We start from the raw sequence: 46,507 nt of genomic DNA on the forward strand, positions 1-46,507 counted from the left end.
TTCATCGTGGACTTCAGTTCGAGCATCTCGCCCTGGGCGTCGACGGTGATCTCGCGCGACAGGTCGCCGTCGGCGACGGCGGTCGCGACCGAGGAGATGTTGCGCACCTGCGCGGTCAGGTTCGACGCCATGAGGTTGACGTTGTCGGTCAGGTCCTTCCAGATGCCCGAGACACCCTGGACGTTCGCCTGGCCTCCGAGCTTGCCCTGGCTGCCGACCTCGCGGGCCACCCTCGTGACCTCGTCGGCGAAGCTGGACAGCTGGTCGACCATCGTGTTGACGGTGTTCTTGACATCGGCGACCTCGCCGGAGGCGCGGACGGTGATCTTCTGGTTCAGGTCGCCGGCGGCTACGGCGCTGGTGACCTTCGCGATGTTGCGGACCTGGTCGGTGAGGTTCGTCGCCAGCTGGTTCACGTTCTCGGTCAGATCGCGCCAGGTGCCGGAGACGCCGAACACCTGCGCCTGGCCGCCGAGGCGGCCCTCGGTGCCGACCTCGCGGGCCACGCGCGTGACCTCGGCCGAGAAGTTCGACAGCTGGTCGACCATGGTGTTGACGACGCTCTTGAGCTCGAGGATCTCGCCTTGGGCCGGCACGGAGATCTTCTTGGTCAGGTCGCCGGTGGCGACGGCGGTGGCGACGGAGGCGATGTCGCGGACCTGGTCGGTCAGGGACGAGGCCATCGAGTTGACGTTGTCGGTCAAGTCCTTCCAGGTGCCCGAGACGTCCGGCACGTTGGCCTGGCCGCCGAGGCGGCCCTCGGTGCCGACCTCGCGGGCCACGCGCGTGACCTCGCCGGCGAAGATCTGGAGGGTCTCGGTCAGGGAGTTGATCGTGTCGGCCAGCTCGGCGACCTCGCCGGAGGCGTTGACGGTGATCTTCTGCTTCAGGTCACCGGCGGCAATCGCTTGCGTCACGGTTGAGATCGAGCGGACCTGGTCGGTCAGGTTCGAGGCCATGGTGTTCACCGCGTCGGTGAGGCTGCGCCAGGTGCCCGAGACGCCCTTGACGTCGGCCTGGCCGCCGAGCTTGCCGTCGGTGCCGACCTCCTGGGAGACGCGCGTGACCTCGGCGGCGAAGCTGCGCAGCAGGCCCACCATCTGGTTCACGGTCTCGCCGAGGCGCCGGAACTCGCCGCGCAGCTGCTTGCCCTCGAACTCGAGCGCGGCCTCCTGCGTCAGGTCGCCCGCGGCAACCGCTTCCAGAACGCGGCCCAGCTCGGTGGTGGGCCGCACCAGCTCTTCGACGAGCCGGTTGACGCTGGCTGCGCCGTCCCTCCAGCCGCCGTCGAGGTGCTCGATGTCGAGCCGGTGGTTCCACGAGCCCTCCTGGCCGACCACGCGGGCGATGAGCGCCAGGTCGCGGATCTGGCGGTCGGCCTGCTCGACCACGGCGTTGAAGCGGTCGACGACCTCTCCGGCCAGGCCCTCGCCGCGCGGCAACCGCACCGAGAAGTCACCTCGCTCGATCGCGCCCAGGGCGTCGGCCAGGGTGCGGAGCAGGTCGGATTCGTCCGTCGGGTTCGCGGGGGCTGTTCGGGAAGCGGTGTCCGTCATGGCGTTCTTCCTCAGCTGCGGGTACAGGCTCGCCTTACAGGTTGTCACACTGAGGCGGTAAACGTGAAGGCAGGTTACGCAGAGCATTGTGTTCAGTCACCGCAGGTAGCGACCATAAAACTGAAGAATGTCCGCAACCGGTGGCCTATGTGGGGCGTGTGGGCTCTGTTGGCAAGGCCGCGAGGGAGAGTCCAGTCATTGGACCTCGCGCCATCGCCCGAGAACCGGCACGAAACCCGAAACAGGAGCTCTATGTCCCCCCGCATCAGGTCCGGCCTCCGCATCGCGGGCGCCGGAGTCGCCGCAGCGGCCCTCACTCTCGCGGCGGCAGCCCCCGCCCTCGCCCAGGACACAGCTGTTGACGCACACTTCTCGCTGTCCGTCAACTCCGTCTGGGGCCACGAGCCGGCCGTCTATGAAGACGGTCAGTACGGCGTCTTCAGCCCGATCCTCGACGAGGAAACGGTAACCAAGGACACCGAGCCGTTCACCGTCACCACCGTGTTCGACTTCTCAGCCGCCGAAGGCCAGCTCGAAATCGAACTCGTCGACGACGAGCGGTGCGAGACCGCGGACTCAGTTGTCACCTGCATCGACGAGAACATCGACCACGACGCCATGTGGAGACTCGACCTCGGCGATTACTACTTCCGGGTCTCCGTCGGCGAGGACGGCGACCCCGGCGACGAGGTCCCCTACCGGGCCAGCGTCGCGATCGACGGCGAGATCGTCGACGAGGTCGAGGACTTCATCAAGATCAGCGACGAGTACGGCACCTGGGAATACGATCCCAGCATGGACCACTCGACCGATCACGAGCCGGGAGACTACGACCTGGCCGTCCCGGACTATGACATCCAGGGCGCATCGGGCGAGACCGTGACTGTCTCCCTCGACACCACCAACCTCGGCCCGCTCGACGCCCAGGCCCCGATACACGTCGGCGCCGGTGAAGGCTCCTACGGCGTCCGGGTGCAGCTGCCCACCGGCACCGAACCCGCCTGGGACGAGACCGACTCGTTCTCCGAGGACGGCGTCTACTGCTCGCTGGCCTCGTCGTTCCCTCTCATCGACCGGGACTTCCCCCGCGACACCGGCATCACCAACCGCCAGATCAACTGCTGGTTCGACTCCGTCGCCGTCGACGAGCAAGTCAACCTGCAGTTCCCGGTCACGATCGTCGCCGCCGAGCCTGCCGCCGACGGCATCATCGCGCTGACCGAATCCATGGAGCTCGACGCCGACTACAGCAACAACGTCGCGGTCCTCAGCCTCAACAGCGCACAGACCGACCCCGGCGACGACACTCCCACCGACCAAGCCGGCAGCGAGAAGCTGCCGAAGACCGGCGGCAGCTCGATCGTCATGGTCTCGGCCGCCGCGGCCGCGATCGCGGCCGGCGCCGTGGTCTTCTTCGTGCTGCGCCGCCGCAAGCTCGCCCAGAACTGGGAGTAAGCCCTTACGCCGCAAGGCAACAGATAAACACCAGTCACAGCGACGGCCGCCCCGGACTCCACCGCCGGGGCGGCCGTCCCTCATTCACCCCGCCGGTACCGGACACGAAGGCGACGCCGTCATAGACTGGGCCCCGTGACGTACCCCGAGAGGGCCACCCGCAGGCTCCGACTGCCTGCCGACGACCGATCCCCCGCCACCGCCCGCGCCGCCGTCAGAACGGTCCTGGCCGAGGCCGGGCTCGGCGAGCTGCTCGACGAGACCCTGCTGCTCACCACCGAGCTCGCCACCAACGGCGTCGTCCACGCCGGAACCGACATCAACCTCACCGTCGCCGCCGACTCCATCGGCGTGCGCGTCACCGTCACCGACTACCGCTCCGGCGGGATCGAACCGGCCGACATGAACGCCATGCCCGAGGTCACCGCCGAAGGCGGGCGCGGCCTGCTCCTGGTCGACCGCTTCGCCTCCTCGTGGGGCACCACCCACGACGCCACCGGCAAGTCGATCTGGTTCCGCATCGACCGCGACCCCGCGGCGCCCCCGCCCGAGCGGCCCGCCCGCGGCATCGACGTCCCCGACGGCCCCGTCACCGACCTCGGCCAGCTCGCCGCGCTCCTGACAGTCTCCCCCGCGCTCCAGTCGCGCCTGCCGGTCGAGCAGCTCGTCGCCGAGCTCCTCGCCCGGCTCCACGACGCCACCGCCGCCGCCGGCGGCGCCCTCGAATACGACCCCGGAGACGGCTCCGGCGCCTCGATCCTCGCGAAGTTCGGCGACACCGCCGCGCCCGCGGTCACCGTCGAGATGCCGCTGACCGCTCCCGCCTGCGGGAAGCTTCAACTCGCCGGCGACGCCGGCCCGTCCTGGCGCCCCCTCGCCCAGCTCACCGCAGAACGCGTCGCGCTGGCCCTCCAGATCGACCGGATGCGCACCGACGAGCAGCGCCGCTCCGGCTGGCTCACGTACCTCGCCGAGGCCGGGGAGCTGCTGGCCCACTCCCTCGAAGAGCACCTCACCGTCGCCCTCATCCCCCAGCTCATCGTCCCTCAGCTCGGCCGTTGGGCCGCCGTCCATTTGCGCGGCGACGGCGGGACGCTGCGCCTGGCGGCGCTCAGCCACGCGGAGGAGCGCGAACTCGAGTTGTGGCGGTCGCACCTCGGCACCGCCTCGGCCGCCCTCGAGGCGTCCCTGGCCACCGACGGGTGGACCGGCATGGAGCTGCCGATGCCGCGAGGCATCGACGGCGTCGCACTCCCGCTGTCGGCGAGGGGCACGACCATCGGGGTCCTCTCGGTGGGCCGCCCGGCCCAACGCCGGCACTCGACCGAGGAGCGCGCCGTCGTCGCCGACCTCGCGAAGCGCTCGGCGCTCGCGCTCGACAACGCCCGCATCCACGCCGAGCGGGCCGCGGTCGCGCACGAGCTCCAGTCCGCGCTCATGCCCGGGACGCTCCCGGAGGTCTCCGGGGTCTCCTTCGCCGCCGAGTACCTGCCGGCCGAGGCGTTCGGCACCGAGGTCGGCGGCGACTTCTACGACGCGACCGAGCTGCCCGACGAGCGGCTGTGGGTCGCGATCGGCGACGTGTGCGGCAAGGGCGCCCAGGCCGCGGCCGTCACCGGCGTCGTCCGCGACGTGCTGCGGGTCATGGCCCGCGACGGCCGTCCCATGCCGCGCGCCCTGGAGCTGCTGAACTCGACGCTGCTGGACCAGCCCGGCGACTACCGGTACGCCACGATCGCCTCGGCTCTGCTCGACCGCGACGGCGACGCGATCGCCGCGACCCTGTGTCTGTCCGGGCACGACCGCCCGCTGCTGCTGCGCGCCGACGGCGAGGTGGAGTGGGTCGGCCGGGAGGGCACCGCCGTCGGGCTGTTCCCGCACGTGAAGGTGAACCCGCGGCAGGTGCGCCTCGAAGTCGGCGATGCGCTGGTGTTCTTCACGGACGGGGTGACCGAGCGGCGGGACGTGTCGGTCATGTTCGGCCACGACCGCGTCGTCAAGGCCGTCCGGGACGTGGCGGGGAAATCGGCCCGTTCGATCGCCACCGCGCTGCTGGAAGCGGTCCAGACGTTCTCACCGGACTCGCCGAGGGACGACATCGCGATCCTCGTCGTCCGCTGCGACGGAATGTGAGAACGGGCCGCGCCGATGGCGCGGCCCGTTCGGTCGATCCGGGTTAGTCGCCGAAGTCCGAGACGCGCGTCGCGCCGTAGTAGACGTTGCCGTGGTCGATCCTGACGACCTTGACGACGCTGCGGGAGTTCGGCGCGTGGACGATGTAGCCGTTGCCGATGGCCATGCCGACGTGGCTCAGGCTGTTGTAGAACACCAGGTCGCCGGGCCTGATCTCGTCGCGGGAGATCTTCGCGGTCATGTTGTACTGCGCGGCGGCGTTGTGCGGCAGGGAGATCCCGACCTGCGCGTAGGCGTCGAGCATGAGGCCGGAGCAGTCGTACTGGTTCGGCCCGGCCGCGCCCCACACGTACTGGTCGCCGATCTGGTCGAGCGCGTGCATCACGACGTCGGCCCGGTCGCCGTCCATGTACGGCAGCTGGTAGTTCTGGACCGCGTCACCCGAGACTGTTCGCCACTCGGCTTCGAGGTCGTCCATTCGGGCCTCGATCTCGGTCTTCTTGTCCTCCAGCTCGGCCTTGTCGGTCTCCAGGTCCTCCTGGAGCTCGGTGAGCAGGTCGAGCTGCGTGGTGTACTCCTCGGTGGCCGTGTTCAGCTCGGCCATGAGGTCGAAGTCGTACATGTTCGCGGAGTTGAGCCGGTCGAGGCGTTCCACGAACGCCTGGGGGGAGCCCGATTCGAGGAGGAGCGCCGTGTCGCCGATACCTTGGTCCACATAGGTCTCGGTGATGAAGCCGGCGAGGCGCTCCTGCAGGTCGTCGAGATCGGCCGCGGACTCTTCGAGCCCGGCCTCGACCTCGTCGATCATCTCCTCGTTGTCGGCGATCTCGACCGCGAGGGCGTTGTACTCCTCGATCGTGGTGTTGAGATCGTCGTCCACGCTCTGGATCTCGTCCTCGACCGCCTCGCGGTCGCGCTGGGCCCAGGCGGGGGTCGAGGCGACCGCCGATACGAGAAGGCCGCCGACCAGAGCGGCGGACGTCCATTTGCGTCGGAGGTGCGGATGCTTCACGAGGAGGGCGCTCCTTCGGGGTGTCTGAAGTCTGGGGACGGACCGAAGATGAGCCTAGCGCGCGTGACGGGGCGTGGGAAGGGCCCGGGCATGACAAATTCGCAGCGTGACGCCCATTCCACGGATGGTGCGGCGCTCCGGTGAGTTGCCTGGGAGTTCCGGTACGATGTGCGTCATGGTCTTCACGATGTGTCGCTGTCGCCGGTGTCCCGGCACCCGCTGAGCCCCCGGCTCTCCGTTCGCGCACCCGTTCCGACACATCGAAAGCCGATCTCCATGCCTGATCTGACGCTCACCGTCCTGGAGGCCGACCGCCTCCGCTCCCTCGCCTCGTTCTACGCCGGGCACCTCGCGCTGCGCCCCCGGTTCTCCAAGTCGAGCCGCTGGGCCCGACGCGTCCTGGCCGGCCCCGGCCACGAGGCGTGGCTGCTGGGCTGGCTGCCCGGGCAGGGAACCGAGCTGCACGACCACGGCGGCCTCGACCGCCCCGCCGCCGCAGCCGTCACCGTCGTCTCGGGCCGATTGGGCGAGTACACGGTGCGGCCTGGCGCCTTCCCTCGACTGGAGCGGGCCGAGCTGGCGCCGGGCGAGGTGTCGACGGTCGACGACCGGACCGTCCACGCCATGCGCAACGACTCCGACGCGCCCGCGGTGAGCCTGCACGTCTATTCGCCGGGCCTGGACGCGATGCGCACCTACCTGTTCGACGAGACCGGGCTGGCGCCGTCGGCCGTCAAGCGCGCCGGCGAGGACTGGTAGCCGACAGGACCGCCCCGACCGCCTGGGGCAGGGCCGCGGCGACGTCCGAGGCGGTGACGGTTCGCCGTCCCCTCGATGCGATCCCGGCGGCCCGACCGTGCAGGAACGCCGCGGCGACGGCGGCGCTGACGGCGTCCATGCCGGAGGCCAGCAGCGAGGTCAGGAAGCCACCGAGGACGTCCCCGGAACCGGCGGTGGCCAGCGCGGGCCGCCCGGACGGGTTGGCCCAGACGGCGCCGTCGGGACCGGCGATGACGGTGTGGTGCCCCTTGAGCAGGACGGTGCAGTTGAGTCGCTTGGCGAGTGCGGCCGCCGCGGCGGCGCGGTCGTCGCCGGGCGGCGAACCGTAGAGGCGCTCGAATTCACGGTCGTGCGGAGTGAGGACGACGGGGGCCTCGCGTCCGGACAGGACCGACGGGTGTTCGCCGATGAGCGTCAGGGCGTCCGCGTCCATGACGGCCGGGACCGAGCAGGCGAGGACGGCGCGCAGTTCGGCCAGGGCCCGTTCGTCGGTGCCGATGCCGGGGCCGACGAGCCAGGCCTCGACGCGCCCGGCCTCCTCGACGGTCTCGGTGGAGACGACTTCGGCGTACCTGCGGCGCACGTGGTCGGCGGCGGCGCCGGCGTAGCGGACGTAGCCGGCGGGGCCGGCGAGGGCGCCGGAGGCGGCGAGGACGGCGGCGCCGGGGTAGCGGTCGGATCCGGCGGCGACGCCGACGACGCCCCGGGTGTACTTGTCGTCCTCGGGCCCTGGGGTGTGCCACCAGGAGCGGATGTCGGTCTCGGCGGCGACGGTGACGACCGGGTGCGGGTCGAGATAGGGCGTGAGCCCGATGTCGACGAATTCGAGGCGGCCGGTGCGCAGGGCGGCCTCGCCGAGGACGTGGCAGGGTTTGCGGGCTCCGAAGGTGACGGTGACATCGGCGGTGACGGCCCCTGCCGGGACGGCGCCGGTGTCGACCTCGACGCCGGAGGGGACGTCGACGGCGATGACGGTGCCGGCGCTGATGCGGCCGAGGAGGTCGGCGGCGCGGTCGGGCAGGCCGGGGCGGCCGCCGATGCCGAGGATGCCGTCGAGGAGGAGGTCGCAGTCTTCGGGCGGGTCTTCGGTGAGGCGCCCGCCGGCGCGGTTGAGCGCGGCGGCGGCGAAGGGGTGGACGCGCGTGCCCATGACGGGGACGGCGAAGACGCGGGCGCCGCGCTCGGCGAGGCGGGCGGCGGCGAACAGGGCGTCACCGCCGTTGTCGCCGGGCCCGGCGAGGACGGTCACGGTGGAGCCGTAGACGTTCCCGGGGTCCTGCTTGAGGATCCGGGCGGCCGCTGAGGCGAGCCCCGCGGCGGCGCGCTGCATGAGCGTGCCCGGTGGGAGCTTCGGCATGAGTTCGGCTTCCGCGCGGCGAACCGCCGCCGATGACCAAGCTGCGTCCATGGGACTGCCCCTCTCACACCGTTTCGGCGATCACCACCGCTGTCGCGATACCGCCATCATGCGACAGCGACACATGCCAGCGCGAGACGCCACGCTGAGCGGCGGCTTCCGCCACCGATCCGGTGACGGAGAGCGAGGGGCTGCCGTCGGGGGCGGAGAGGATTTCGCAGTCGGCCCAATGCATTCCGTTTGGGGCGCCGAGGGCTTTGGCGACCGCTTCCTTGGCGGCGAAGCGGGCGGCGAGGGATTCGGTGCGGCGCGGGATCCCGTCGGGGGTCGAGCGTTCGGCGTCGGTGAAGAGCTTGTCGGCCACGGTCGGGGTGCGCTCCAGCACCCGCTCGAAGCGCTCCACTGCCACTACGTCTATGCCCACCGCGACGATCACCAATCAAGAGTGCCACGGGATCAGGCGGGATGCCCCTTTTCGCGGCAGTTCATCCTCGCGGGTGAGGCCGTCGGCGCCGCAGGGATGTCACGGATCGGAGTGCGCGCCCGGCCGAGACGCTGCCGCGGGGCCTCGCTCACGGGCGCCGGTGATTCGCCGCTGGGGAGAGCCATGGGCGCACTATGACGCGGCGCGTCCCAGAGCCTCTGACAGCGCGCGGGTGAATTCGCGGGCGCTGTCGGTGTAGAAGAGGATCATCGAGCCGTCCTTCTTGTGGAGGATCGCCGATTCCAGGCCCTTTCGGGGATGGTGGAACATCTTCTGGTAGTGGAGGCGATTCGATTCGGCTCCGAGCTCCTTCGCCTGCTCCCGCAGGTCGGCAAGCTGCTCGACCTGGTCGGGACGGAGTCGCTCCATTTCCCTGCGAATCCGGTTGGAGACGTTGGACAACTCAAGGTCGCGTACGGCCAAGGACTTCTCGCTCTCATCGGGCCAGTGTGCCGCGCGCCGCTCCGCCTCGGTCCAGTCGGCCTCGACCCGGGCCTGGGCCACCGAGGCGGGGTCCAGTTCGGACAGCGGTGTCCTGATGCGGTAGTACATGACCTCGGTGTCGGTGATGCGGATGCGATACCGGAAGCCGACCAGGAACCGGGCCGGAACCAGGATGACCAGCAGGATCGCACCGTGGAGGTAGGCCAGTGACAGCCACTCCTCGCCGGTGGAGGGCGTCCGGCCCTGTGCCAGTCGGACCAGGGCCAGGATGCAGAGGTAGACGATGGCGAAGGCTAGGACGAGCTTCGGCGGGGTCTTCTCCTTGTATCGATACATTCACTCGAGGTTAATGCATCATTGCGAACTTCTCCTCTGCCAGCGCGCCAACGCTTTTCGACCGGCACCCGGACCGACCGGCTGCACCGTCTTCACACCGACGGGCCCCGACCGCCTGAGCGGTGTGGGCCCGCGGAGTCCGTCGTCCGGTTAGCAGACGGCCGGTTCGACCCAGGAGCATTCCATCTGGATCTGGTCTTCGTCGGCCACTTCGGCCGGGATCTGCGGCTCTTCGATTCGTTCGAGGTTGCTGAACGTGGCGATCTCGGATTCGCTCGAGTCCGCGCCGTTGCCGGCGATCGTCGCCGCGATCTGGTCCTCGATGTCCTTGACCGTCCAGTACAGGAAGTCGTTGGTCATGATGCTGAAGGCGAGCTCGCGGCCGTCGGCGTCGGTCGCGAAGCCGGACAGGGCCGAGACGCTGGTGAGCGAGCCGGTCTTGGCGTGGACGTTCCCGGCGGCGGGAGTGCCGCACATGCGGCTGGCCAGGGTGCCGTCCTCGCAAGCGATCGGCAGCGCGTCGTACCAGGTGTCGAACCAGGTCGCGTCCTTGGCGCCGACGAGGAGGTCGGTGATCATCGCGGGCGAGATCAGGTTCTGCCGGGACAGGCCCGAGCCGTCGTCGAAGCGGATCGGGCCGGTGTCCACACCGTACTTCTCGATCGCGGCGTACAGCGCGGCCTTGCCGCTGCTGAAGGTGCCCTCGCCGCTCGCCTCATAGCCCATGGTCTTGAGCAGGGCTTCGGCGTGGGAGCTGTTGGAGGGCTTGAGGAGGCCGGCCATCAGCTCCGACAGGGGCTTCGATTCGCGGCTCGCCAGGACCTGCTCGCCCTGCGGCGTGGTCTCGCCGGTCCGGACATCGCCGGCGACGGTGATGCCGTTGTCGGCCAGCGCGTCCTCGAACACCGAGGCGGCGAGCCCGGCCGGGTCGATGACCGCGCGGGTGCCGTAGGTGCCGTTCGAGTCCTCGGCGACGGTGCCGGTGACGCGGACGGTGTTGCCGCCCTTGTCGCGGTTGATGGACACGGAGGTGCCGGATCCGGCCGCGCCGGTGACGGCGTCGTTGACCACGGTCACGTAGTCGTTGGCGGGAGTCATGGAGATGGAGGCCGGGTCGCCTTCGCCTGCACCGGGGTCGACGAAGACGCGGACGGTGCCGGCGTTGAGGTCGTCGCCGGAGGCGATGGTCAATGCCGAGACCTCGGAGGCGTACAGGTACTGCAGGTCGCCCCATTCCCACTTGCCGAGGCGCTCGTCGTCGAAGGCCGTGTCGTCGGCCACGAGGTCGCCGTCGATACGGCTGACGCCGTTGTCGGCCAGTTCGGCGGCGAGGGCGTCGTAGTCGGCTTCGAGCATGGTCGGGTCGCCGGAGCCGCGCACGTAGAGGTCGCCGTCGACGACGCCGTCCTCGGGCCGGTCGCCGATGACGTCGGTGGTGTAGGTGTAGTCCGCGCCGAGTGTCTCCAGGGCTGCCGCGGCGGTGGCGATCTTGTTGTTGGAGCCGGCGTTGGCCCGCTTGTCGCCGTTGTGGTCGTAGAGGATGTCGCCGGTGTCGGCGTCGGCGACGACGACGCCGACCTGGGAGTCGGTGAGCCGGGCGTCGGCGAGGATCGCGTCGATGGCTTCGGCCAGCGCCTCGTCGCCGGTCTCCTGCGCTTGCGCGACTACGGTTCCGGCGATGCCGAGTGCGGTCGCGGCGCCTGCTGCGACCAGGCCGGTGATCAAGGTTCGTTTTCTCACGACGTGAGTGTATATGTCGTGACCTGTCGGCGGGTGCCACAGAACGAAGGTGCGCCGCCCACTCGGACGACGCACCTTGCGCTGCTTGACGAACGTAGGGGCAACTATTCCACAGTGACCGACTTGGCGAGGTTCCGAGGCTGATCGATGTCCTTGCCCAGGGCCGTGGCCAGTTCTGCGGCGAACTCCTGGAGCGGGACGGCGGTCAGCAGGGGCGCGAGCAGCGTCGGGGAGGCCGGGGTCTCGATCACGTGGTCGGCGTGGACGCGGGTGATGTCGTCGCCGGCCTCGCACACCGCGATGACTCTGGCGCCGCGGGCCTTCACCTCTTGGATGTTGGAGATGATCTTGTCGTGCAGCAGGGACCGGCCCCGCGGGCTGGGCACGATCGCGATCACGGGAGTGCCGTCCTCGATCAGGGAGATCGGGCCGTGCTTGAGCTCGCCGGCGGCGAAGCCCTCGGCGTGGATGTAGGCGAGTTCCTTGAGTTTCAGGGCGCCTTCGAGGGCGACCGGGTATCCGACGTGTCGGCCGATGAACAGCACGCGGCCGAACGGCGCCGAGTCGCGGGCCATGGCGCGGACCGGTTCGAGGTTCTCCAGGAGCGCGGCGATCTTGTCGGGGGTGGCGACGAGCTCGTCGAGGACGGCCGAGACCTCGTCGGCGTACATGATGCCGCGGGTCTGGGCGAGGTGGAGGCCGACGAGGTAGCAGGCGGCCAGCTGGGTCAGGAACGCCTTGGTCGAGGCGACGGCGACCTCGATGCCCGCGCGGGTGTACAGCACCGCGTCGGATTCGCGCGGGATGGTGGAGCCGACGGTGTTCGAGATGGACAGGACGCGGGCCTTCTGGTCCTTGGCGTGGCGCACTGCCATGAGCGTGTCCATGGTCTCGCCGGACTGGGAGATCGCGACGACGAGTGTGGAGCGGTCGAGGACGGGGTCGCGGTAGCGGAACTCCGAGGAGAGCTCGACTTCGCAGGGGATGCGCGTCCAGTGCTCGATGGCGTACTTGGTGACCAGCCCGGCGTGGTAGGAGGTGCCGCAGGCGATGATGAAGACCTTGTCGACGTCGCGGAAGTCCTGGTCGGACATGCGAACCTCGTCGAGGACGATCTGCCCGGACTCGTCGATGCGCCCGCGCAGCGTGTCGGCGACCGCCTGCGGCTGCTCGTTGATCTCCTTGCGCATGAACGTGTCGTAGCCGCCCTTCTCGGCGGCGGCGATGTCCCAGTCGACCGAGTAGGGCTTGCCTTCGGAGGGGTTCCCGGCGAAGTCGCGGACGGCGATGCCCGAGCGGTCGATGGTGACGATCTGGTCCTGTCCGAGCTCGACGGCCTCGGTCGTGTAGGCGATGAACGCGGCGACGTCCGAGGCGAGGAAGTACTCGCCTTCGCCGACTCCCACGACGAGCGGGGAGTTGCGGCGGGCGCCGACGACCGTGTCGGGGTCGTCGGCGGCGACTGCCAGGAGCGTGAACGCGCCTTCGAGGCGTGCGCACACGCGGGTCATGGCCTCGGTGAGGTCGCCGTCCTCGCCGTATTCGCGGCCGAGGAGCTGGGCTGCGACCTCGGTGTCGGTCTCGGAGAGGAACTCGATGCCTTCGGCCTCCAGCTCGCCTCGCAGCTGCCCGAAGTTCTCGATGATGCCGTTGTGGATGAGTGCTATCCGGCCGTCGGCCGAGATGTGCGGGTGGGCGTTGCGGTCGGAGGGGACGCCGTGGGTCGCCCAGCGCGTGTGCCCTATGCCGCAGTCGGACTCGGGCAGTCCGGCCTCGCCGAGCGCCGCTTCGAGGTTGGCGAGTTTCCCGGCCTTCTTGGCCAGGCCGAGCTCTTTTCCGGCCACCAGCGCGATGCCGGCGGAGTCATAGCCCCGGTATTCGAGCCGACGCAGCCCGTCGAGCACGACGTCGACGGCCTGGCGGTGCCCTACGTATCCCACGATTCCACACATGCGGAGAACCCTACAGCAGTTTCGCGCAAGACCCGTGCGTGGAGTAACGGTATTCGATCACACAAGTTGATCGTTTTCGTGGCACCGGACACGTTCATCCTTAGGAGACCAGTGCGATGCCTCGAGTTCCGTCGTCGTTCACGTAGCTGATCGCAACGCCGCCCGCGACCGCCGTCAACTGCGCGTCGTGGCACCACGCCTCGGGCAGGCCCTCCTCGGCCACGTCCAGGCGCTCGGCCTCGCCGTCCTCGATCTCGTAGAGCCGGCAGTCCGGGATGGTCGGGTCGAGCGAGAAGTCCGAGGTCAGCAGCGCCCGGTTGTCCGGCAGGACCGTAGCCCAGCCTCGCGCGACCTCCGCTTCCAGCGGCGTGTAGCCGAGCTTGATGGCCTTGTGGTAGAGCTGCTCACCGGTGTGCAGGTCGTAGGTCATGACGCCGAGCCACGAGCCCTGCCGGTGGGTCGCCGCGTAGCACTCGACGAGCTGGACCGTGCGCCGGCCGCCGTCACCGACGCTGGGCTTCGCCGGTGAGCTCCCGGCCTCCCCGAGGGCCTCGACGTGCGCGGTCGGGTTCGACAGGTACAGCGTCCCGCCGCACGCCGAGGTGTGCGTGGAGCCGAACACCTGGTCCCGTTTGCGCCACAGCAGCTCCCCGTCGGCGGTGTCGAAGGCGAGGAGCTTGTGCTCGAAGCGCCGGGCCGAGTAGGGGCCGTCGGAGACGCGCACCTCGGTGCGGCTGTCGATGACGACGGCGTCCTCGGTGACCAGGAAACTCTCCGGGGCCACCCGGGCGCGACGGTCGACCTCGCGCTGCCAGACCAGGGCGCCGTCGTCGAGGTCGAACGCGAGGACGTAGTCGCGGGCTACCGCCCGGTCCGGCGCCGGGACGCAGTCGGCGAGCATGACCAGGCGGGCGCCGGTCATCTGGGCGGCCGCCCCCTTGCAGCCGTTCGGCATGGTCGTCCCCCACAGTCTCGCGCCCGAGAAGTCGTAGGCGGTGAAGACCTCGCCGCGGTCGCCGACGTACAGCAACCGGTCATCCGACATGGCCATGAGCAGGCCCGGAGCGCCGCCGAAGCGGACGGTCGCGACCTCCTCGCCGGTCCGCGTGCGCAGGATCCGCGTCTGGTAGTCGTCGGGGTTGTCGGCTCTGGGACCGGAGAGCCCGACGAGATCCTGGGCATGGGACAGGACCGGGGCCTGCGAGGAACGCCAGTTCCAGCGGCGGTGGTACCAGGCGGCGGCGCCGGTGGCCGGGTCGAGGAGCGTGACCGCCTGCGGGGTCGGCTCGGCCGGGTGGTCGACGCGGAGCATCCCGTACGGGGTCTCGACGAACCGCTCGACGCCGGCCAGTTCGGTGAGTTCGTCGAACGCGGGTCCGGCACCGGCGCCCTGGACGTCGCCGACGCGCACGTCCTGGTTCGCCAGCTCGGCCCACCGCTGCATCGCGGGCGCCATCGCGGCGGCGGCCATGAAGACGATGGCGGTGCTGAGCGCGGCGATCTTTCGCCGCAGGTCTTTGGGGACGGCGACCCGACCTGCCGAGTAGCCCTCGACGACGAACTCGGAGATCGCGAGGAGCCCGCCGCCGATGACGCCGAAGACGTAGGACAGCGCCGCGACGCCGGCGCGGTGGGTGATGAACGCGGTCGGTCCCGCCTCCGGCATCGCCGAGTAGAGCGTCCACCCCGCGGCGGCGGCGAAGACGACGGTCACCAGCGCGGCGATGATGACGCGCGGACCCGAGCGGGCGGCGGTGGAGGTGAGGACGACGGCCACGAGCAGGACCGAGGCGACGGTCCCGATGATCATGTAGAGCCCCGATGACCCGGTGCTGGCCTCGGTGCCGAAGGAGGCCCACACCAGCAGCGCGGCCCAGGCGATGAGCGAGGCCTGTCCGGCCGTGCGCAGGAGGACGCGGGCCACCGGGCGCCTCATCGGAGGCCTGTCGGATCGCGGATCGGCGCGGTGCCGGCCGGGGGAAGAGGTGCTCGCGGACATGCACTCTTTCTACCCGGACCAGGGGCGCCGAAGACCGCCTTTCGGCTATTCGGCCAGCGGTTTTCCGCCCCTATGCCGGTCCGAGAGGCACCGTCGACACAGGCGTGTAGTTCGGCTGGTCGCCGGCGGGTTTGCTCGCGAAGTCCGATTTGTACAGCACGACCTGGCGCGCGATCCACGAGGGGCCGTAGTAGCGGCGCAGGGTCAGCAGGTCCTGGGCGGCCTGCTGGTTGGTGACGCGGTCGCCGGGGCGCGCTAGGGTGACGTGCGGGCGGTACTGCTTCTGGTCGACCGGCAGGTCGGCGGCCGCGAGTCCGGCGCGGATGCGGTGGACGAGCTCCACAAGCGGCGCGACGTCGCCGTCGAGACCGGCGTAGACGACCGAGTACCGGCCCCGGCCGAAGCGTCCGCCGCCGGAGACGCACAACCGCAGCGGATCACTCGCCGCGCAAGCGGCGGCGAGGATCTCGGAGGCGTCGGCGAGCCGGTCGACCGGGACTTCGCCGAGGTAGGCGAGCGTCAGGTGCCAGTTCTCGGAGCGCACGAGGCGGTTCGACTGGGCGGGGCGGCGGTTCGCGGCGCTGGGGCGCGAGCCTCGGCCGTTCGAGGCGCTGGCCCGGCGGGCGATGTTGAGGTCGGATACCACTTCGGCGAGGTCGGACACGGCGTTGTCCGGGAGCGGCAGCGCGGTGAAGAGGCGCTGCGTCCGCGTCTCGGTCTCGGCGACTGCGGCGGCGACTGTGGCACTCACTGGATTCCCTCCAGGGGCTCGCTCGGGGGTACTTGACGCGCGGCGGTATCGATGGGTTTGTCGAGCCGACGCGGCAGGGTTTGTCGCGATGTGATTAATCCTCGCAGCACCGCCGACTGTTAATTCAGTGAAATCCCACCAGACGAGACGGTAATTTCAGGGAAGTAACAGGTGGGTCGGAAATAGTCGCGCGTGGCGGGCGGTTCGCGGCGATTTGCGTGGGACCCGCGAGGACGGCCACTGGGAGGTCCCTACGGCATGGCCTTGCCCGGGAGCGCTTCGAGCCGACGGCGCAGGCGGACGTGCCTGGCGGCATACGCGAAGGCGACGGCGACGACGGACACCCCGCCGCCGAGCCACAGGCCCGCGCGGGCCCCCGCGACCTCGCACACCCAGCCGACGATCGGCGCGAACACGGCGGTCGAACCGAGGAACACCAGCAGGTACAGGGACAAGACCCTGCCGCGGAAGTCGCCGCGCACACCCATCTGGACGCGCTGGTTCGCGGCCTGCGCGAAGTAGACCATGGCGAAGCCGGTCGGCACGAGCAGGACCATGGCCGAGGCGAAGGTGGGGCCGAAGCCGGTGGCGGCGGTGAGGACGCCCAGGGCGAGCCCTGCGCCGAGCACGGTGTAGACGCCAGGGCGGTCGCTGCGGCGCCCGGAGACCAGTGCGCCGACGAGCGCGCCGACGGCGAGGGAGGTGAGCAGGAGCCCGAAGGTGTCCGCGCCGGTCGCGAACTCGGTCTTGGCCAGCATCGACAGCGTCACCGGGAAGTTGAAGGCGAAGCCGCCGACGAACAGCGTGACGACCAGGACGCCGAGCAGGTCGGGGCGGCCGGCCACGAAGCGCAGGGCCTCGCGTATGCCGCCGCTGGTGCCGGCCGAGCGCTGGACCGGGTTCGACAGGCGGCGGCGCAGCAGGATCGTGCACGCCGCGGCCGGGCCGAGGAACGCGGTCGCGTTGATCGCCAGGACGGTGCCGGTGGAGGTCGCGGCGATGAGCAGCCCGGCGACCGCCGGGCCCGCGATGCGGCTGGTGTTGAAGATGGCCGAGCCGAGGGAGATGGCGTTGGGAAGCGCCTCGGGGTCGACGATCTCGGAGTAGAACGCCTGGCGGGCCGGGCCCTCGACCACCGAGACCGAACCGAAGACGAACACCGCGAGGTAGACCATCCAGACCTCGACGAGGCCGGACAGGGCGGTGACGGCGAGCGCGCCGGAGACGGCGGCGCTGGCGATGGAGCAGAGCAGGAGGATGAGGCGCTTGTCGACGGCGTCGGCGATCTTGCCGCCCTGGAGACTGAAGAGCAGGTACGGGCCGAACTGGATGGCGAGGGACAGGCCGAGGGCGGAGCCGGAGTCGCCGGTGAGTTCGAGGACGAGCCAGCTGATCGCGGTGGTCTGGAGCCAGAAACCGAGGGTGCCGGCCAGCTGCCCGGTGGCGAAGACCCGGTAGGCCGGGTAGGTGAGAGCACGGAACGTCTGGTGCAGCTGGCGAGCGATGACTGGGGACATGGCAGTGATCCATGCTAGCCACTTACCGGCCGGCTAGCCGGCGATTATGACGAACTTCTCCCTCGCGAGCAGACGAAACGGCCGACCCCGCAGGGCCGGCCCGGCCGCGATCTGCGGACTACTTCTTCCCGGCTCCGCCGAAGAGCACGTCGTCCCAACCCGGGAGCTGGTTGCGCGGCTTCGAACCGGCCGCGGCCAGCGGGGGCGACTGCAGGTCGTCCTCGGCCGACGAGCGCTTGCCCGGACGCAGCACCGCCAGCGACGGCACCTCCGGCGTCTCGCGCTGCTCCGACACCGTCGTCCCCGGCAGGCCCAGCTGCGCCGCGTGCTGCTTCTGCCGGCCCGACGGCTCGTCGAGCGGGCGCTCGAGCACCTCCCGCAGACGGTCGCGCCGCAGCGGGTCCGGGCCGTCCCGGTCCTCCTCGCTCAGCCCGTGCATCGGGTCCCGCGAGGGCCGCGCCGGCTCACCGGGCCTGATGCCCAGATCCGAGGGCATGTCCATCGGATCCGGCACCTGCTTCGGAGCCGGGGTCGACAGGAACTGCGCCATCTCGTCATCGGGCGTCACGGCCTGCCGGGCCCGGTCGAGCTTCCAACGAGCCCGCGCCGTCGTCTTGCCCGACGACCACGAGGCGTGCACCATCCACGAACCGTCCTCGGTACGCCAGGCGTCCCACGAGACGGCCTCCGGGTCGACCCCGTGCGCGCCCAACTTCATGTCAACCACATTGGACATACGATCGCCGCGCTCCGAAGTGGCCAGCCGCGCCCGGCGGGCCGCCTGCGCGAGCATCGCCCGCTCCTGCAGCACCGGACCGGCGTAGCGAAGCACCCGGTCGACGGCGACCTGCGCCGAGGCCGCGATGTCCTCGGCGCTCTCACCGGAGCGGATGCGGGTCTGGATGTCGCGCGGCGACAGGTTGAGGTGAGTGGCGCCCCGCGGCGGGGCGCTGCGCTGGCCTGCACCGGACTGCTTCGCGGCGGACGGGCTCTCGCCCTTGGCCTTCAGCGAGTCGCCGCCGTCGGGCACGTCGACGGCCGCCGAGACCCGCTCGTCGAGCGGCAGCGCCAGCAGGCGCCCCAGCTCGTCCGCGAGCACCAAGGCGTGACCGTCCTCTGAGAGGGCTACGAACCGTACCGGCCTCATGCCTTTCACCCCTGGTGTTCTTCGTCAGCGCCGCATTGCCAGCTCATCCGAGCGTACGCCCAACCCTACCGGCGAACCACAACCACCGGGGGACGATATTCACGACTTCGCCAGCTCGGGTCGGCATTACGGATTGTCGCGGAGTCTGTCGCAGAGTACATTGGCGGACGTGTCGACCGACGGAACCTCTCCATCTTCGCCTGTCCCGTCGTCGGCGTCGCGTGATGCGTTCAAGCGGGTCAAGCGCTCGCCAGAGCTTCCGGCGCCCGACGCGGTTCAGCTGCGCATGACGCCGATCGCCGCGGGTGGGACTCTGCTGTGGACGATCGCGCTCGTGTCGGCCCAATTGTTCCGCGACGAACTGGCCGATTCCGGGCGAGAATGGTGGATCGCCTGCGCGTTCAGCGGCGTCGTCCTCGGGATCCTCGGCACGGCCGTCATGGCGGTCATGGACCGCCGTCACTTCTCGCGCCGCGGACGGGACCCACGGGATTCGTCGGAGCCCTCGTCGTCGTAGCGCGAGCCGCTCAGAGCTCTTCGGAGCCCTCGTCGTCGTAGATGGTCTCGGATTGGGCCACGCCCTGCGGGGTGGTGTCGACGTACTCGCTGATCTGCGAGTGGGCGCCGCAGCCGTGATCGGCCGAGACGACCCGGCCGTCCTCGGAGGAGAACACGTTCGCGCAGGCGCCGAACGCGACCCGCATGGCCCCGGCCAACGGCATGTAGAAGCCGCAGGTCCCGCACCGCGCGGGGGCGGGGGCGGCCTCGCTGATCGGCGCGTTCGGGCCGCGGTCGCCGTCGTACCAGCGCTGCGCGGCCTCGGCGCGCCCGTCGCGGTTGAGGACCCGCTCGCGGCCGACGCCCAGTTCGAGGGTGATGTCCTCGACGGCGTCGTCCTCGGAGTAGATGTACGCGGGCATGAGGCGGTCGTCGTCCTCGGCGGTGGGCAGGACCTCGCCGGTGCCGACCTCGCCGGCCTCCAGCCGGTCGGACCACGGCACCCACGTCGGCGGGCGCAGTGCTTCGGGACCGGGCAGCAGCGCGGTCTCCGAGACGGTGGCGACCTTGGCGCGCGGGGCGCGGCTGACCACGACGGCCCAGCGCCAGCCGCGGTAGCCGGCCAGCGTGCAGTCGAAGTAGTGGGTGACGACCCGGTCGGCCTCGGCTTCCACGCTCAGGTACTCGCCGACGCCGTCACCGGCCTCCTCGGCGGCGTCGCGGGCGAGCTCTACGGCGTCAGCGCAGATCTTGTCGAGGCGCGGCTTGCGGGTCCGGGACTTGGCTGCTGCGGTGGCGGTTGAGCTCTCAGGCACGTCTCCAAGGATAGGGCAACGTCGGCGGGACCTCACCGGACGGTGCTCCAAGTGCGATGCGCTACCCGGTACGTTTGATGCCATGCGAATACTCGTCGTGTGCGCGGTGAGCGAGGAGGCGGAGGCCATCGAGGCCGGCCGGTCGCTCCGCCACGAGCTGGACGTCCTAGTGAGCGGCGTCGGACCCGCCGCCGCGGCGGCGGCCACCGCCCGCGCCCTCGCCGAGAACGGCACGATGGGGCGCGCCTACGACGTGGTCGTCAACGCCGGCATCTGCGGGGCCTTCAAGGGTCGCGCGGAGGTCGGCGACGTGCTCATCGGCACCGACTCGGTCGCCGCCGAGCTCGGTGTGGCGCTCCCGCGGCGGTTCCAGCCGATCGACGAGATCGGCTTCGGCACCAACCGGATCGGCTGCAACACCGTGCTGACCGTCGCCATGGAGGGCGTGCGGGGCGAGATCCTGACGCTCGCGTCCATCACCGGTTCGGCCGCTCTGGCCGAGAATCTCGCCGGTCGCCACCCCGAGGCCGTCGGCGAGGCCATGGAGGGCTTCGGGGTGGCGACCGCCGCCCAGCAGGCCGGGCTGCCGTTCGCCGAGATCCGCGCGGTCTCCAACTACGTCGGCGACCGCGACGTCGCGAAATGGGATTGGTCGGGGGCGCTCAAGTCGCTGACCGGCGCGATCCGGGAGCTGTGAGCCGGTGACCGCGATCCGCCTGGCGCACTCCCCGTGCCCGAACGACACCTTCATCCACCACGCGTGGACGGCCGGGCTGCTCGACGCCGCACCCGAGGTGGAGCTCACGTTCGCCGACATCGACATCACCAACACCGCTTGCGCGCGCGGCGATTTCGATGTCGCGAAGGTCTCCTATGCGGCGCTGCCGTACCTCGGCGACCAATGGCGGCTGCTTCCGGCCGGCGGCGCGCTCGGGCGCGGCTGCGGGCCGCTCGTGCTCACGGCCGGGCGGTCCGGCCTCAACGGCGCGACGATCGCCGTGCCGTCGGACCGGTCCACGGCGTTCCTGCTGTTCAACCTGTGGATGGACTCGCTCGGCGGCAGGGACGTCCGGATCGAGGTCGTGCCTTTCGACCAGATCATGCCGGCCGTCCGCTCCGGACGGTTCGACGCCGGGCTGGTCATCCACGAGGCGCGCTTCACCTACCGCGAGTACGGCCTGGAGCGCCTGGTGGACCTCGGCGAGTGGTGGGAGGGGAGCGTCGGTCTCCCGATCCCGCTTGGCGCGATCGTCGCCAAGTCGCACTTGGACGGCGAGGCGATCACCGAGACCATCCGGGCCTCACTCGACCATGCGTGGACGCACCCCGAGGACAGCCGCGACTACATCGCCGAACACGCCCAAGAGATGTCGCCCGAGGTGTGCCGCAAGCACATCGAGCTGTACGTCAACGAGTTCTCGCGGGATCTGGGCGAGGAGGGCCGCGCCGCGGTGGAGCGACTGCTCGGCGGCGCGGCGGCGCTGGGCCTCGTCCCCGAAACCCGGATCGCGCCCCCATGGGACGGACACCCGGACAGCTGATTCCTCCGGCCGCGGCCACGCTAGGCTTGACGGACCTGTCAGTACAACCCAGACGAGAATTTCGAGGTTGAACGGTGCCCAGTGGCCGAGTGAAGTGGTTCGACGCCGAAAAGGGATTCGGCTTCGTCTCCCGCGACGACGGCGGGAAGGACGTGTTCGTCCACCGTGACGCGCTGCCCGAGGGCGTCGAGGAGCTCGCCAAGGGCCAGAAGGTCGAGTACAGCATCATCGACACCCGCCGGGGCGTGCAGGCGATGGGCGTCCACCTGGTCGCCACCCCGCAGGCGGGCCCCGCTGCGGCCGTCGCCGAGAAGCCCAAGCGCTCCCCCGAGGAGCTCAACAGCCTCCTGCAGGACATGATCGGCGTCCTCGAACAGCAGGTCATGCCGCCGCTGTCGCGCGGTAAGCGCCCCGACCGCAAGACCGGCGCGAAGATCGCCGAGATGCTCCGCGCCGTCGCCGACGATCTGGGTTAGCTTGCGAACCGGCGAGCGGCGCCTCCCGCAGTAGGCTTCATCGCGTGACCTCCCAAGCTGATCGTTTGAACGCGCTGCTCGACCGGCTTTCCACGCTTCGGTCGCTGCTGGTCGCCTTCTCCGGCGGCGCCGACTCCGCGTTCCTGCTGGCCGCCGCAGTCCGCACGCTCGGCCCCGAACACGTCGAGGCGGCCACCGCCGTCTCGCCGTCCCTGCCGTCGAGCGAACTCGACCTCGCCCGCGGCTTCGCGGCCGGCCTCGGCGTCGCCCATCACGCCCCCGCCACCGATGAGCTGTCCCGCCAGGGCTACCGGCAGAACGCCGGCGACCGCTGCTTCTTCTGCAAGACCGAGCTCATGAGCGTCCTCGGCCCGCTCGCCGAACGGCTCGGCATCGCGGCCGTAGCCACCGGCACCAACGCCGACGACGTCGTCGCCGGATTCCGGCCCGGCATCCGCGCGGCCTCCGCGGCCGGGGCGATCACACCGCTGGCCGACGCCGGTCTCACCAAGGACCAGATCCGCGCCGTCTCCAGGGAATGGGGCCTGCCGACCTGGGACAAGCCGGCCGCGGCGTGCCTGTCGAGCCGCATCGCCTACGGCGTCGAGGTGACCGCCGAGGGCCTCGACCGAGTGGCGGCCGCCGAGGCGGCGCTGCGCAGCGCGCTCGAGGCGGCGGGCATTCCGGTGCGGAACCTGCGGGTCCGGGATCTGGGCGGCGACACCGCGAAGGTCGAGGTCGACTCCGAGCTGCTGGAGGAGGTGGCCGCGCACGGCGAGGTGCTCGCGGCGGTGGAGGGCTTCGCTCGAGTCCGGCTCGACGAGCATGGGTTCCGGTCGGGCGCGATGAACGAGCTGCTGCCGAACCCCGAGCGGTACCGGTGAACTGGAGTCGATAAGCACCCGGTGAGACGGGCCAGCGGTGATCGTCAGTGGAGGATGAGTCCGAAGCGACCGCCTCACCGGGTCCATAACCCCTCGGGAACCCCTCATTCCCCGAGGACTTCACCGTCCGACATCAGCCTGAGCCTGCCCTGAAGCGTTCCTGTCAATTCCCTGACACTACCGTGTTCGCGGCATAACGGTCAGTGTGAACCTGTTCACCTGTTCGAGGGACGAAACATCCCTAATTGACAGTCGCTACTCTGATCCGGACCGCCCCCTCCCGACCTGTGGCGGCCGCGTCGCTCCCGACCGGTCTCGGAGTCCGTGTAGAACAGTCCTGTGGAACTGTCGGGCTGCTCGAACGCGTACGAGCCGGGATGCTCCAGCGGATGCGGCGTCCCGCTCGAAGCCGCCTGCAATCCGGGTGGGCCGTGCAATGCCTGTTCGAACTCCTGCGGCGGCACCTCCGACCCCGGACCGTGGGCGGCGGCGCTCGCGGGCGCCCTCGGGTTCGCGCGCCTGGGGCCAGAGCGGCTGATGCGGGCGAGCACGAGCCATCGGCGGCTGCCGCGCCTGATCGGGCTGCGCGCCATCGCCGCCTACCGGCGTCTGCTCGCGCCGCGGGTCTCGGTGCGGTGCAGGTACGTGCCGTCCTGCTCGGGGTACGGCTACCGCGCCGTTGCGCGGTACGGGCTGTGGACGGGCGGGCGGCTCGCCGCCGCGCGGGTGCTCCGCTGCCGGCCCGGAGTGACGCCGGGCACGCAAGATCCGGTCCCGAGAGCATGGCCGAACCGCGAGGCGGACCGCTAAAATCCACGCCATGACTGATGCGAAGCCGGCCGAGAGTCCGGGCCAGAAGGACGTCCAGACCCGCAGCCGCCCGGTGAAGCCGGGCCACCTGGAGATCGGCGAATTCACCTCCGGGCACATCGGCGCCACGGCGCCGTTCGGCAACACGGGCTTCCCACTGCCGGTGAAGGACATTCACTACGAGCACGACGAGCCGGCGCCGCCGCGCATCCTCGAGGACGAGCGGCACTAGCGCGCCGCGCCTGCACCGCATTGCAGGCGATCGCGGTCTTCGTCGGTTGACGCCGAGACCCTTGACAGACCGGGAATACTGAGGGGAACTTCGTGATCCCTGGAACCGGGGCGGACGTTCGCGTCCGTCCCGGTTTGTCGCATGGAGTCGTGATCCGGGGCGGTCCCGGCTTCGGTGCCCGGGGCAAAACCCGGATACGATTCGCGTATGACATACCCCCCGCAGGGCCAGCCGGGCGACCCTTACCAGCAGCCGCCTCCCGGCGGTTACGCGCCGGGGCAGGCGGGCCCCGAGTACGGCGTGCAGCCGCCCCAGTACGCGCAGCCGGACACGAGCCAGTCGGGCTACCCCCCACAGCCCGGCTACCCGCCTCAGCCGGGTTATGCGCCGCAGCCGGGCTACCCCGACCAGTTCGGGCAGTACGGCCCACCGCCGGTCCCGCAGCCCGCAAAGGGCGGCGGTGGAACCGCGATCCTCATCGTCGTCGTCCTCATCCTCATGATCGGCGGCGGCGTCGCCGGGTACCTCCTGCTCGGCGACGACCAGGACGCCACCACGACCGCCGGTGACGACACCACCGCCGAGTCGAACGAGGACACCACCGAGCAGGCGCCCTCCGAAGACGACGAGGGCGGGGACGCCCCCGCGCCGGACGGCGAGCACCTGACGGTTTCGTCGCTCGGGGCGCTGACGCCGCTGCCGGGCGATCCGTGGGTCTACGCGGGCGGACCGGGCACGGCCACCGACCTACAGCAGGACGCGGAGGTCTACTCGATCCAGCACACGGACGAATGGATCTCGTTCTTCAGCGTCGGCCTGTTCAGCTCGCCCGACGTCGCCTACGACCCGTCGGACATGGTCGGCAGCGCCGAGGCGGCGATATCGTCGTGGACCGACGAGGACACGGGCGCGTTCGGCGGCGCCGAAGACCTGAGCGTCTCCGACATCGAGTTCACCGAGACCGAGGTCGACGGCCGCCCCGCTGTCCTCGCCGAGGCGCGCGCCTCATGGGAATCGATCGACAGCACCTCGGACGCGTACGAGGACATCGCGATCCTGGTCGTCGACGTCGACGGCGTCAACGCCTTCCTCGGCATCGCCAGCGTCCCCGAGTCGGGCACCGACGCGCGGCAGCAGGCCTTGGACGCGCTGCTGGCCACGAAGTTCGAGGGCGAGTCGGCCTAGAAACCCGTCAGCGCCGCGACGAGCGTCGCGGCGCTGGAGTCCGGGTCCGGCGTATTGCTGTCGAAGCATTTCGGCCCGGCGGCGACCGAGGTCGCCACCGGGCCGGTGGGGCCCGAACGTGTCCTAGAAGGCCTCGTCGGGGAGGTCCATCGCGGTCAGGTCCGCCGCCTCGACGATCTTGCGGTCGGCGGTCAGTCGCGGCAGGACCTCGCGGGAGAAGAACTTCGCCGCGGCGACCTTGCCCCGGTAGAAGTCGTCGTCGGCGCCCCCGTCGAGCTTGGCCTGCGCGATCTCGGCCTGGCGCAGCAGCAGCCACGCGACCATGAGGTCGCCGACCGCCAGCAGCAGGCGCCGCGAGTGCAGCCCGGTCTTGTACAGCTCCCGCGGCTGCCCCTCCGCGGGGCCCATGAGGGCCGGCTGGAATGCCTCGATGATGCCCTGGACGTCGCCGAGCGCGCGCAGGACGCGGGAGCGGGCCTCGGCCAGGTCCTCGTGCCCGTCCTCGATGGACTGCATGATCTCGGAGGCGACGGCCATGAGCGCCTCGCCGTTGTCCTTGACGATCTTGCGGAAGAGGAAGTCGAGGCTCTGGATGGCGGTGGTGCCCTCGTAGAGCGTGTCGATCTTCGCGTCCCGCAGGTACTGCTCCAGCGGGTAGTCCTGGAGGTAGCCCGAGCCGCCGAACGTCTGGAGGGACTCGGAGGCGAGCAGCTCGTACGCCCGCTCGGAGCCGCAGCCCTTGACCAGCGGCAGCAGCAGGTCGTTGACGCGCTTGGCGGTCTCGGCGGCCTCCTCGTCGCCGTCGAGCGTGGCCAGGCGCTCCTTGTCCTGCCAGGACCCGGTGTAGGTGACCAGGGCGCGCAGGCCCTCGGCGTAGCTCTTCTGGAGCAGGAGCGAGCGGCGCACGTCCGGGTGCTGGATGATCGGCACGCGCGGCGCGGTCTTGTCGGCGGACTGGAGCAGGTCGGCGCCCTGGACGCGGCTCTTGGCGTAGTCGAGCGCGTTCAGATAGCCGGTGGAGAGCGTGGCGATGGCCTTGGTGCCCACCATCATCCGGGCGTACTCGATGATGAGGAACATCTGTCGGATGCCCTCGTGCTTCTCGCCCATGAGCCAGCCCTTGGCGGGGGCCTTCTCGCCGAAGGTGAGCTCGGCGGTGGCCGACACCTTCAGGCCCATCTTGTGCTCGATGTTCGTGGCGAGGACGCCGTTGCGCTCCCCGAGTTCACCGGTGGCAGGGTCGAACAGGTACTTCGGGACGACGAACAGGCTCAGCCCCTTGGTGCCGGGCCCCCCGACGCCCTCTTCGCCGACGGGGCGGGCCAGGACGTAGTGGATGATGTTGTCGGTCATGTCCTGGTCGCCCGAGGTGATGAACCGCTTGACGCCCTCGATGTGCCAGGAGCCGTCGGGCTGCTTGTAGGCCTTGGCGCGCCCGGCGCCGACGTCCGAGCCCGCGTCGGGCTCGGTGAGCACCATGGTGGCGCCCCACTGCTTCTCGATGAAGAGCTTCGCCCACTCCTTCTGCTCGTCGGTGCCCTCGATGAACAGGCTGTGCGCGAAGGAGGGCCCGGCCGCGTACATCCACAGTGCCGGGTTGGCGCCGAGCACGAGCTCGGCCATCGCCCACCAGAGCATGCGCGGCGAGGAGGTCCCGCCGAGCGTCTCGGGCAGGTCGAGGCGCCAGTACTCGGAGTCCATGAAGCTGCGGAAGGACTTCTTGAAGGCCTCGGGCAGCGCCACGGAGTGCTTCGCGGCGTCGTAGACGGGCGGGTTGCGGTCGCCTTCGACGTAGCTGGAGGCGAGCTCCTCCTCCGACAGGCGCGCGAGTTCGGTGAGGATCTCGCGCGAGGTGGCGACGTCGAGGTCGCCGAAGGCGTCGTGGTCCAGGATCTTGTCGACTCCGAAGACCTCGAAGAGGTTGAACTCGAGATCGCGAAGATTGTGGCGGAAGTGCGTCATTGCGGGTCCTCCATTACTCGGTGGTAACCCTCATCATATTACTCGTCGGTAAGTACCTCAAGTATTCCGCACGATCCGCCCGACGACCAGCGATTACCCGGAGTGTCGCACCAGGTGTGTAATTTTCCTTGCGGCGCCGTAACCAGCAGGACGGTGCTTCGTTGAACTAGTCGACAGACTGTCTGTGCGACGCCCGACCGCCGACTCCACCGCACGTCCGATCCGGCAACCGAGAGCACCCGTCCCGGGCCCCGGCGTGCCCGAGAAGGCCAACACCGCACGATCCGCAAGGAGCCTCCCGCCATGATCCGAACCGTCGCCGATCGCATCGCTTCGAGAACCCGGCCCGCCTACGTCGGCCGCCACCGCCGCACCAGACCGAGGCTCGCCCGCGTCTTCCGGATCGCCGAATCTCAGGCGGCCTCCGGCCGCCCATGCCTCTAGTCGGCCTCCGGCCGGTAATCGAGCAGGAGCAGCGCGATGTCGTCGGTCAAGGGGCCGCCCACCCAGCGGCGCAGCGCGGTCTCCAGCGAGGCCAGGCCGTCGCCGACGTTCCCGTGGCCGATCAAGGACCACGCCCGGTCGCGGATAGGGAAGAACTCGCCGTCGTTCCTCGCCTCCGCCAAGCCGTCGGTGTACAGGAAGATCCGGTCGCCCGGCTGGAGCCGCACCGTCAGCTCCCGCGCCGACGGGCCCAGGCCCAGCGGCGGCGCCATCGACTCGGGCTCCAGGTACGAGGCCACGCCGCCGCGCACCAGCATCGGCGGCGGATGCCCGCAGTTGACGATCTCCAGCGTCCCGCCGCGCTCCTGCATGAGGATCGCGGTCACGAAGTCCTCCTCGTCGGCGTTGCGCGCCACCGCGTGGTCGAGATCGTTCACCATGCACCGCTGGTCGCTCCGCTCGAACGCGACGTGCCGGTACGAACCGAGCACCGTCGAAGACAGCCGCACCGCGTCCAGGCCCTTGCCCCGAACGTCGCCGATGATGATCCGCACGCCGAACTCGGTGTCGAGGGCCTCGTACAGGTCGCCGCCGATCTCGGCGCCCGACCGGGCCGAGACGTAGCGCGCCGCGATGTCGAACGGCCCCAAGCGGCTGTCGATCGGCCGCAGGATCGCCTGCTGCACCACCGACGCCAGCTGCGTCAACCGCCGCAGCCGGTCGTCGTCGCGCTCGCGCACGACCGCGACCGCCACCGAGATGACGATCGCCGCGCACACCACCAGAAAGTCCATGGTCTGCCCGAGGGCGCTGGAGGCGTCGAATCCGTGCAGGATCCACAGGTACACGAAGGACCCGACCAGGCTCGCACCGCCGACGCCGACTACCCAGCGCCATGTCAGGAACACCGAGGCGACCAACGGCGGCAGCGCCATCCACGGAACGGCGTCCGCCTGGTCGCGCACGGCCGTCTGGAAGGCCACGAGGATCACGATGGTGACGAAGGCGACGATGAACACCGAGCGCGCCGATGGCGAGGACCAGCCGGTCCACTGGTCGGCGCGTCCCATACCGTGCCCCCGTTTCAGCGGAGTGCGCATCTCGGCGAATGCCTCCTTCCTACCGGACGTCCGCGGAACGCCAGAGGCTTTCACGCAAGAACCCATGGGCACCCGCCCATGGGGAAAGCACGGAATTGGCCTCCTGACCGCCCTGACTCTTCGGGATCGCCGCACCTGAATTCGACGGTCGCCGATGTGAAGATCGTAATGGTCCTCGAGCAGCCTCCCGCCGTGGAGGAGGCCGCCGCGCCGATCGCCGGGATATCTGGGCATTCGGACCGTGATAAACGACGAAAAGGACGATTGATAATCGACTGTTCGGCTGATACAGGAAGCCTCCCGCAGTCGACGCCGCCCCGGGCGCCGCCAAATCCATTGCCGAGCCGAAGTGCGCTGTGCCAGTCTTGGGACGTGCAGTTCACCCTTGAGAGATCCCCCTTCACCGGCCCTGTCGCCCAAGAACTCTGCGCCGAAGTCCAAGCCGAGTACGTCCGCCGCTACGGCGACGGCGACACCACCTTCCTCGCGCCCGACGACTTCGATCCACCCGGCGGCGACTTCATCGTCGCCTACGACGCATCAGGCCGGCCGGTCGGATGCGGCGGCTGGCGCACCCGCGGGGAAGGCGACGCCGAGATGAAGCGCCTCTACGTGCGCGAGGCCGCACGACGCCAGGGCCTGGCCAGACTGCTCGTCGCCGCAGTCGAGACCTCCGCCGCCGAGGCCGGGCGCAAACGCCTCGTGCTGGAGACCGGCCCGCGCCAGCCCGAGGCGATCGCCATGTACGAGTCGCTCGGCTACAAGCCCGTCAGCCCGTTCGGCGAATACGCCGAAACCGACGGCTCGCTCCACCTCGGCAGGGAACTGCGCAGCGAAGAACGCTGACTCCGAAAGACCGTTCCGCAATTCATCCATTTTAAACTGTCTAATGGCGAATGCACTAGATGCGTTACTTCCGTGGTATTCACTGAAAAAGCCATTGCGTCCGATATCTTCTGCTAAGGGATGTATTACCGTAAGCTCCTGCACGACGGTCGAAGCGGCCGCCACTTTCGATCCCCCCACCTCGAAAGGACTGTGCGCGTGAGCAACAGCAAGAAGTACCTCACCCGATTCGCGGTCGGCGTCGCCGGCCTCGGTGCCGCGGCGCTGGCGATGACCTCGACCGGCGCCTGGGCCGAAGAGACCTCTTCCGACGGCGACTTCCAGATGCAGATCATCAACGGCCAGCCCGCCGCCGAAGGCCAGTATCCGTGGATGGTGGCCCTGGCCGACGCCTCCGACCTCTCGTACAACTTCTGCGGCGGCTCCCTTGTGGCCGACGACGTCGTCCTCACCGCCGCCCACTGCACCGTCGAACCCGCACCCCCGGACTTCGTGATCCGCCACGGCTCGGTCGACATCGACGCGACCGACGTGTACCAGGTCGCCGACGTCCACACCGCCGACCGATACAACGACTGGACCTTCGCCAACGACTGGGCACTGGTCAAGCTCGCGCAGCCCGTCCCCGGCGCCGAGACGATCGAGCTCACCACCGAGGACCGGGCGGACTGGGGCGTCTTCGAGGTCGCCGGCTGGGGCGTCACGGAGAACGGCTGGGGCTCCGACGAGCTGCGCTTCGTCGAGGTCCCGCACATCTCCGACGCCGACTGCGCCGGCGCCTACGGCTCGGAGTTCGAGGCCGTCTCGATGATCTGCGCGGGCGACCTGGCCAACGGCGGCGTGGACTCGTGTCAGGGCGACTCGGGCGGACCGCTCATCTCGGTCCAGGGAAGCCGGGCCGTCCAGGTCGGCGTCGTCAGCTGGGGCTACGGCTGCGCCGAAGCTGGCAGGCCGGGCGTGTACGCGAACGTCGGCGCTCTCATCGACGACATCAACGCAGTGCTCGACACCTGGTAGGAGTGCCTTCCGGGACCGGGCAGGAGCTCCGGACGGCCCGTGAGGCAAGGCGGGGCCGGGCATGTGTCCGGCCCCGATCTCTTTGCCCGCATCAGGGCACCGGTGCGCCTCCGGCGGCGACTTGTATACTCGTCACGGCTCCGCTCGACGGAGCTCGCGGGTGTAGTTCACTGGTAGAATGCGACCTTCCCAAGGTTGAGAAGCGGGTTCGATTCCCGTCACCCGCTCCAGTACCGAAACGCCTCCGGCACAGCGCCGGGGGCGTTCGTCGTTTCCATCCCCGGCCGGCCCTCGCCGCGGCCGTCCTCGACGTCCCAAGTGTCACGGATTGGCGACCCTCTTCACATACGGCCGTGCCATGGGTAGTATGAGCACATCGAAAATTACCGATATTTGTTCCGGAAGTTTCGGCGTACCTTACCCTCGCTCCGCTCGGGACATGTCGTCGGCACAGTCAACGCCCATCCCTCGAAAGGACGATTCCGATGCGACAACCCCTGAGCCGGCCCCGGGCGCTCGCCGCCGCGGGCGCCGCGGCGGCACTTGCCCTGGCGGCCGCCGGCTGCGGCGACAGCGGCGAAAGCGACGCCGACCTGGTCTGGTGGCACATCCAGAACGAGGACCCGATGAAGTCCACCTGGGAGTCGATGGCCGAGGACTGGGCCGAGGGCTCCGGCCTCACCACCGACGTCCAGGCGGTCGAGGTCGAGGCGTTCAAGGAGCGCATGGGCACCTCCGCGCAGGCGGGCGAGCTCCCCGACCTCTACAACACCTGGGGCGGGGGCGTTCTCGCCGAGCAGGTCGAGGCGGGCCTGGTCCGCGACATCACCGACGACGTCGACTGCCTCGACAAGGTCAACCCCATCAGCCTTGAGGCCTATACGATCGACGACCGCCTCTACGCCGTCCCGTTCGACCAGGGCGTGGTCGGGTTCTGGTACAACATGGACCTGTTCGCCGAGGCCGGCGTCGAGGCGCCCCCTGCCACGTGGGACGAGTTCCTCGACGCGGTCGCCGCCCTCAAGGACGCCGGCATCACCCCGATCGCGCTCGGCGCGGCCGACCAGTGGCCCGTCCACTACTACTGGACGTACCTGGTGATGCGCACCGTCGGCCTGGACGGCCTCGCCGAGGCCGCCGAAGCCGGCGACTTCTCCGGCGACGGCTTCGTCCAGGCAGGTCAGATGCTCGCCGACCTGGCCGCCATGGAGCCCTTCCAGCCCGGCTTCGAATCGGCCGGCTACGGCGCGGTCGACGGCCAGGCCGCCCACATGGGCGAGGGCATCGCCGCCATGGAACTCATGGGCCAGTGGGGACCCGAGGTCCAGCGGCAGGCCTCCGGCACCGACGGCCCCGGCGGCGCGCTCGGGTTCTTCCCGTTCCCCGAGGTCACCGGCGGCGCCGGCGCCACCGCGGAGTTCCTCGGCGGCGGGGGCGGCTTCGCGGCCGGCTCCGAAGCGCCCGACGAGGTCGTCGACTTCATGTGCTACCTGCTCGAAGAGGAGAACCAGGCCAAGGCGGTCGCCGACGGCAACTTCTCGACCGTCGCGGCCGACCCCGACGCCGTCGTGACCGACCCCGACCAGCACATACAGCTCGTCACCGAGGCCATGGCCGCCGCCACCGGCACACAGCTCTATCTCGACCAGGCGTACCCGCCGGCGATCGGAAGCACCATCAACGAGGCCTCCGAGGGCCTCGTGCTCGGCCAGCTGACCGCCGAGGAGTTCGTCGCCATGGTCGATGACGCCTGGGCGGCCGAGGCGTGACCGTCAAGGAGCCGTCCGCGGCTCCCCCCGGCGAGGGACGCCCGGAAGGCCGCCGCGGGGCGTCCCCGCGCCGTCGGCCGGTCGGGCGCCCCGGCGCGGGGACCCTCACCGCGTTCATCGCCCCCGGCCTGCTGCTGTTCCTGCTCTTCGTCCTCTTGCCGGTGGCGTTCGCCGCGTACGTGGCGTTCTTCCGCTGGAACGGCCTCGGCGGCCCGCCCACCGACTTCATCGGGTTCGATAACTTCCGGAACCTGCTCGGGGACGACGTGTTCATGGGCGACATGTGGCGCCTGACGCTCCTCGTCGCCATGTCGATCGGCATCCAACTGCCGATCGCGTTCGGCCTGGCGATGCTCCTGCACCAGCGCTTCCCCGGGCGCACGGTGTTCCGGCTGCTGTTCTTCGTGCCCTACGTGCTCACCGAGGCCGTCACGGCCGTCCTGTTCGGCTTGATCTTCTCGCCCAGGCGCGGCTTCGCCGACTCGATGCTCCAGAGCATCGGCGTCGAGACCCAGGTCGGGTGGCTCTCCGATCGCAGCATCGTCCTGTTCGTCATCTTCGGGATCCTCACCTGGAAGTTCTTCGGCTTCCACATGATCCTGTACCTGGCGGGGCGCCAGAACATCCCCGAGGAGCTCTACGAGGCCGCCGCCATCGACGGCGCCGGCGGCGCGCAGATGTTCCGCAACATCACGCTGCCGCTGATGGGCCCGACCGTGCGCATCACGATCTTCCTGTCCGTCATCGGCACCGTCCAGCTGTTCGACCTGGTGTTCGTCCTCACCGGCGGCGGCCCGTTCCACGCCTCCGAGACTCTCGCGATCACCATGTACGACCAGGGCTTCGGGCGCAACCAGATCGGCTACGCCTCGGCGCTGTCGATCGCCATGTTCGTCATCAGCCTGGTCTTCGCCCTGTTCTACCAGCGCTACGTCCTCAAACGCGACCTCCAGGGCTCGCTGACCACTGCCGGAGGGGGTCGCTCATGAACGTGCGGACGCCGCGCGGGAAGCTCCTGCGCAACACCGGTCTCTACATCGCCGCGTTCGTCACCGCGGCGTTCGTGGCAACGCCGATCCTGTTCGCGCTCCTGGGCGGGTTCAAGGACAACCAGCAGCTGCGGGAGAACGCCCTCGGGCTGCCGAGCCCGTGGAACGCCGAGCACTACACCGACGTGCTCACCTCGGACTCGTTCTGGCGCCAGGTGTTCAACTCGGTGTTCATCGCGCTCGCGACGACGGTCATCGTCGTGGGCTGCGCGGCCATGGTCGCGTTCGTGTTCGCCCGTTTCGCCTTCAGGGGCCGCGAGGCGCTGTTCACGCTGTTCGCGGCGGGCATGATGTTCCCGTTCGCGGTGGCGGTGCTGCCGCTGTTCATCATCCTGCGGACGTTCGAGCTGCTCAACAGCCCGCTGGGGGTGATTCTGCCGCAGGCGGCCTTCGGGCTGCCGCTGACGATCATCATCCTGCGCAGCTTCTTCCGCGCCATTCCCGGCGAAGTCGAGGAGGCCGCCGTCATCGACGGCGCGGGCCCGTGGCTGTTCTTCGTCAAGATCCTGCTGCCGATGGCCCGCCCGGTGCTGGCGACGGTGTCTGTCCTGGCGCTGGTGGGCTCGTGGAACTCCTATCTGCTGCCGCTGGTGGTGCTGAGCAGGCCGACGTGGTGGACACTGCCGCTGGGCGTCACCCAGTTCCAGGGGCAGTACGCCTCGGACACGGCGAAGGTCCTGGCGTTCGTCATGCTCGCCATGCTGCCGGCGCTGATCTTCTACGCCTTCGCCGAGCGCCACCTCATCAGCGGTCTGACCTCGGGCGGCACTAAAGGCTAGGGAGGTGGGAACCGAATGCGCACCGAAGGCGTCGGAGAGTACATGAGACACCCGCTCGCGCCTCTCGGCGCCGCCGTCGTCCTGGCCGCCGGTGCATGCACCTCCGGGCCCGACGCCGACGTCGAGCCGATACCTTGGATTCCGGCCTCGGCCCAGTTGGCGTCGTACGACAACTGCGAGGACGCCCTGGAGGGCATCCACGAGTCCGTACTGGGCACGCTCACCGAGATGCGCCGTACGCAAACCGCGCGCGGACCGATGGGGTTCACCGAGGAGGGGGACGACGCGGCCGCCGCCGGCGAATCGGCCGCCTCCGCCGAGGACGGCGCCTCGGGCGAGACCCACTCCGAGACCAACAACGCGGTCGCCGGGGTCGACGAGCCCGACCTGGTCAAGACCGATGGCCGGTTCATCTACAGCGTCGCCGACGCAGTCCTGCGAGTGGTGGACTCCCGGACCGCCGAAGTCGTCGCCGAGCACGACTACGGGTGGGAGACGTGGAACCACCGGCTGTTCCTCGGCGACGACGAGCTGCTCGTCCTGTACACGCGGGACCGCGCGGTAGGAGGGGACTACCACTCCGAGTTCACCCTCGAACGGCTCGACCCCGAGACCCTCGAGGTGCTCGACGCGTTCGCCCTCGAGGGGTCGATGCTGGACGCGCGTCTGGTGGACGACCAGATCCGGCTCGCTGTGAGCTCGTCGCCGCGCGTCCAGCCGCTGTGGGAGGAGTTCTACTCCGGCGGCGACACCGCAGACCTGCGCGAAGCGGTGCGCTCCACGACGATCGAGGACTGGCTGCCGGACTACAGCGTCAACGGCGACGTGTTCGCCTCGGAGTGCGGTTCCCTCGCCCACCCCGAGCGCTTCGAGGGCGGCTCGACGGTCTCGGTCGCTGCGCTGCCCGCTGACGGCGAATGGTCTGATGTGGACCCCGTGACGGTGATGGCCGACGGCGGAACCGTCCACGGCACCGCCGACAGCCTCTACCTCGCGCACAGCGACTACCGCTGGGACGAGCGGAACACCGAGGTCGAGACCGAGCTCTACCGCTTCGTATTCGAAGGCGGGAAGCCGCGCCTTGCAGGCGAGGCGGCCGTGCCGGGGACGCTGCTCAACCAGTACTCGCTGAGCGAGCACGACGCCCACCTGCGCGTAGCCACCACCGAACACGGCGACAACTGGTGGGGATTCCCCGAAGGCGACTCCTCTTCGAGCGCGGAGCCGGAGCCGTCGAGCTCGACCGTGACCGTCCTCGAAATCGGCGACGACTCGCTGACCGAGGTCGCCTCCATCGGCGACCTGGGAGTCGACGAGCGGATCTACGCGGTCCGGTTCATCGGCGACACCGGCTACGTGGTCACCTTCCGCCAGACCGACCCGCTGTACACACTGGACTTGTCCGACCCGGCGAACCCGGAGGTCACCGGGGAACTCAAGATCACCGGCTACTCCGCCTACCTGCACCCCGTCGGCGACGGCCGGCTCCTCGGCGTCGGCCAGGAGGCCACCGAGCAGGGCATGACGACCGGACTCCAGGTGAGCCTGTTCGACGTCTCCGCCGAAGAGGCGAGCGTGCTCGACCAGTACGAGCGCCCCGGTGCGAACTCGGCGGCCGAATGGGACCCGCACGGATTCCTGTATTGGGAGCCCGAGGGCGTCGTCGTCCTTCCGGTATGGGACTGGGAGGACTACGCGAACACGGGCGCAGTGGTGCTGGAGATCGCCGACGACACCGTCACCGAACGCGCCTGGATCTCCCACCGGCAGCGGCACAACGACGGCGAGGACCACTACGGCAACGCGATCGTTCGTAGCCTGATCATCGGCGACCAGCTGTGGACGCTCTCCGACTCAGGACTCCAGGCGAACGATATCGGCGGCGGATACGGCACCGCCGAATGGATCGCCTGGTAGGGGAAGAAGGAGGGAGCCGCGCCGTTTGTTCGGGTGACGGCGCGGCCCCGTCTTCTCCTGTTTCCTTAAGGCTCTCAACGTCCGAGGTTGCGGAAACGGCGCACGGCCAGCGGCAGGAAGACAAGCGTGAAGATCACCGGCCAGATCAGCGCCGCGGCCACTTCGATCCGCAGCCGAGCAGGCCCGGGCCGAAACCGTCCGTCTCCTCGGACCGGTACCCCGGGCTGCGCACCGTGACCGACGAGGACGCGTGGAGCATCGTCGGGCACGACGTCATGCGCCAAGGCCTCAACGCGCGATGCTCGACGGCCTGGCTCCCCGCATGGAAGCGACGAGGAAGCCTAAGCCCACCTGAAATACCAAGCGCGGGACCTGATCATGTGCTCGGCGAGGTCCTCAAGCGTGGGCACGCCGGAGTCGAGCAGGTCCGGGCAGTAGGCGTAGGCCTCACCCGCGACTCCGAGCGCCTCCTCGGCGCCCGGCGGGTGCGGGACGTACAGCTCCAGCACGTCGTAGGTCATCGCCACGATCTCGGCCTCGAAGCGGTGGTGCCAGCGCTTGAGGATCGCGGCGTGCTCGGCGCCGTACAGCTCCCAGTTCGTCGAGCCCTTCCAGGGGAACATCGCGGGGATCTTCCAGCCGGCGTCGGTCTCGACGAGGCCGAGCAGGCCGTCGCGCTGTGGAGTGGCGAAGTCGGTGTCGCCGCGGCGGGGCAGGATCGGGACGCCGCGGGCCGGCTCGCCGGCCTCGGCGGCCTTGTCGTGCAGGAGCGCTGCGGCGTCGATGTCGGCGGCGCGGCCGAGCTCGTCGTCGCCTTCGTGGACGATCGCCTCGCCGGAGTCGCGCCACTCCTCGGGCGCGCCGAGCAGGACGGGCATCCAGCCGGTGCCCTCGGCGGCTTGGCGGATCTCCAGCCACCAGTGGAGGGCCTCTGAGGAGCGGACGCCGAAAGCCCACATGGTGGTGTCCCGGCGGCGGACGAGCTGGTGCATCTTGGGGACGGCGAGTCCGGCGGCGCGGAGCGCGGCACGGGGGGAGCCGGCGATGTCGAGCGCGTCGGTGTCCTCCTCGCGGGGCATCATCTCGTCGCGGCCGGTGGGGGCCGGGCGCTGCGGCGGCTCGGGTTTGTCCAATGTGAGCAGTTCCCGCTTGGGGCGCTCGGGCACGAAGATGTCGGCGGGACCGGTCTCGGGCTCCGGTTCGGGCTCGGCGCTCGAGGCGGGCTCGTCGCCGGGTTCCGGTTCGGGCTCGAACTCGGGATCGGGGTCGGGCACGGGCACGAGCCTGAGACTCGGCCCGCCGGCAGTTACGGGCGAGATGCTGTCCTCCTCCTGAGATTCCGTGCCGAGCGTCTCGGGGGCGGCATCATCGAGGGCGCCCGAGGAGACCGCTGTCGGTTCGTCGGGCGCCGGCTCGGTCTCGGGCTTGGCTGTCGGTTCCTGTTGGGCGGCGGGATCGGGCACTGAGTCAGGCGTGTCCCGGCGCCCCAACAGACGCTGGAGGAGTCCCACAGTTCTCCATGATGCCCTGTCTGCGTTGGAATCGCCACGGGCACCCCCGGAGTGGAGCCGTGTGAAGCCGCCGATGCTCTCAGCTTCCGTCGCGCAGCTCCTTCAACGTCTCGGCCTTGAACGCGAGCGGTTCGAAGGCGGCGGTGATGCGGGCGCCGAGCTGCCGGTCGGCGTCGGGCGGGGTGCCGAGGAGGGCGGCGGCGTTGCGCACGGCCGTGGCGGGGCCGGCGGAGGCAGCCCTCAGACCGGCGTCGGCCACCTGCCTGGAGGGCGGCTCGAGGCCGCGGTCCCGTTCCAGCCTGAAGGGAATGCCGGGAAGGTCAACACTCATCCAGGGAGCCTACCGCCCGCCTCCGACGGGCCGGGCCCTAGTCTTTGCGGCCCTTCTTGATGAGCATGCCGAACCAGAATGCGGCGAACAGGATGAGCACCAGGACCGCGACGAGTTTGAAGAGGAGCATCATTTCACCTGCAGGAGTTTGGGGCGTTTGGGTTCAACACTATCTCCGCTCGACTTGCCGGTGAGGCGGCGCTTCACCCAGGGGGCGAGGTGCTTGCCGGCCCAGGCTGCCCCGTTCATCTCGCGGCGGACCTTCACGAGGCTCGGGAGCGGCTCCAGCCACTCCTGGTCGGGTTCGACGCCGAGTGCCTCGCACACGTTGACGGCGACGCGGCGGTGGCCGTGGGAGTTGAGGTGGAGGCGGTCCTCGGACCACAGGCGCGCATCGACGAAGGCCTCGTCCTTCCACAGGTCGATGAGGATCGCCTTGTGGCGGGCGGCGACGCGGCGGTAGGCGTCGTTGGTGGCGATGAAGCGCTTGCGCAGCACCTTCATGCCGGGGATGTGGGCGGTGGCGTCGGCGCAGGTGAACAGCACGACTTCGGCTCCGGAGGCCTTGAACAGGCGCACCACTTCGTGGGCGCGGGTGGACAGCCGGGTGGCGTTGAAGCCGGGGCGCAGCGCGTCGTTGGCGCCTGCGGCGAAGGAGACCAGTGCAGGGCTCTGCTTGATCGCGGGTACGACCTGCTCGTCGACGATGCGGTCGAACAGGCGGCCGCGGATGGCGAGGTTGGCGTAGGCGAGGTCGGGCCAGAAGTCGGCCGCCCGGTGGGCGAACAGGTCAGCCCAGCCGCGGAAGCCGTCGCCGTCGGGATCGGGGTCGCCGAGCCCTTCGGTGAAACTGTCGCCGATCGCCATGAAACTCGAGAATTCCGCGGGCACTCCCACTCCCCACCTTCAATCCGCATCGAACGTCTGGACTGCTCCCAACCGGGTGCTGACCAGAATGCCTCACACAGATAACGATCGGGTTTCGATCAAGTGGCGAGCGTGGGTGCAGCGGTCTTCCGCGGATTCCGTCGCCGAGCGCCCGAAGGCGTCGATCTCCTTCGGGCGCTTGGCATCTCGTCCGACTTACGGGTGCTCGGCGTGGACGACGACCTCGCCGGCGGGGACGTCGACAGTCGTCGTGGCGGTCTTGACCTGCGCGTCGTGGTCGAGGTGGTTGATGCAGAACAGCCACGACCGGCCGTCGTCGTGGGAGCGTCGGACGACCTCGACTCCCGCGGGGGCGTGCGCGGCCGGCTCGACGCCCGCGTCGGCGGCCGCGGCCGAGACGATCCGGTCGAGGGTGGCGTCGTCGACGAACGTCGTCAGGTAATGTGCGGCGCCCTCGCCGAAGCGGTTGACCGTCCACGCCGGGGTGCCGTCGAGGTAGGTGTCGCGTACGTCGGCGTCGCGGGCCTCGGCCGCCTCGCTCCAGACCGCGCCCGTGCCGCCGGAGACGAGTCCGACCGTGGAGTCGATGAGCGGGTAGAACTCCTCGGTGCGCACGCCGACGAGGTCGGCGATCGCGCCGGGGTAGCCGCCGAGGTAGACGGTGTCGGTCTCGTCGGCGATCCCCGAGTAGGCGGTGACGAGGACGGTGCCGCCGCCGCGGACGAAGTCCTTGAGGTTCTCGGCGGCCTTCCGCGACATCAGGTAGAGGGCGGGCACGACGACGAGGCGGTAGCCTGTCAGGTCGCCTTCGGGGTGAGCGACGTCGGCGGTGATGCCGGCGCGCCACAGCGCCGCGTAGTAGTCGTTGAAGACCTTCTGTAGGTCGAGGTCGGTCGTCGGCTTCGCCTCGTGCTCCTGGGCCCAAAGGTTCTGGTAGTCCCACAGGATCGCGGCGTCCGCCTCGACGGTGGAGCCTTCGATCTCGGTGAGCTCGCCCAGGCGTGCGCCGAGTTCGCAGACCTCGCGCCAGATCTTGGAGTCGGTGCCGGCGTGCGGGACCATGCCCGAGTGCCACTTCTCGGCGCCCTGCTTCGAGGCCCGCCATTGGAAGAACATGACCGAGTCGGCGCCGCGGGCCAGGTGCGAGAAGGAGTTGCGCAGCAGCTCGCGGGGGGCCTTGGCGCGGTTGCGGCCCTGCCAGTTGACCGCGGAGGTGGAGTGCTCCATGAGGATCCACGGCTTGCCCCCGCCGAGCGACCGGGCGAAGTCGGCGGCGAAGCCGAGGTTGATGTGGCCGGTCGGGCCTTCGAGGTAGTGGTCGGTGGAGACGACGTCGACGGCGCCCGCGAACTCCCACAGGTCGATGTCGGGGTGCGAGCCGGTCATGAAGTTCGTCGTCATCGGCAGGCTCGGGTCGATCGAGCGCAGCAGTTCGGCCTCGGCCTTGTAGAGCTGGAGGAGCTGCCACGACGAGAAGCGCTTGAAGTCGAGGACCTGCCCGGGGTTGGGGATCGTCGGCGTCGGGAGCGGTGCGTAGACCTGGTCCCACGAGGAGTAGGCCTGCGACCAGAACGCGGTGCCCCAGGCGGCGTTGAGCCCTTCGAGGTCGCCGTAGCGCTCACGCAGCCACAGGCGGAACTTCGCGGTCGCGGCCCTCGAGTAGGACCGGGCGTTGTGGCAGCCGTATTCGTTGTGGATGTGCCACAGCTTGACCGCGGGGTGGTCGTGGTAGCGGCGGCCGACCTGTTCGGTGACGGCCAGGGCCTTGGCGAGGTAGACGTCGGAGGAGGGGTCGAAGCCCTGACGGGAGCCGTGCGTGAGCTGACGGCCCCGGGCGTCGACCATGACGGCCTCGGGGTAGGTCGCGGCGAACCACGGCGGCGGGGAGGCGGTGGGGGTGGCCAGGCACGCCTCGACGCCGCTCGCGTGGAGCAGGTCGAGGACCTCGTCGAACCACGCGAAGTCGAAACGGCCCTCCTCGGGCTCGAACTTGGCCCACGAGAAGATGCCCACCGAGACGCGGTTGACGCCGGCCTCGCGCATGAGGCGCATGTCTTCGACCCATGTCTCGCGGGGCCACTGCTCGGGGTTGTAATCGCCGCCGTAGACGATAGCCATGGCCGGTCTCCTTTGCTCAGAGAGGTCGATGCCCGACCAAGGCTACGGCAACCGGTTACCGTGCGCCACCGTCGCGGACGGCTACCGCAGCCATCCGGCCGCGCCCGGCTCGACCCACCAGGTGCGTTTGCGTTTGAGCTCGTCGACCAGGCCGTCGGAGACGAACGTGACGCCGTCGTCGGGGTGGACGGCCACAGCGCGCCCGCGCGCCCGGCGCACCTCGATGCGGACCCGCTTGCGCCAGCGCCCCACGGTCACCGGCACGGCCACGGCGACGTCGATCCTGCCGTCGGCCGGGTCGGGCTCGGCCAGGACCAGGTCGTCGGCCGCGGCGTAGCCGTCCGCGTTGGCGACCACGCAGGCGAGGATCTGCTCCGAGCCGTCGGCCAAGACCGCGTCGTCGAGGTTCACCACGCCGCGCCAAGGGCGGTCGCCGCCGCCGAGGCGCACCCCGTCGAGGCAGACGCCTCCGCCGTCGTGGCGCATCATGTCGGTGCGCAGCACGGTGCCGTTCACCGCGGCCTCGGCGACGTCGGCCGGCGCGGTCGGCAGGCCGAAGCGCTCGACCAGCCCCGGCGCCGTCCCCAGCGGCAGGATCGCCAGCGGCGGCAGGTCGGGGACCGTGCGCCCGGCGGGCAGGTTTTCACCGCGTTCGCTCGGCGCGGGCGCCAAGCACCGCACCATGCGCGCGACCACGGCGTTGACCTGCTCGTCGGTGTCTGCGGCGAGCACGATGCGGGTCTGGGAGTCCTCGACGACAGGGTCGATCTCCTGCGGCGTGGAGGCCTCGACGGTGCGCACCTCCGCGCCGCGCCGCCGCAGCTCGTCGACGAGGTGGAGCGTCTGGGTGCGCGGCCCGGTGTTGGAGCAGTTCGACTCCACGAGAGTCAGCACGACAACGTTCACCTCGCCGACTCTACGGTGTGATGGAGGTCCAACCCATAGCGCGCGGCCCTGGTGAGGCGCGACGCCGGACGGAGCCAGTAGGCTTACGAAGTAATCGGGTGGTCAAGTTCCCGGGAGGGTGGGCAAATGCCAGCGATCGCGGTCGTCGGAACACAGTGGGGCGACGAAGGCAAGGGCAAGGTCACTGACCTGCTCGGCGCGGACATGGACTACGTCGTGCGCTATCAGGGCGGCAACAACGCCGGTCACACGGTCGTGACGCCCGACGGCACGAAGTACGCGATCCACCTGGTCCCGGTCGGGATCCTCACCCCCGGGGTCGTCCCGGTGATCGCCAACGGCGTCGTGGTGGACCCGAAGTTCCTCATCTCCGAGCTCGACGAACTCGCCGCCGGAGGCGTCGACGTCTCGAACCTGAAGCTCTCGGCGGACGCCCACCTGATCATGCCCCACCACCGCGCCCTCGACCGCGTCGTCGAGCGCTACCTCGGCTCCTCCCGGATCGGCACCACCGGCCGCGGCATCGGCCCCACCTACGCCGACAAGGTCGCCCGAATGGGCATTCGCGTCCAGGACCTGCTCGACCCGGGCATCCTCACCGAGAAGCTCGAGGCGATCCTGCGCGAGAAGAACCAGATCCTGGTGAAGGTCTACAACCGCAAGGCGATCGACCCGGCCGCCGTCGCCGAGGAGTACCTGGGCTACGCCGAGCGCCTCAAGCCCTACATCGCCGACACGCGCCTGCTGCTCAACAAAGCCCTCGAAGCGGGCAAGAACGTCCTCCTCGAAGGCGCGCAGGCGACGATGCTCGACGTCGACCACGGGACCTACCCGTTCGTGACGTCCTCGAACCCCACCACCGGCGGCGCGTGCGTCGGCACCGGCATCGCCCCGAGCAAGGTCTCCACCGCGATCGGCATCATCAAGGCCTACACCACGCGTGTCGGCTCGGGCCCGTTCCCCACCGAGCTGCACGACGAGCACGGCGAGTTCCTGCTCAAGCGCGGCGGCGAGTACGGCGTCACCACCGGGCGGCGCCGCCGCTGCGGCTGGTTCGACGCGGTCCTGGGACGCTACGCGGTGCGCGTCAACGGGATCACCGACCTGTTCGTCACCAAGCTCGACGTGCTCTCCGAGGTCAAGCGGGTGCCGATCTGCGTGGGCTACGAGATCGACGGCGAGGTCGTCGAGGACATGCCCATGACGCAGACCGACGTCCACCACGCCAAGCCTGTCTACGAGTACCTCGACGGCTGGTGGGAGGACATCTCCGAGTGCCGCAAGTTCGAGGAGCTCCCGGCGAACGCCCAGGCCTACATCGAGCGTCTCGAAGAGCTGTGCGGCGCCCGGGTGAGCGTCATCGGCGTCGGCCCCGGCCGCGAGGAGAACATCATCCGCCACCCACTGATCTAAATAGACTTGCGAAGGGGCGCCGGCTCGTCCGGCGCCCCTTCGCTTTGCCCGAGTCGCAGCGGTTCGGTTCTACCTATGGCACGCTCAGTGCCGCTATAGTGACGCACATGGACGATTTACGCCATACTCGACCGTCCGGCCCGTGCAACGGGTGATTCCTCCATCCCGTCTCCTGGACGTCCCTGCTGAACACGCCAGCCGTGCCCATGCCCGGCTCCATCAGCATCACGTGGCCGGCTTCCTCCTCACGCAGCGAATGCTCATCAGCAGCCTCACCGCCGGGGCCGAGAAGGGATGAACCGTATGACGATCCGCCTGGGAATCCTCGGCGCCGGCGCCAGAGGCGCCGACGCGTACGGCAGATGGGTGCTCCAGAGACCCGAACGAGCCCGCATCGCGGCCGTCGCCGACCCCGTCCCGCACCGCCGCGAACGCCTCGCCGACGCCGCCGGCGTGGCGAACGCGCACCGGTACCCCGACTGGCGGGACCTGGTGACCGACGCCGACCGGACCGGCCTGGACGCCCTCGTGGTCTCCCTGCCCGACCGGCTCCACGTCGAAGCGGCGATCGCCGCCGCCGAGGCCGGCATCCCGATCCTGCTGGAGAAGCCCGCCGCCACCACCGCCGCCGACCTCGACCGGCTCGCCGCCACAGCCGAGGCGCGCGGAGCCCGCGTCTGGGTCTGCCACGTCATGCGCTACCAGCCGTTCTGGCAGACCCTCAAGCACCTCGTCGAGACCGGCACGATCGGCGGACTCGTGACGATGCGCATCGAGGAGAACATCGGCTTCTGGCACTTCGCGCACTCCTACGTGCGTGGAAACTGGCGCGACACCGCCACCTCGGCCCCGATCGTCCTCGCCAAGACCTCCCACGACCTCGACGCGATCCGGTGGTTCTCCGGGGCCGCCCCGATCAGCATCGCGAGCGTCGGGTCGCTGACGTACTTCCGGCCCGAGCATGCGCCGCCGGGCGCGCCCGAGCACTGCCTCGACGGGTGCCCGGTGGCCGAGGAGTGCCCGTTCTACGCGCCGCGCTACTACGTCGACGCGCTGGCGCACGTCGACGGCTTCCCCGTCTCACTGCTCGGCGAGGACACCTCCGCCGAGGGCCGCATGGAGGCGCTGCGGCGCGGCCCGTACGGACGATGCGTCTTCCGCTCGGACAACGACGCCCCCGACCACCAGCAGACCACGATGGACTTCGCCGACGGCATGACCGCGACCTTGTCGACCTCGGCGTTCACCGGACAGAACACGCGCACTGTGCGCCTGACCGGAACACGCGGGGAGATCGCCGGGAACCTCCGCACCGGGCAGGTCGAGGTCGACCTGTTCTCGCCCCGAGCGTCCCTACCCGAGTCCGCGCTGACGCGCGTCGTCGGACAGAGCACGCGGCAGCCTCTGGGACACAAGGTGTTCGAGCTGTACTCCGGACCGGTGAACGCAGTCGGCGAGCCGGACCACCGGGGGCACTCGGGCGGCGACGACGCGCTCATGGACGCGTTCGTGACGTCCCTGGCCGGGGGCGGCGAGCCGTCCACCACGTTGAAGGCGTCGCTGGACAGTCACCGGATGGCGTTCGCCGCCGAACGCTCGCGCCTCGAAAGGCGCACCGTTCGCCTGGAGGCGGCATGACCTGGTGGCGGGACGCGGCGATCTACCAGGTGTACCTGCGCAGCTTCGCCGACGGGAACGGCGACGGCGTCGGCGACCTCGCCGGGCTGCGCTCCCGGCTGCCGTACCTGCGGGACCTCGGCGTCGACGCCCTGTGGATCACGCCGTGGTACGCCTCGCCGATGGCCGACGGCGGCTACGACGTGGCCGACTATCGCGCGATCGACCCGGTGTTCGGCAGCCTCGCCGAGGCCGAGGCGCTCATCGCCGACGCGCACGGGCACGGCCTGAAAGTCATCATCGACATCGTCCCGAACCACACCTCCGACGAGCACCCGTGGTTCCAGGCCGCGCTGCGCGCCGGCCGCGGCTCGCCCGAGCGGCGGCGATACCACTTCCGGGACGAGCCGAACAACTGGCCGTCCCGGTTCGGCGGTCCGGCGTGGACCCCAGTGGCGGACGGCCAGTGGTACCTGCACCTGTTCGACGCGAAGCAACCGGACCTGAACTGGGAGAACCCCGAGGTCAACGCCGAGTTCGAGTCGGTCCTGCGGTTCTGGCTGGACCGGGGCGTCGACGGCTTCCGCATCGACGTGGCCGACCGGCTCGTCAAGGCCGCGGGGCTCCCCGACATCCCCGGCGCCGCTGCACCCTCGTATATGGACCGCGGTGGCGGGCAACCCGACAAGGACCGGCCCGAGGTCCACGAGATCTACCGGGCCTGGCGACTGCTGCTCAGCGAGTACGAGCCGGAGCGGACGTTCGTCGGCGAGATGTGGGTGCGGGACGCCGAGCGCTTCGCACTCTACCTGCGGCCCGACGAGCTGCACACGGCGTTCAACTTCGCGTTTCTCAAGTGCGCTTGGGAAGCCGAAGCGCTGCGCGACGTCATCGACCGGACCGTCGAGACACACCACCGGGTGGCGGCGCCGCCGACGTGGGTCCTGTCGAACCACGATGTGACCAGGCACGTGACCCGCTACGGCCGGAACGACACCCGCTTCACCAGACGCCGCCACGACCTACCGAGCGACCTCGCGCTCGGCACCAGGAGGGCGAGGGCGGCGGCACTGCTGTCGATGGCGCTGCCGGGCAACGTCTACGTCTACCAGGGGGACGAGCTTGGCCTGCCCGAGGTGTTCGATCTGCCGGCCGAGATGCGTCAAGACCCGGTGTTCAAGCGCACCAACGGCAAGGACCTGGGGCGGGACGGATGCCGAGTGCCGCTGCCGTGGTCGGGTGGGGAGCCGCCGTTCGGCTTCGGCGAGGACGGTTCGTGGCTGCCGCAGCCAGCCGAATGGCACAGGCTGAGCGTGGAGAGCCAGGCGGCCGACGCCGACTCGATGCTCTCGCTGTACCGACTTGCGCTGCGCGTACGCCGAGCCGAACCGGCCCTGGGCGACGGGAGGATGCGCTGGCTGGAGAGCTCCGAAGGGGTGCTGGCGTTCATGCGCCCGCCGGGCTTCGTCTGCGTGGTGAACTTGGCCGAGGAGCCGATCGACCTCCCGCCGGGAACACCGCTAGTGGCCAGTATGGCGCTAGAGGACGGACGGCTGCCTCCGGACGCGACAATCTGGCTGCGCCGTTCGGTTTAGACGCGCTGCCGCTGAGTTCCGGGCTTCAGCTGGAGCGCCCCGGTGAGGCCGGAAATGGCCCTTCGGGCGCTGGCGGCATCTTTCACGTGGATGGTCGATCTGCGCCAAGGGCGGCAGCGACTGTCAGGATGGTAGTGCTGG

General features: G+C 69.9%; 41 protein-coding genes and 1 tRNA gene. 22 read left to right on the forward strand and 20 right to left on the reverse strand.

Annotated elements, in window-relative coordinates:
- The coding region (locus L0U85_RS14525) for a HAMP domain-containing protein (RefSeq protein ID WP_241378481.1) at positions 1-1,556 on the reverse strand (1,556 nt) is incomplete at its 3' end.
- A gap of 252 nt (positions 1,557-1,808) precedes the next feature.
- Between L0U85_RS14525 and L0U85_RS14530 the strand changes: the two genes are divergently transcribed.
- Both L0U85_RS14530 and L0U85_RS14535 read left to right on the forward strand, forming a co-directional pair.
- The gene (locus L0U85_RS14530; RefSeq protein WP_241378482.1) at positions 1,809-3,011 is read left to right on the forward strand and encodes an LPXTG cell wall anchor domain-containing protein; all 1,203 of its coding nucleotides are present in this window, start codon (positions 1,809-1,811) and stop codon (positions 3,009-3,011) included.
- Positions 3,012-3,146: 135 nt separating this feature from the next.
- Entirely contained in the window at positions 3,147-5,144 is a 1,998-nt protein-coding gene (locus L0U85_RS14535; RefSeq protein WP_241378483.1) for a SpoIIE family protein phosphatase, read from the forward strand.
- Positions 5,145-5,187: 43 nt separating this feature from the next.
- On the opposite strand, the gene L0U85_RS21380 is transcribed toward L0U85_RS14535, so the two are convergent.
- Complete coding sequence (locus L0U85_RS21380; RefSeq protein WP_241378484.1) at positions 5,188-6,156, reverse strand: NlpC/P60 family protein; 969 nt, start codon at positions 6,154-6,156, stop codon at positions 5,188-5,190.
- Between the two features lie 276 nt (positions 6,157-6,432).
- Between L0U85_RS21380 and L0U85_RS14545 the strand changes: the two genes are divergently transcribed.
- Positions 6,433-6,915, forward strand: a complete 483-nt coding sequence (locus L0U85_RS14545; protein ID WP_241378485.1) for a cysteine dioxygenase family protein — start codon at positions 6,433-6,435, stop codon at positions 6,913-6,915.
- Here L0U85_RS14545 and L0U85_RS14550 read toward each other — a convergent pair.
- The 9 genes from L0U85_RS14550 to sepH form a co-directional block, all read right to left on the reverse strand.
- Positions 6,890-8,344 carry an NAD(P)H-hydrate dehydratase gene (locus tag L0U85_RS14550; RefSeq protein ID WP_241378486.1) on the reverse strand — a complete coding sequence of 485 codons (1,455 nt, stop codon included), beginning with the start codon at positions 8,342-8,344 and terminating at the stop codon, positions 6,890-6,892. The two genes, L0U85_RS14545 and L0U85_RS14550, sit on opposite strands and share 26 nt — an antisense overlap.
- A 13-nt stretch (positions 8,345-8,357) precedes the next feature.
- Positions 8,358-8,729, reverse strand: a complete 372-nt coding sequence (locus L0U85_RS14555) for a holo-ACP synthase (RefSeq protein ID WP_241378487.1) — start codon at positions 8,727-8,729, stop codon at positions 8,358-8,360.
- A gap of 180 nt (positions 8,730-8,909) precedes the next feature.
- Entirely contained in the window at positions 8,910-9,557 is a 648-nt protein-coding gene (locus L0U85_RS14560; RefSeq protein ID WP_241378488.1) for a hypothetical protein, read from the reverse strand.
- Positions 9,558-9,707: 150 nt separating this feature from the next.
- Positions 9,708-11,297: a D-alanyl-D-alanine carboxypeptidase/D-alanyl-D-alanine-endopeptidase gene (gene dacB / locus L0U85_RS14565; RefSeq protein ID WP_241378489.1), complete on the reverse strand. Its 1,590-nt coding sequence runs from the start codon at positions 11,295-11,297 to the stop codon at positions 9,708-9,710.
- A 104-nt stretch (positions 11,298-11,401) separates the two neighbouring features.
- Positions 11,402-13,249: a glutamine--fructose-6-phosphate transaminase (isomerizing) gene (gene glmS, locus L0U85_RS14570; RefSeq protein ID WP_241378490.1), complete on the reverse strand. Its 1,848-nt coding sequence runs from the start codon at positions 13,247-13,249 to the stop codon at positions 11,402-11,404.
- A gap of 100 nt (positions 13,250-13,349) precedes the next feature.
- Positions 13,350-15,173 (reverse strand): PQQ-binding-like beta-propeller repeat protein, encoded by a 1,824-nt coding sequence (locus L0U85_RS14575; RefSeq protein WP_241378491.1) that lies wholly within the window; start codon positions 15,171-15,173, stop codon positions 13,350-13,352.
- A gap of 145 nt (positions 15,174-15,318) precedes the next feature.
- A complete protein-coding gene (thpR, locus tag L0U85_RS14580) occupies positions 15,319-15,999 on the reverse strand; it encodes an RNA 2',3'-cyclic phosphodiesterase (protein ID WP_241378492.1) in 681 nt (226 codons plus the stop codon).
- Between the two features lie 251 nt (positions 16,000-16,250).
- Positions 16,251-17,516 (reverse strand): MFS transporter, encoded by a 1,266-nt coding sequence (locus tag L0U85_RS14585; RefSeq protein ID WP_241378493.1) that lies wholly within the window; start codon positions 17,514-17,516, stop codon positions 16,251-16,253.
- 118 nt (positions 17,517-17,634) lie between these two features.
- Positions 17,635-18,663, reverse strand: coding sequence for a septation protein SepH (gene sepH, locus L0U85_RS14590; protein ID WP_241378494.1), 1,029 nt, complete (start codon positions 18,661-18,663; stop codon positions 17,635-17,637).
- 169 nt (positions 18,664-18,832) lie between these two features.
- Between sepH and L0U85_RS14595 the strand changes: the two genes are divergently transcribed.
- Positions 18,833-19,180: a DUF2530 domain-containing protein gene (locus tag L0U85_RS14595; protein ID WP_241378495.1), complete on the forward strand. Its 348-nt coding sequence runs from the start codon at positions 18,833-18,835 to the stop codon at positions 19,178-19,180.
- Positions 19,181-19,190: 10 nt separating this feature from the next.
- Here the strand turns inward: L0U85_RS14595 and L0U85_RS14600 are convergent, their stop codons facing one another.
- Complete coding sequence (locus L0U85_RS14600) at positions 19,191-19,976, reverse strand: DUF3027 domain-containing protein (RefSeq protein WP_241378496.1); 786 nt, start codon at positions 19,974-19,976, stop codon at positions 19,191-19,193.
- A gap of 82 nt (positions 19,977-20,058) precedes the next feature.
- On the opposite strand from L0U85_RS14600, the gene mqnB reads away from it, so the two are divergent.
- The 7 genes from mqnB to L0U85_RS14635 all read left to right on the forward strand — a co-directional run bounded on the left by mqnB (position 20,059) and on the right by L0U85_RS14635 (position 25,104).
- Positions 20,059-20,673: a futalosine hydrolase gene (gene mqnB / locus L0U85_RS14605; protein WP_241378497.1), complete on the forward strand. Its 615-nt coding sequence runs from the start codon at positions 20,059-20,061 to the stop codon at positions 20,671-20,673.
- A 13-nt stretch (positions 20,674-20,686) separates the two neighbouring features.
- Positions 20,687-21,517, forward strand: a complete 831-nt coding sequence (locus L0U85_RS14610; RefSeq protein WP_347177449.1) for a 1,4-dihydroxy-6-naphthoate synthase — start codon at positions 20,687-20,689, stop codon at positions 21,515-21,517.
- A gap of 74 nt (positions 21,518-21,591) precedes the next feature.
- Positions 21,592-21,993 carry a cold shock domain-containing protein gene (locus L0U85_RS21385; RefSeq protein ID WP_347177448.1) on the forward strand — a complete coding sequence of 134 codons (402 nt, stop codon included), beginning with the start codon at positions 21,592-21,594 and terminating at the stop codon, positions 21,991-21,993.
- A gap of 44 nt (positions 21,994-22,037) precedes the next feature.
- Complete coding sequence (gene larE, locus L0U85_RS14620) at positions 22,038-22,877, forward strand: ATP-dependent sacrificial sulfur transferase LarE (protein WP_241378499.1); 840 nt, start codon at positions 22,038-22,040, stop codon at positions 22,875-22,877.
- Positions 22,878-23,216: 339 nt separating this feature from the next.
- Complete coding sequence (yidD, locus tag L0U85_RS14625) at positions 23,217-23,687, forward strand: membrane protein insertion efficiency factor YidD (RefSeq protein WP_241378500.1); 471 nt, start codon at positions 23,217-23,219, stop codon at positions 23,685-23,687.
- A 10-nt stretch (positions 23,688-23,697) separates the two neighbouring features.
- Entirely contained in the window at positions 23,698-23,919 is a 222-nt protein-coding gene (locus L0U85_RS14630) for a hypothetical protein (protein ID WP_241378501.1), read from the forward strand.
- A 207-nt stretch (positions 23,920-24,126) separates the two neighbouring features.
- On the forward strand, positions 24,127-25,104 hold the full coding sequence (locus L0U85_RS14635) for a hypothetical protein (RefSeq protein ID WP_241378521.1): 978 nt from the start codon (positions 24,127-24,129) through the stop codon (positions 25,102-25,104).
- A gap of 123 nt (positions 25,105-25,227) precedes the next feature.
- Here the strand turns inward: L0U85_RS14635 and L0U85_RS14640 are convergent, their stop codons facing one another.
- A complete protein-coding gene (locus L0U85_RS14640) occupies positions 25,228-27,066 on the reverse strand; it encodes an acyl-CoA dehydrogenase (RefSeq protein WP_241378502.1) in 1,839 nt (612 codons plus the stop codon).
- A 303-nt stretch (positions 27,067-27,369) separates the two neighbouring features.
- On the opposite strand from L0U85_RS14640, the gene L0U85_RS14645 reads away from it, so the two are divergent.
- Complete coding sequence (locus L0U85_RS14645) at positions 27,370-27,510, forward strand: hypothetical protein (protein WP_241378503.1); 141 nt, start codon at positions 27,370-27,372, stop codon at positions 27,508-27,510.
- On the opposite strand, the gene L0U85_RS14650 is transcribed toward L0U85_RS14645, so the two are convergent.
- The gene (locus L0U85_RS14650; protein WP_241378504.1) at positions 27,507-28,610 is read right to left on the reverse strand and encodes a PP2C family protein-serine/threonine phosphatase; all 1,104 of its coding nucleotides are present in this window, start codon (positions 28,608-28,610) and stop codon (positions 27,507-27,509) included. The two genes, L0U85_RS14645 and L0U85_RS14650, sit on opposite strands and share 4 nt — an antisense overlap.
- 372 nt (positions 28,611-28,982) lie before the next feature.
- Here L0U85_RS14650 and L0U85_RS14655 point away from each other — a divergent pair, with 372 nt between their 5' ends.
- The 7 genes from L0U85_RS14655 (at position 28,983) to L0U85_RS14685 (ending at position 35,987) form a co-directional block, all read left to right on the forward strand.
- A complete protein-coding gene (locus L0U85_RS14655) occupies positions 28,983-29,456 on the forward strand; it encodes a GNAT family N-acetyltransferase (protein WP_241378505.1) in 474 nt (157 codons plus the stop codon).
- 198 nt (positions 29,457-29,654) lie between these two features.
- Positions 29,655-30,473, forward strand: a complete 819-nt coding sequence (locus L0U85_RS14660) for a serine protease (protein WP_241378506.1) — start codon at positions 29,655-29,657, stop codon at positions 30,471-30,473.
- Between the two features lie 156 nt (positions 30,474-30,629).
- Positions 30,630-30,703 (forward strand) — tRNA-Gly (locus L0U85_RS14665).
- Between the two features lie 255 nt (positions 30,704-30,958).
- Positions 30,959-32,242: an extracellular solute-binding protein gene (locus tag L0U85_RS14670; RefSeq protein WP_241378507.1), complete on the forward strand. Its 1,284-nt coding sequence runs from the start codon at positions 30,959-30,961 to the stop codon at positions 32,240-32,242.
- A complete protein-coding gene (locus tag L0U85_RS14675) occupies positions 32,239-33,231 on the forward strand; it encodes a sugar ABC transporter permease (RefSeq protein ID WP_241378508.1) in 993 nt (330 codons plus the stop codon). Before L0U85_RS14670 ends, L0U85_RS14675 begins: the two co-directional genes overlap by 4 nt.
- Entirely contained in the window at positions 33,228-34,070 is an 843-nt protein-coding gene (locus L0U85_RS14680; RefSeq protein WP_241378509.1) for a carbohydrate ABC transporter permease, read from the forward strand. The genes L0U85_RS14675 and L0U85_RS14680 overlap by 4 nt, the downstream gene beginning before the upstream one ends.
- Before the next feature lie 42 nt (positions 34,071-34,112).
- On the forward strand, positions 34,113-35,987 hold the full coding sequence (locus L0U85_RS14685) for a beta-propeller domain-containing protein (RefSeq protein WP_241378510.1): 1,875 nt from the start codon (positions 34,113-34,115) through the stop codon (positions 35,985-35,987).
- Between the two features lie 74 nt (positions 35,988-36,061).
- Here the strand turns inward: L0U85_RS14685 and L0U85_RS14690 are convergent, their stop codons facing one another.
- The 6 genes from L0U85_RS14690 to L0U85_RS14715 form a co-directional block, all read right to left on the reverse strand.
- Positions 36,062-36,271 carry a hypothetical protein gene (locus tag L0U85_RS14690; RefSeq protein ID WP_241378511.1) on the reverse strand — a complete coding sequence of 70 codons (210 nt, stop codon included), beginning with the start codon at positions 36,269-36,271 and terminating at the stop codon, positions 36,062-36,064.
- A gap of 57 nt (positions 36,272-36,328) precedes the next feature.
- Positions 36,329-37,450 carry a DUF4253 domain-containing protein gene (locus tag L0U85_RS21390; protein WP_241378512.1) on the reverse strand — a complete coding sequence of 374 codons (1,122 nt, stop codon included), beginning with the start codon at positions 37,448-37,450 and terminating at the stop codon, positions 36,329-36,331.
- A 127-nt stretch (positions 37,451-37,577) separates the two neighbouring features.
- The gene (locus tag L0U85_RS14700; protein ID WP_241378513.1) at positions 37,578-37,829 is read right to left on the reverse strand and encodes a hypothetical protein; all 252 of its coding nucleotides are present in this window, start codon (positions 37,827-37,829) and stop codon (positions 37,578-37,580) included.
- Between the two features lie 129 nt (positions 37,830-37,958).
- Entirely contained in the window at positions 37,959-38,696 is a 738-nt protein-coding gene (locus L0U85_RS14705; RefSeq protein ID WP_241378514.1) for an SGNH/GDSL hydrolase family protein, read from the reverse strand.
- A 216-nt stretch (positions 38,697-38,912) separates the two neighbouring features.
- The gene (locus L0U85_RS14710; protein WP_241378515.1) at positions 38,913-40,835 is read right to left on the reverse strand and encodes a beta-galactosidase; all 1,923 of its coding nucleotides are present in this window, start codon (positions 40,833-40,835) and stop codon (positions 38,913-38,915) included.
- An 81-nt stretch (positions 40,836-40,916) separates the two neighbouring features.
- Positions 40,917-41,741, reverse strand: a complete 825-nt coding sequence (locus tag L0U85_RS14715) for an acylglycerol kinase family protein (RefSeq protein ID WP_241378516.1) — start codon at positions 41,739-41,741, stop codon at positions 40,917-40,919.
- A gap of 126 nt (positions 41,742-41,867) precedes the next feature.
- On the opposite strand from L0U85_RS14715, the gene L0U85_RS14720 reads away from it, so the two are divergent.
- From L0U85_RS14720 to L0U85_RS14730, 3 genes are all read left to right on the forward strand, one after another.
- A complete protein-coding gene (locus L0U85_RS14720; RefSeq protein ID WP_241378517.1) occupies positions 41,868-43,154 on the forward strand; it encodes an adenylosuccinate synthase in 1,287 nt (428 codons plus the stop codon).
- 303 nt (positions 43,155-43,457) lie between these two features.
- Positions 43,458-44,792, forward strand: a complete 1,335-nt coding sequence (locus tag L0U85_RS14725; RefSeq protein ID WP_241378518.1) for a Gfo/Idh/MocA family oxidoreductase — start codon at positions 43,458-43,460, stop codon at positions 44,790-44,792.
- Positions 44,789-46,366: an alpha-amylase family glycosyl hydrolase gene (locus L0U85_RS14730; RefSeq protein ID WP_241378519.1), complete on the forward strand. Its 1,578-nt coding sequence runs from the start codon at positions 44,789-44,791 to the stop codon at positions 46,364-46,366. The genes L0U85_RS14725 and L0U85_RS14730 overlap by 4 nt, the downstream gene beginning before the upstream one ends.
- Positions 46,367-46,507: the final 141 nt, after the last annotated feature.

Origin of the sequence: Glycomyces sp. L485, from assembly GCF_022548875.1 — a bacterium.
In the GTDB taxonomy this organism is placed as follows: domain Bacteria; phylum Actinomycetota; class Actinomycetes; order Mycobacteriales; family Micromonosporaceae; genus Glycomyces.

Bases quoted from the DNA above. Each gene is read 5' to 3' on its own strand.
- L0U85_RS14635 (WP_241378521.1), top strand. From the start codon at position 24,127: ATGACATACCCCCCGCAGGGCCAGCCGGGCGACCCTTACCAGCAGCCG.
- L0U85_RS14700 (WP_241378513.1), bottom strand. From the start codon at position 37,829: ATGAGTGTTGACCTTCCCGGCATTCCCTTCAGGCTGGAACGGGACCGC.
- L0U85_RS14730 (WP_241378519.1), top strand. From the start codon at position 44,789: ATGACCTGGTGGCGGGACGCGGCGATCTACCAGGTGTACCTGCGCAGC.
- L0U85_RS14685 (WP_241378510.1), top strand. From the start codon at position 34,113: ATGAGACACCCGCTCGCGCCTCTCGGCGCCGCCGTCGTCCTGGCCGCC.
- L0U85_RS14530 (WP_241378482.1), top strand. From the start codon at position 1,809: ATGTCCCCCCGCATCAGGTCCGGCCTCCGCATCGCGGGCGCCGGAGTC.
- L0U85_RS14645 (WP_241378503.1), top strand. From the start codon at position 27,370: ATGATCCGAACCGTCGCCGATCGCATCGCTTCGAGAACCCGGCCCGCC.
- L0U85_RS14680 (WP_241378509.1), top strand. From the start codon at position 33,228: ATGAACGTGCGGACGCCGCGCGGGAAGCTCCTGCGCAACACCGGTCTC.
- L0U85_RS14650 (WP_241378504.1), bottom strand. From the start codon at position 28,610: ATGCGCACTCCGCTGAAACGGGGGCACGGTATGGGACGCGCCGACCAG.
- L0U85_RS14720 (WP_241378517.1), top strand. From the start codon at position 41,868: ATGCCAGCGATCGCGGTCGTCGGAACACAGTGGGGCGACGAAGGCAAG.
- mqnB (WP_241378497.1), top strand. From the start codon at position 20,059: ATGCGAATACTCGTCGTGTGCGCGGTGAGCGAGGAGGCGGAGGCCATC.
- L0U85_RS14545 (WP_241378485.1), top strand. From the start codon at position 6,433: ATGCCTGATCTGACGCTCACCGTCCTGGAGGCCGACCGCCTCCGCTCC.
- L0U85_RS14710 (WP_241378515.1), bottom strand. From the start codon at position 40,835: ATGGCTATCGTCTACGGCGGCGATTACAACCCCGAGCAGTGGCCCCGC.
- L0U85_RS14725 (WP_241378518.1), top strand. From the start codon at position 43,458: ATGACGATCCGCCTGGGAATCCTCGGCGCCGGCGCCAGAGGCGCCGAC.
- glmS (WP_241378490.1), bottom strand. From the start codon at position 13,249: ATGTGTGGAATCGTGGGATACGTAGGGCACCGCCAGGCCGTCGACGTC.
- L0U85_RS14630 (WP_241378501.1), top strand. From the start codon at position 23,698: ATGACTGATGCGAAGCCGGCCGAGAGTCCGGGCCAGAAGGACGTCCAG.
- L0U85_RS14585 (WP_241378493.1), bottom strand. From the start codon at position 17,516: ATGTCCCCAGTCATCGCTCGCCAGCTGCACCAGACGTTCCGTGCTCTC.
- L0U85_RS14550 (WP_241378486.1), bottom strand. From the start codon at position 8,344: ATGGACGCAGCTTGGTCATCGGCGGCGGTTCGCCGCGCGGAAGCCGAA.
- sepH (WP_241378494.1), bottom strand. From the start codon at position 18,663: ATGAGGCCGGTACGGTTCGTAGCCCTCTCAGAGGACGGTCACGCCTTG.
- L0U85_RS14670 (WP_241378507.1), top strand. From the start codon at position 30,959: ATGCGACAACCCCTGAGCCGGCCCCGGGCGCTCGCCGCCGCGGGCGCC.
- L0U85_RS14640 (WP_241378502.1), bottom strand. From the start codon at position 27,066: ATGACGCACTTCCGCCACAATCTTCGCGATCTCGAGTTCAACCTCTTC.
- L0U85_RS14560 (WP_241378488.1), bottom strand. From the start codon at position 9,557: ATGTATCGATACAAGGAGAAGACCCCGCCGAAGCTCGTCCTAGCCTTC.
- L0U85_RS14705 (WP_241378514.1), bottom strand. From the start codon at position 38,696: ATGGCGATCGGCGACAGTTTCACCGAAGGGCTCGGCGACCCCGATCCC.